Raw genomic sequence first — 57,671 nt, 5'->3', positions numbered from 1 at the left:
AATAGTAACAAATGGAAATCAAATAAATAAACAGGCGAATTTGAATTGTTTTCTCTATACACGTTATAGTTGAACTAAGCATATGCCGGTGTGTGAGCAAATTTTTGCAATAAAGCTGTATTTCATAATAAAGCTGTGTTTCGCAATAAAACTATAAATATCAAGAGGTAATCATGCGTTTACTCCATACGATGATCCGTGTTGGCAACATGCAGCGCTCGATTGATTTCTATACTCAGGTCATGGGCATGCGTTTACTTCGCACCAGTGAAAATCCAGAGTATAAGTATTCTCTCGCGTTTGTTGGTTATACCGATGAAAGCCAAGGTGCTGTTATTGAGCTGACTTATAATTGGGGCGTTGAAAACTACGAAATGGGAACCGCGTTTGGGCATATCGCCTTGGGTGTTGATGATGTTGCGGCAACCTGTGAACGCATCAAACTTGCCGGAGGGAAAGTGGTTCGCGAAGCAGGAGCGGTTAAAGGTGGAACAACCGTCATTGCATTCGTTGAAGACCCCGATGGCTATAAGATTGAACTGATAGAAAATTCAAGTGCCAGCAGTGCATTAGGCAACTAATTCTATCAATAACGGCCAAACTATCTAAAAATTATTTACACACTGACAAAAGGGCATATCTTATTTGCCCTTTATTATCGAAGCTAAAAACTGAAAATCAGATGTCTAATCAAAACGATCAAAATATGTTAAGTGGGCGTTTTCGTGGCTATTATCCTGTTGTCATTGATGTCGAAACCGCTGGTTTTAATGCGCGCACAGACGCTTTACTCGAAATTGCTGCAATTACTTTAAAAATGGATGAAGAAGGTTGGCTAACACCTGCCAATACGCTGCATTTTCATATTGAACCTTTTGCAGGGGCCAACCTTGATCCTGCCGCTCTCGCTTTCACGGGTATTGACCCAACGAATCCCTTACGAGGCGCTGTCAATGAATACACTGCCTTGCATGCAATTTTTAAGATGATCCGCAAGGGCATGAAAGAGACGAATTGTAACCGCGCGATTATGGTCGCCCATAATGCCAATTTTGATCACAGTTTTGTCATGGCTGCGGCTGAACGTGCGAGTTTGAAACGCAATCCATTCCATCCATTCGCAACTTTTGATACCGCTGCACTCAGTGGTTTGGTTCTTGGTCAGACAATCCTTGCCAAAGCTTGCATTACAGCGGAAATTCCGTTTGACAGTAATCAGGCACACAGCGCTCTGTATGATACCGATCGGACTGCCCTGCTTTTTTGTGAACTTGTCAATCGCTGGAAACGGTTAGGCGGTTGGCCCTTACTCCCTACTGACACCGCGCATGACGAGGCTTAAAAAAAGCAAAGTCCATATCGATTAATGCTGTAAATCGACACCCCATACCGATTAAAGTATGGGGTGTCGAAAAGTCTCCATCACTTGGATGAATTACTGACCTTCTTCCTGCTCACGATATTTGTCGGCAGTCTCTTTGATCAGTGTTTGTAGTTCACCGCGCTGATACATCTCAACCAGAATGTCACACCCTCCCACTAATTCACCATCAATCCAAAGCTGGGGAAAAGTCGGCCAATTTGCATATTTAGGCAGTTGAGCACGGATATCTGGATTTTGCAGAATATCCACATAAGCAAAACGCTCACCACAAGCGGATAAAACCTGAATTGCCTGGGCAGAGAAGCCACAACTGGGCAGTTTCGGTGAACCTTTCATATACAGCAGAATGGGGTTTTCTCTGATCTGACGTTCGATTTTCTCAACAACCGCATCAGCCGTTGTATCAGTAACTGTATTTGAGTTTGTATTAAAATTCGTCATTTTTGCTTCCTTAAAAACTGCAAGCGCTATTTATCAGCATAAGATAAAGATTGATGCAGAATACCACTTTCTGCACTCATTTTTCTACCGTGACTTTATACGGCAAATTTTTGCCATGACTTGTAACAATTCATTGAGATATCCCTACTCTAACTAAGAGTATCTAACCTGTGTTGCCGTTCAGTTCTGCGCCAGTTCGCCGCCTGATAGCATCTTTTTCCCTGTTATTTAGCAGAAAAGTTGTTAAGATAATTGTCAAAAAAGTAATACGATAATGAAATTAAATTTGCCCTACCCATGATGAGTATCTTAAGTCATGGTTTGTAGAGCCAAAAAACCCAATATTAAAAAGGAGCATGCAATGTCTTTTGAATTACCCGCATTACCTTATGCCAAAGATGCCCTGGAACCACATATTTCCGTAGAAACGCTAGAATACCACCATGGCAAACATCACAACGCTTATGTTGTAAACCTGAATAATCTGATTAAAGATACTGAGTTTGCTGGAAAATCGCTGGAAGCTATCATCAAAACATCTGAAGGCGGCATCTTCAATAACGCAGCACAAGTCTGGAACCATTCGTTCTACTGGCATAGCCTGTCACCAAATGGTGGTGGCGAACCCACTGGAAAAGTCGCAGACACTATCAACAATGCTTTCGGTTCTTTTGCTGAGTTCAAACAGCAGTTCACTGACGCAGCCCTGAAAAACTTTGGTTCTGGTTGGACTTGGTTAGTCAAGAAAACTGACGGCACATTGGCTATCGTTAACACATCCAATGCAGCAACGCCATTGACTGGTGAAGACAAACCCGTACTGACCGTGGATGTTTGGGAGCACGCATACTACATCGATTACCGTAATGCGCGTCCTCAATATTTAGAGCACTTCTGGGCGCTGGTCAACTGGCAATTTGTTGAAGAAAACTTGGCTTAATAAGATTAATTCTTATACCAGGTTAAAATAACAAGGGCAGGTTTTCCTTCATTCCTGGCATCCCCATTGCTGGAAAACCCGCCCTTAAAGCAAGTGATGTTACAAATTATTCTTTTCGATCTTAATCAGATCAAGCAGAGACTTGCCAGAAAAACAATCATGATTAATGCACTACCGGCAGCCAATAATCCCAATTTCAGATCTGTATCCATAGAACATCCTCAATGTGAAAATTAAGATATCTCAACACGATAAATTTTATAGTGTAAATTTTAGTCGGTTATGTGTCGTACCATCTAAAAAAACCATACCCGATATTTAATCCATACTCTTTATAGCATCGATTATTACTTTCACTTTTGAGCTAGATCAGACAAAATCCAAGGTTTATCGCTAACTTGTTGCCAACTATCACTCTATACATAAATATATTGGCAAACGATTAACAAATAGCTATACCCGATAGATTTCAAAATTGAAAGATAAAAGGTATACCAATTAGACCAAAAGGTCAGGAGTCCTTTTTATCATGGCAACGATTAAAGATGTGGCTAAACGCGCTGGTGTTTCGACCACAACCGTATCGCATGTTATCAATAAAACCCGTTTCGTCGCCGAAGATACAAAGGCCGCGGTTTGGGCTGCGATTAAGGAACTGAACTACTCGCCCAGTGCCGTTGCCCGCAGCTTGAAAGTTAACCACACCAAATCCATCGGATTACTGGCAACATCAAGTGAAGCCCCTTATTTTGCTGAGATCATAGAATCGGTTGAAAATAGCTGCTATGGCAAAGGTTATACACTGATTTTATGTAATTCTCATAATAACCTCGATAAACAGAAAGCGTACCTCGCCATGCTGGCGCAAAAACGCGTAGATGGCTTGCTGGTAATGTGTTCAGAATACCCTGAGCAACTATTGGGTATGTTGGAAGACTACCGTAATATTCCTATGGTGGTCATGGATTGGGGAGAATCCAAAGGGGATTTTACCGATGCAATCATTGATAATGCGTTTCATGGTGGTTATTTAGCGGGTCGTTATCTCATTGAGCGCGGTCATCGTGATATTGCTTCCATTCCCGGGCCATTGGCAAGAAATACCGGCGGAGGACGCCATCAAGGTTTCCTCAAGGCATTGAAAGAAGCCAACATCACCATTCGGGATGAGTGGATTGTACAAGGGGATTTTGAACCTGAGTCCGGTTATCAAGCCATGTACAAGATCCTGAATCAGAAGCATCGCCCGACAGCCGTTTTTTGCGGCGGGGACGTCATGGCGATGGGGGCTATCTGTGCAGCTGATGAGTCAGGATTGCGCGTTCCACAAGATATTTCAATTATCGGTTATGACAATATTCGCAATGCCCGCTATTTCACACCAGCATTAACAACCATCCACCAACCCAAAGAACGTTTAGGGCAAATGGCTTTTTCAATGTTACTGGACAGAATCATCAATAAGCGTGAGGATGCACAAACGATCGAAGTCCATCCACGCCTCGTTGAACGGCGCTCTGTTGCGGATGGACCTTTTATCGATTATCGCCGCTGACCGTTAATTTTCTTGCAGCCATTCAGCATTAAGCGTTTCGCTATTTCCCAGATAATCAAGTAACCAACTTAATGCGGGTGAATGGCTCTTTTGCGACCATGTCAGGCAGCATGGGCTGTCAGGCAAAGGTTGTTCAAGTTCGAGTGGAATCAGCTTGCCTTTACGGATCAACGGTAGTGCACGGTGCCTGGGCACCATACCGACACATAATCCATCCATCAGACAACTTAACCCAACATCCCAATCAGGAACAATCAACCTCCGTTGATTATTCAAAGCCCAGGTATCACGCTTAGGCAAGCTGCGTGACGTATCTTCGAGACATAAACTGGGATAAGGCCGCATTTGGTCATCGTTCAATTTTCCTGATATCACTGCCAGTTCGTGTTCAGGGCTGGCTACACATAACCATGGCATAAATCCCATATCCCTGAAACTATATCGCTCCCCAACGGGAGAGGCCCGTGTCGCGCCAATGGCAACGTCTACCCGTTCATCGACCAGAGCATCCCATACGCCATTGAAAACTTCCGGATAGATAACTAATTCAATATCTGGAAAATGACGATAAAAATCCAAAATTAACTGAAGCGTTCGTTCTGGTTTTACGACCTGATCAACAGCAATACTGAATTGCCCCCGCCAGCCATTAGCAACTTGTTGGCACTGGTGCCGAGTGTGATTCATTTTTTTGATAACAGAACGTGCTTCCTTGACAAAAATAGCCCCTGCTTCCGTTAAATCGACATCACGGTGACGACGTTCAAATAAAGGCACTGCCAGCCACTCTTCAAGCTGTTTTATCGTATAACTGACAGCAGAAGGAACACGATGAAGTTCTGACGCAGCCGCACTGAAACTTCCTGTTCTGGCAACGGCATCAACGACTTCCAGAGAATATTCAGACCACATATATCTTCCTTTCAATTTTTTTCACAGCATGGTGCAAATATTACCGTTTCACAAGTAAAAATCATGCTATATAAAATAAGCCCAATATTTCCTTATCAACCACCACACCAAGTTATTGACACAATGACAACAAATAAAAATGCCATTCCATTCATGTTTTATCTCGCAGGCCTAAGCATGCTAGGCTATTTGGCCATCGACATGTATCTGCCCGCTTTTGATGCAATGAAAGCAGAATTAGGGACATCAACAAATGCCATCAGTGCGAGCCTTAGTATTTTTCTTGCCGGATTCGCTTTTGCCCAACTTTTATGGGGGCAATTGTCTGACCGCTTAGGCAGAAAACCTGTTCTTATTATCGGACTCTCCCTGTTTTCCATTAGCTGTTTAGGGATGCTTTGGATCACTGATCCTGTTCAGTTACTGGTATTGAGGTTTATACAAGCCGTTGGGGTTTGTTCTGCGGCGGTGACCTGGCAGGCTTTAGTCGTTGATCGATATGATGCAGAACATACCAAACGTGTTTTTGCCATGATCATGCCTCTGGTCGCCCTTTCGCCTGCCCTTGCCCCTTTGTTGGGTGCATGGTTATTAACGCACAGTAGCTGGAGAATCATTTTCCTTGTCCTAATGATCGTGACAATATTGTTGCTCATCCCCACATTTTTTCTCACTAATAAACGAACGAATACTAAAACCAAGGCCGATGAAAAAGCGGTTTCTTTCTTTACGTTATTCACTTCCCCTGTTTTCAGCGGAAATGTCTTGATCTACGCCTCTTGCAGTGCAGGTTTTTTTGCTTGGTTAACAGGCTCACCGACGATTTTGAAAAATATGGGTTATGATCCTACCGATATCGGCCTCAGTTATATTCCCCAAACGCTGGCATTTATGATTGGCGGATATGGTTGCCGCCTCTTATTGGAAAAAGTGAAAAGCGAAACCGTATTCCCCTTCCTGTTAGTGGGCTATGCGGTTAGCATGATCGTCATTTATTTGATTTCACTATTGAGTGAACCTTCATTTATCGCCATCCTTATTCCTTTTTGTGTGATGGCGGCAATGAATGGCGCATCCTATCCTATTGCGGTCGCCAACGCGCTGGCTGTTTATCCTCAGAACAGCGGTAAAGCGGCTGCATTGCAAAATGCGCTGCAACTGGGTCTCTGTTTTGTCGCGAGTATGATAGTCTCCGTATTTATGGCATCTCCTCTCTTATCGACAACCACCGTCATGGTACTTACGGCTGTTCCAATGGCTGTTGGTTATCGGTTGCAAAAACAGGGTGTTAAAAAAATCAGCTAAACATACATTCAATAATTTCCCCAAAAAAATAATAATTAAGAACATTATTATCTAAAGGTTGCATCATTATGTGACCTTTGGATGATTGTTTAAATACCATTTCACTCATATACTCATACAGATTCATTATTCTAAGAATGCGGAACTTGAGGGTCTTTTGGCGCATTGAAGTTCTTTTCAATTTCAGGATGAATTAAGCAATATGTGCTTTCAATATTATTTTCTAATAAACCTTCAAGGTTTTACATAATAAAAAATAGCTATAAAGTGACACCTCAAAATTCCATCACACAAATGTTGGAGAGTATATGAGTTCATCTTTCGTTGAAGGTAAAAAAACAATAACGGATCCCTGGTATAGGATCACCCATGAATTGCTTCAGGAAATTGATATTGAAATCAATGGCAAGCGTCCTTTCGATATCCGCATTAAAAATCCTGATTTCTATAAGCGCGTATTGAAAGAAGGTTCCCTGGGTCTGGGTGAGAGTTATATGGATGGCTGGTGGGAATGTGATCGCCTTGATATTTTTTTCTATAAAGTATTACAGGCTGGTTTAGAACATCGTATTCCTAAAAATGTCAAAGATATCTTCAAGATAATTATCTCTCGTATATTTAATTTACAATCTCCCAGACGCGCCTGGATTGTTGGTGAGGAACATTATAATTTAGGCAACGACCTTTTTACCCGGATGCTTGATCCTCATATGCAATATTCTTGCGGTTATTGGAAAGATGCCAATATGCTGGAGGAAGCACAAACCCATAAGCTCCGCCTGATTTGCGAAAAATTACAACTTTCGCCAGGCATGACCTTATTGGATATCGGTTGTGGATGGGGAGGTCTGGCAGCTTATGCGGCGGAAAATTACGGAGTATCTGTCACAGGTGTAACGATTTCAGCCGAGCAACAAAAATATGCGCAGGAACGATGTCAGGATCTGGATGTAAAAATTATCCTTGAAGATTACCGAAACCTTAACCTCCAGTTTGATCGCGTTGTCTCCGTCGGTATGTTTGAGCACGTTGGCCCGAAAAATTATGACAATTATTTCAATATTGTGAAAAAGAACCTGAAACCTGATGGTCTATTCCTTCTCCATACCATCGGCTCTAATATTGATAAATCAGGTTCCGATGCCTGGATCAGTAAATACATTTTCCCCAATGGTTGCTTACCCTCGATAACCAAGATCGCTAAGGCAACCAATGGAAAGTTTGTTATGGAAGATTGGCACAATTTTGGGGCTGACTATGACAAAACCCTGATGGCATGGTATGAGCGATTTACTGCCAGTTGGCACGAAATAGAGCATAATTATAGTCCACGCTTTAAACGGATGTTCAGTTATTACCTGAATGCTTGTGCAGGCGCATTCCGGGCAAGAGATATTCAGTTATGGCAGGTAGTATTCAGTCCGCGAGGCATTGAAAAAGGATTAAGAGTACCTAGATAGTGCTCCCCATGATAGGATTCGCAAAGCTACAGAAATAATATTCCTGTAGCTTTCTTATTTTATTGGATTTTACCGAATAGCGTTACGATAAAACCTACAACACTTCTCTACAACACTTCTCTACAACATAATCTAGAAATATTCTTTATTGCCCGTCAGTCTGTAACAATAATTTTTCTTGTTCTTTCTGAGCCAGAATCCGTTCAACGGTATCTACAATCGCTTGAGTTTGTGGATCAATCTCAATATTTACGTTTTCTCCCAAACGCTTTTTGCCCAGCGTTGTTCGTTCCACTGTTTCTGGAATTAAATGAACACAGAAGCGATTATTGACGACATCGCCAATGGTCAGGCTAATCCCGTCAATACCAATAAACCCTTTGTGCAGGATATATTTCATCAATTGTTTGTCGTGAATTCGAAACCATATCTCATGGTTATTTTCAGACGTGAAGATCTTGGCCACTTCCGCTGTAGTAATAACATGACCGGACATCAAATGCCCACCAATTTCATCACCAAATTTAGCCGCCCTTTCCAGATTGACTAACTCACCTGGTCTAAGTTTGCCGAGATTGGTCAGACGCAATGTTTCTTTCATTAAGTCAAAACTAATTAAATCACCATCGATCTTAGTCACAGTCAGACAACAACCGTTGTGGGAAACAGAAGCGCCCGTTTCAATTCCGGGTAATAATTCAGCCGGAAATTTAACAACATGGGTCCGAAAATGCATTTTTTCATCAATGGCAACTATCGGTGCTTTTCCCTGAACGATACCTGTAAACATGGGAACCTCTTTAATTATTTCATCTAGCGGATTAGTTTAACCTACTCACCGCGTTTAAACACCATTCTGTTTAAATACCATTCTGTTTAAATACCATCTCGTTTAAACATCATAATTGTCTAATACATGATTTAGATAAAAATCGTACAACGATTGGATTAATAAAATGAGTCCTATACAATGATGGATGCTTATAAGCGATACATTTTCCATTTACATCGTTTGCTCGCAAAAATATTCCTTATTTTTCTCATTAATTTTCAATCAAAAAAGGTGTAGTACGTGCAGAAATATTTAAATGAAGCGCGTAGTTTGCTCGCTCTAGGTATCCCGGTTGTCATCGCACAGTTTTCACAAACTGCGATGGGGTTCGTCGATACTGTTATGGCTGGTAAAGCGGGTGCTATTGAAATGTCAGCCGTTGCTGTTGGCACATCAATCTGGCTGCCAACTATTCTGTTTGGTCAAGGTTTATTGCTCGCCTTAACTCCCATCGTGGCACATATGAATGGCTCTGGCCAAAGAAAAAACGTTGCAGGTCAAATCCAGCAAGGGTTCTGGCTTGCAATCTTCCTCTCTGTCCTGATCATTGCGGTATTGTATAACAGCCAATTTGTTATAGAAGCACAACATAACGTCGATCCTGTATTGGCCCAAAAAGCGACGGACTTTATTCATGCCATCATGTGGGGAGCACCGGGTTATCTGTTCTACCAAGTTTTGCGTGGTCAATGTGAAGGATTATCGAAAACCAAGCCAGCAATGGTTATCGGCATTGCTGGTCTACTGGTCAATATTCCCATCAACTACATTTTTATTTACGGTAAGTTTGGTGCACCCCAATTGGGTGGAGTAGGTTGTGGTGTCGCAACCGCAACGGTCTACTGGGTGATGTTCCTGTTGTTACTTGCCTATGTGAAACACTCGCCTTCCCAAAAAGATATCCAAACATTTAACAAATTCGTCGGCCCTGAATGGCACACACAAAAACGGATTACACTACTTGGCTTACCTATTGCCCTGGCGATGTTCTTTGAAGTTACTCTGTTTGCTGTCGTCTCGTTATTAGTTTCTCCACTCGGTGTCGTTGCCGTCGCCGGACACCAAATATCACTCAATTTCAGCTCGATGATGTTTATGTTCCCGCTATCATTGGGGATAGCGGCAACCATTCGCGTTGGTTACAATCTGGGCAAACAATCCACTGAAGGCGCAAAAATATCCGCCTACACGAGTATTATTGTTGGCTTAATTATTGCTTGTATAACAGCAGCCTTCACCGTGCTGCTCCGCGAGCATATTGCATTTATGTACAATGATAACCTTGAGGTTGTTACTCTTGCCTCCCACCTGATGCTGTTTGCCGCTATTTATCAACTTTCTGATGCGGTTCAGGTCATTGGGTCGGGGATATTACGCGGGTATAAAGACACGCGCTCTATTTTCGTTATCACTTTTATTTCTTATTGGATCTTAGGGCTGCCTAGTGGCTATATTCTGGCGTTGACTGATTATGTCACGACGCCGATGGGACCACAGGGTTTCTGGATTGGGTTTATTATCGGTTTAACCGCATCAGCATTCATGATGGGTTACCGTATTCTATGGACACAAAAACAACCCACCCATTATATTCTGAAACGTTCTACACATTAATTCAGTTCACTAAGTTACCAATACCAGGGGAAAAGCTGCAAATTCACGCTAAAAGATGTAATTGCGAGCAGTTGAACAGGAATTTGCATTTTCCCCTTGCCAGAAAGCCCAGTGCCCGTTAATATTCGTCCCCGTTGTCGGCTCCAGAAATTTAGTTTGCGTCCGTAGCTCAGTTGGTTAGAGCACCACCTTGACATGGTGGGGGTCGGTGGTTCGAGTCCACTCGGACGCACCAAATATCGGGTTGACAAAAAAGAATGCGATGTGCGTCCGTAGCTCAGTTGGTTAGAGCACCACCTTGACATGGTGGGGGTCGGTGGTTCGAGTCCACTCGGACGCACCATATTCAAACTATGAACTTATATCTCCCCCTGATTTACCCACTTTCTTAGCCTTGCACCATTCAAGTGACTTCTATAATCACAAATTCATTGTTGCCCAATCTACCTGCGTACTAAAAATTCAAAATAGCCTGTTTGCGCAACAACTCCCTGATTTATTTAATCATGAGCTATAAATATCTTTTCCCTGTTGTATGGAAATCTTTTCAAGCACCATTTTTTGATTCATTTCACAGAAATTAGTCTCTATAATACGCTTATGTCATGAGTTGAATGGTTTCAGCTAACTAAAGTAGATAGATTGTCATGAAAAAAACCAAAATTGTTTGTACCATCGGGCCAAAAACAGAATCCGAAGAGAAATTGACCGAACTGCTTAATGCAGGTATGAATGTAATGCGCCTGAACTTTTCTCACGGCGACTACGAAGAGCATGGTCATCGCATTAAAAACATTCGCGCTGTTGCAGCGAAAACTGGCAAAAAAGCAGCAATCTTACTGGATACTAAAGGCCCTGAAATCCGCACCATGAAATTGGAAGGTGGCAATGACGTCTCCCTTACTGCGGGTCAAACTTTCACCTTTACGACAGATAAATCCGTTATCGGCAATCAAGAGCGTGTTGCGGTGACTTATGCGGGCCTGCCAGAAGATCTGAACCCCGGCAATACCGTATTGGTTGATGATGGTTTGCTCGCGATGACCGTTAAGGAAACGACCGCGACCGAAGTAATCTGTGAGGTATTGAACAACGGTGACTTAGGCGAAAATAAGGGTGTTAACCTGCCAAATGTGTCCATTAACTTACCCGCATTGGCAGAAAAAGATAAACAAGATTTGATTTTCGGTTGTGAACAAGGTGTCGATTTCATCGCGGCATCTTTCATCCGTAAACGCTCCGATGTACTGGAAATCCGTGAACACCTGAAAGCCCATCAGGGTGAACATATCCAAATCATTTCCAAAATCGAAAATCAGGAAGGTCTGACTAACTTCGATGAAATTCTCGAAGCTTCTGACGGTATCATGGTTGCCCGTGGTGATCTGGGTGTTGAAATCCCAGTAGAAGAAGTTATCTTCGCGCAAAAAATGATGATTGAAAAATGTAATGCGGCTCGTAAAGTTGTTATCACTGCAACCCAAATGCTGGATTCAATGATCAAAAATCCACGCCCTACTCGTGCCGAAGCGGGCGACGTTGCCAACGCTATTTTAGATGGCACAGATGCGGTAATGCTGTCTGGTGAGAGTGCTAAAGGGAAATATCCTGTCGAAGCGGTTTCCATCATGGCAACCATTTGTGAACGTACAGATCGCGTTATGAGCAGCCGAATTGAAAATACCCATTCTCAGAAACTGCGTGTTACCGAAGCGGTCTCCCGTGGTGCTGTGGAAATCGCAGAAAAACTGGAATCACCACTGATTGTCGTGGCTACTTACGGTGGTAAGTCGGCAAGATCTATCCGCAAATATTTCCCTAACGCTTCAATCCTTGCATTGACAACGAATGAAATCACGGCGCGTCAATTGCTGCTAGTCAAGGGTGTTTCCACTCTGGTTGTCAAAGAAATCGCTTCTACCGATGATTTTTACCGTATTGGTAAAGAAGCCGCGTTGGCGAGTGGCATGGCGCACCTTGGGGATATCGTTGTTATGGTATCCGGTGCATTAGTCCCCAGTGGCACAACAAATACGTCCTCTGTTCACGTGCTCTGAGGCTTAAAAGCCATCAATACCGCGCTGTCTAACCTTGGATAATCTTCCCGGACAGCACTGGCAATCAAGGAAGCCCATATTTGTATTATGCAGATTGGGCTTTTTTGATTATTCTGGTTAAATCATCTATTCGGCTGCCATTTTATTGCCGATATCCAAAAATTATTGGCTTATTTTGAGATAAAGAAAGGTAAAAATTTTTTTCATAGCAAAAATTTATTCTCTTTCTAAAATAGTTTGTGTAATACTTAGATGGCTACTTGGAGATTAACTTAATCTAGAGGGTAATGTGATGAATCGTACTAAAGTTGTATTTGGTGCAGTAATTCTGGCTTCCACCCTGTTGGCGGGTTGTTCAAGCGCAACGAAAGTTGAACAGCTTGCCTCTCAGGTGCAAACTCTCGGTTCCAAAGTTGACCAATTGAGCAGTGACCTCGGTTCTATTCGTTCTGATGTACAATCAGCCAGAGATGAAGCTGCTCGTGCGAACCAGCGCCTTGATAACCAGGTTCGTTCATACAAGAAATAATCTTTGTAGTAGATAAAATGAGTTAATAACAAAATGGCGTACCACTGTACGCCATTTCTACTTCTGCTTCCCGCCCCATATTTACCCGTTTCTTCGGTTTCAGTTAATAAACCGGTTCGGGTTGATACAATGAAGGTATCTTAGCCTCCTGCCCTGCATTCACCTGCACGGGTATTCCTGAACGACGGATCATTGCGTGATCAACAAGGAATTTATCTGTTTTACGACTATTAATAAACTTCATGAAGTCTTCAGAACGTGGGATCGGCATTATTTGTGGATCATCTGTCTCTTTACGGGAAAGCGGCTGATGAACTTCCACATAGCGCTTACCATCCGGCTCAATGGCGTATTTCACGGGTTCATTAATGATCTGGACGCGCGTTCCTCGTGGGACAGTCCGAAACAGCACTTCAATATCATCGGGCCGCAAACGAATACATCCTGAACTCACCCGCATACCAATACCGAAATTCGCATTTGTACCATGGATAAGATATTCGCCACGCCCGGCAGCCAAACGTAAGGCAAAATCCCCCATTGGATTGTCCGGCCCCGCTGGCATGACGGCAGGCAAAATAATTCCCCGACTGGCATAATCCTTGCGAATATTCGTGGTCGGCGTCCATGTCGGATGCTCGATCAATTGACTGACTGATGTTGTCATGGTTGGCGTGTCACGCCCAAGCTGACCGATGCCAATAGGGTAAACAACAACATAATCCTTCCCCGCAGGGAAATAATAGAGCCTGAGTTCAGCCAGATTGATAATAATTCCCTGGCGAGGCGTGTCTGGCAGCAGCATCTGGGATGGAATAATTAACTCCATACCGGGTTTAGGCAAATAGGGATCAATACCTGGATTCGCTTCCAACATCGCCAGTAACCCTATTTGGTATTCGGCTGCGATATATTCTAACGGATGCCCGTCATCGGGCACAATATAGGTGGAATTAACGCCAATCAGGCGGCTATTGGCAGGAGGCAATGGATACTCGACAGCATGGGCGATATTAGTCAATCCACTTAACGATAACATGCTGCTCAAGAACATGCCGATAAAAGTTAAAGATCGCTTCATACGTGCTTCCTGAAAAGGATACTTAAACGTTTGTGGTTAATTAATAGCCTATTTTGCCAAACTATTCTATCTTATTTGTAGCAATCAAAGAGCAAGGTTGTTCCTGCCAGCCCAATATTGACAGGAACAAAAACAAGATAAAACAATAGGATAATACTAAGATAACACAGCCGTTGTCAGGCGAGATGTGCAGCATAATTGTTGCTGATCATTATAAATATCAATCTGCCAGACCTGATGTGAGCGGCCAAGATGGATAGGTTTGCAAATCCCTTTAACCATGCCTTCACGAACAGATTTTAGGTGGTTAGCATTAATTTCTACTCCCACAACTTTCTGTTCACCTTCCGAACAGAGATAACCGGCAATAGAGCCGAGTGTTTCGGCCAATACCACCGATGCCCCGCCATGCAGTATCCCGAAGGGTTGTTTAGTTCGGTGATCAACCGGCATGGTTCCTTCAATAAAATCATCGCCAAGCTGGGTAAATTCGATCCCTACATGTTTTACCATACACTGATCATTAAATTGATTCAGGGTATTCACATCGATATTACGTTTCCAAATCACGGCATTATCTCCAATAAGGCTTGTAATGGATGTTTAAGTGGTTTTCCTTCTATACGTTTCACCTGACTGCGACACGAATATCCGGTACTCAGGCAATGCTCTAAAGATAAATTTTTCAGTGCCGGTGCCCATGAAAGTGTGTAGATGCCAATCGATCGCTCCAGGTTTTTCTTTTCATGGCCATATGTGCCCGCCATGCCACAACATCCGACACTGACATGCTTCAATTGATGACCAAAATGGCGGAAGATATCCGCCCACTGCTGACTACTACCCGGTAACGCTGTCACTTCGGTACAGTGTCCCAGTAAGTACCAGTCATGTAGGGATATTGAATCATCACTACTTTTCGTTTGTGACATTTTTTCCGGCAGGATATCGGTTAACCATTCGTGCACCAACTGAACGTTAAAATTCCCCCGCCGTTCACCGAGAATATCGTTGTATTCATCCCGATAACACAGAACCAGAGCCGGATCGACACCTATCATGGGAATATTCAGACGTGCGATCCGGTTCAGGAAATCCGCCGTTTTTTCCGCCGTTTTGGCAAATCGCTGCAAAAAGCCTTTGACATGTTGCGCTTTTCCATTAGGTGAAAATGGCAGTAAAACGGGCTTATATCCCAACTTTTCTGCCAGCAACACAAAATCAGTGACCACTTTCGCATCGTAGTAACTGGTAAAAGGATCTTGAACAATTAACACATGTTGGGCACGCTGAGTCGGTGATAAGTCTTCCAACTGTTCCAGCGTGGTTCTTGCCGCATAGTGACCGGCAAGTTGCTGTTGCAATGTCGGGTAGGAGAGCAACGGCAGATCAGCCATGCCAAGGGTATACAGGCTGATTTTCTGTACCCACGGTTGTTTCAGGAAAAAATTAACTGCCCGCGGCGCCTTCGCCATCAATGGCGTACTGTGTTCAACATTGGCAATAATGTGATCACGCAATGGCCGCAGGTAACGGCTGTGATACAACGCTAAGAAACGTGAACGAAACGAAGGGACATCGATTTTGATCGGACATTGTGTTGAACAAGCCTTACAGGCTAAACAACCTGACATCGCCTCTTTGACTTCATGTGAAAAATCATACTCACCCCGCCATGCCTGCCAACTATGACGGGTCTTTTCAATTAAACCCCGCAAACTGGGACGTGTCTGATCCAGACCATGCTCCAACAACTTGGGTTCAACCCCCTGCTCCGCCAAAAGCCGCAACCACTCTCTGACCAAAGTCGCCCTGCCTTTGGGAGAATGGATACGATGCTGGCTAATTTTCATCGATGGGCACATTGGGCTGCTAACATCGAAATTGAAGCATAACCCGTTACCGTTACACTCCATCGCTCCGCGAAATGCCGTTCTTACATTGACAGGGATCATACGATCATAAGTCCCACGTTTAGCGGCATCAACTTTCATCATTGGCGCATCGGCCCCGATTGGCGGACAAATTTTCCCTGGATTTAGCCGATTATGAGGATCAAATGCTGCCTTGATCCGGCGCAGTTCGTTATACAAAGTCTCACCAAAAAAGGCGGGACTATATTCTGCTCGAAAGCCCTTTCCATGCTCTCCCCATAACAAACCACCGTACTTAGCGGTCAAATGAACAACTTCATCAGAAATCTGTTTCATCAACATTTCCTGCTCCGGATCACACATATCCAGCGCAGGGCGCACATGCAAAACACCGGCGTCCACATGTCCGAACATCCCGTAACTCAGCTGGTGACTGTCCAAAAGCTGGCGGAATTCGGCGATATAATCAGCAAGATGCTGAGGAGGAACACAGGTATCTTCGACAAAGGGAATGGGTTTAGCTGTGCCTTTACTGTTGCCCAATAATCCGACAGACTTTTTCCGCATGGCATAAATGCGCTCAATATCCCGCAAATCATGGCACGTCTGATAGCCAATAATGCCCGCCTGATTTTTTTCCATCAATTCATCAAGGCGCAGGCAAAGCGCTTGCAACTGCTGATCAATTTCCTGTTCATCATTACCACTGAATTCGACAATATTCAGACCTTGCATATCTTTATCAGGCACATCAGTAATCAATTCTTTCACGGAATGCCAAATAATATCTTCACGTGCCAGATTGAGTACCTTAGAGTCTACCGTCTCAACTGAGAGCGCCCTGGCTTCTACCATAAAGGCGGCGTTGCGCAGGGCAGAATCAAAAGAGTTATATTTGACATTCACCAATCGTCTGACTTTGGGCAGCGGCGTGATATCCAGTGTCGCCTCTGTAATGAAGGCCAGAGTACCTTCAGAACCCGTTAAAATGCGGGTGAGATCAAAAGACTGCATATCGTCACTAAATACATGGCGCAAATCGTATCCCGTCAGAAACCGATTGAGTTTGGGGAACTTCTCAATGATTAATTTCCGTTGTTCACGGCAGCGTTCTAAAACCGTTTTATAAACCCGGCCAATAACGCTCTCTTCTTGGGCAATCGATTCCGCTAATGCTGTGCTCATAGGGCGGGTATCTGACATTTCCCCACCCAGCAAAACCGCGCGTACACCCAGTACGTGATCCGAGGTTTTGCCATAAACCAATGATCCCTGCCCTGAAGCATCGGTATTGATCATGCCGCCCAACGTGGCACGATTACTGGTGGAAAGTTCTGGAGAGAAAAAATAACCGAAAGGTTTTAGATATTGATTAAGTTGATCTTTGATAACGCCGGCTTCTACTTTTACCCATCCCTGTTCTGGATTGATTTCCAGAATGTGGTTCATATGGCGGGACATGTCCACCACAATACCATTGTTAAGTGATTGTCCGTTTGTGCCAGTCCCTCCACCGCGTGGGGTAAAGGTCAGCGTCCTAAAACGCGCCTCTCCTGCTATTCTTGCCAGCAATACAACATCGGCACTGGAGCGAGGAAATACAACCGCTTGTGGTAACAGTTGATAAATACTGTTATCTGTCGCCATTGTCAGCCTATCGGCATAACTGCTGGCAGTGTCTCCCGTAAAGCCGGCTTCTTTCAGTGCTGTCAAATAGTCCTGTGCCAGCTCACTGACATGGGGGGCTTGTGATATACGTGGGATCATTGGCTCATTGCCCCTTATTCTAATAAGTATCCACATTGCTTTATCTATATACTATCTTGGATAGAGTCACTCAGACAATTTTCTACTTTCTGAACTGACAGGTTTTAAACCATATCACAATATTTATCGATTTTGAGCAACCAATGAAATAACGTTATATTTAATTACCTTTGTTACTGCTAACCGTATTAATTACCTGAGAAATGATTTCATGGAAAAATCACAATCACATCAAGATCTCCCCAAGCTGTTATTTGCCCTATTTTTCATTTTATTGCTCATTACCACCAGCTTTTGGGTCTTGAGTCCCTTTGTTTTAGGATTTATTTGGTCAGGAATGGTCGTTATCGCAACCTGGCCATTATTGGAAAAATTACAACAACGATTATGGGGAAAACGCTGGATTGCGGTTTCTATCATGACGTTATTGCTGGTTTTATTATTTGTTATCCCCATAGCACTCCTTGTCAGCAGCCTGGTGGAAAACAGCGCACCATTGATTGCATGGGCAAAATCCCCTTCCTCTTTCCCACTTCCACAACTGGAATGGCTCAATCGGATACCTGTCATTGGCGATGACTTATACCTAAAATGGCAAAACTTGATTGCTGATGGCAGTAACATGCTTCTCAACAAAATTCCCCCTTATATCGGTAAGGCAGCAACGTGGTTTCTTACCCAGGCCGCCAATGCAGGACGTTTTCTTTTTCATTTAGCGCTCATGGTCATGTTCAGTGTATTACTGTATTGGAAAGGCGATCAGGTGATGCTGAGCATCCGCCATTTTGCTATCCGGCTGGCAGATAAACGCGGTGATGCCGTCGTGTTGCTGGCAGCGCGATCTATTCGAGCCGTAGCCCTTGGCGTCGTGGTAACGGCATTGGTTCAAGCCATCGCCGGTGGAGTTGGTCTGGCAATTGCCGGCATTCCTTATCCAATGATATTAACTGTGCTGATGTTTGTGTGCTGTGTTGCTCAGCTTGGCCCTCTGCTTGTTCTTGTTCCATCAATTGCATGGCTTTATTGGACGGGAGAAACAACCTGGGGAACGATTTTAATTATCTGGAGTTTGATATTAACCACAATGGATGGTGTTCTGCGCCCTTTTTTGATCCGACTGGGTGCCGATTTACCTATGATATTAATTCTGACTGGGGTCATCGGCGGAATACTTTCATTAGGTGTTATCGGATTATTTATTGGGCCGGTTGTACTGGCTGTTTCTTACAGTTTACTATTGGCATGGATGAATGAAGTGCCTAAACCCGAAAGCAAGATAGTCGATATGGAAAATCATTTCAGAGAAAAACAAGTTAAATAATCAAGTAACTGCGCGGGAAGATAATATTTTCGCGCAATTATCGAACTGATCAATATATCACCCACCCCCTCGCTCAAGGGTAAATTTATTTTTCAAAATAACTCATACCCAGCAAGCAAATTGTTGCAAAAAAGTTATTTTTCTAAAATTTCTTATCTAATTCCGATTTATTAAGAGAATTCTTAAAGAATAAACTGATTTATTAAATTAGTATTCATTTCATCGAAACAAACGCTTCCCAAAGTATTTCAGTCTCAGCCTACAACGTCATAGGCTGGATTCAATAAAATATATATTGCTGTGTGTAGTCTTTGCCTGTCAACCCATGATAGGCTTTTTTTTTGGTATTTTTTTATTTTCTCCATAATTCCTCCATAATTAATCATCCATGCCCCGATATATTATGTGATATAAAATATAAAAGTCTGAAAGTATTATGACAGGATTTTATATTTAGGCCTAAATTATACGCTATCAACTTCAAGTTGCCGCCGGCAAGATGAAAGCAGCCTATTATCTCCCCGACATCACGGGGAGATAATAAATGTATCTTACAGACGCCGGGTATAAATGTGACCGGTTATTTCCGGCTGGTTATTTCCGGTTTAGTTATTTCCGGCTAAGGAAATCCACGTTTTCACAACGGTATCAGGGTTCAGCGATAAGCTGTCAATTCCCTCTTTCATTAACCACAGCGCAAAATCTTCATGATCCGACGGGCCCTGTCCACAAATACCGACATATTTCCCCTGACGTTTAGCCGCTCGAATTGCCATAGAAAGCAATTGTTTCACCGCATCATTACGTTCATCGAATAATTCAGATACCACACCAGAATCCCGATCCAATCCCAGAGCCAATTGCGTCATATCATTTGAGCCAATGGAGAAACCGTCAAAATGTTCAAGAAATTGCTCTGCCAATAACGCATTCGATGGAATTTCACACATCATAATAACTTTCAATCCATTTTCACCGCGTTTCAAACCTTGAGCAGCCAATTCCTCGATAACCGCTTCCGCCTGAGCGACTGTGCGGACGAATGGAATCATCACTTCAACGTTGGTTAACCCCATCACATTGCGTACCCGTTTGACCGCTTCACACTCCAGAGCAAAACATTGACGGAAGTTGTCAGAAACGTAGCGCCCTGCCCCACGGAAACCCAACATCGGGTTTTCTTCATGTGGCTCATAGCGGTCTCCACCGATTAGGTTCGCATATTCATTGGATTTGAAATCGGATAAGCGAACGATCACGCGTTTCGGCCAGAATGCGGCTGCCAGCGTTGCAATTCCCTCAGTCAATTTCCCAACATAAAACTCAACCGGTTTATCATAACTCGCCATCAATGACTTAATTTGCTCTTGCAGATCAGGGGGTTGTTGGGAAAATTCGAGCAAGGCTCGAGGATGTACCCCGATCATGCGGTTAATAATGAATTCCAGCCTCGCCAGGCCAACGCCGTCATTAGGTAAGCAGGCGAAATCAAATGCGCGATCAGGATTGCCCACATTCATCATGATCTTCACATCCAATTCCGGTAACTTATCAACGTGGGAACTCTGAACGCTAAAGTTCAACTTATTCTGATAAACGTAGCCCGTATCCCCTTCTGAACAAGAAACCGTTACCTGCTGGCCTTCTTTCAAACGCTCAGTCGCATCGCCACAACCCACCACGGCAGGGATACCCAGTTCACGGGCAATAATGGCTGCGTGACAGGTGCGTCCGCCACGATTTGTTACAATGGCCGCCGCTTTTTTCATGATCGGTTCCCAATCGGGATCAGTCATGTCAGTGACCAGCACATCCCCCGCCTGAATACGATCCATTTCACTAAGATGATGAATAACCTTGACCGTTCCAACACCGATACGGTGCCCAATTGCCCGACCTTCAACTAACACGCTGCCCTGCTCATTGAGTTGGTAGCGCTCCATGACCTGCTGATTCGAGCGAACCGTTTCAGGGCGCGCCTGAACAATATATAACTTGCCATTGTGCCCATCTTTCGCCCACTCAATATCCATCGGACGACCATAATGTTTCTCAATCAACAAAGCTTGTCTGGCCAGCTCTTCCACTTCACTGTCAGCTAAAGAGAAACGATTGCGTAATTCATCTGGTACATTTTCCGTACGCACTTGTTTTCCATGCACTTTGCTATCGGCATAAACCATGCGTATTTTTTTAGAACCGAGATTGCGACGTACTATTGCAGGGCGATGATTTTTCAACGTAGGTTTATGGACATAAAACTCATCAGGGTTAACCGCTCCTTGTACGACCATCTCTCCCAGACCATAAGCGGAGGTAATGAACACAACCTGATCAAACCCGGATTCCGTATCAATGGTAAACATCACCCCAGCCGAAGCCAAATCAGAACGCACCATGCGCTGTATCCCCGCAGAAAGTGCAACGCCGCGGTGGTCATAACCCTGATGGACACGATAAGAAATGGCCCGATCATTAAAAAGTGACGCAAAGACATGCTTAATAGCCACCATAACCGCCTCAATGCCTTGCACATTCAAGAAAGTTTCTTGCTGCCCAGCAAAAGAAGCATCCGGCATATCTTCCGCTGTTGCGGAAGAGCGCACGGCGAAAGAGGCATCCGGCTCACCTTCAGATAACTGAGAATAGGCATCACGGATATCTTGTTCAAGTTGAGGCGTAAATGGCGTATCAATCACCCACTGGCGAATCTGTGCGCCAGCTTTCGCTAATTGATTGACATCATCAACATGGGTTTCATCCAGCAATTGATAGATACGCTGGTTCACACCACTTTGTTCCAGAAAATCATTAAATGCCTGTGCTGTTGTAGCAAAACCATTAGGAACAGACACGCCAAGTTCAGCCAAATTGGTAATCATCTCGCCGAGCGAGGCATTTTTACCACCGACCCGATTAACGTCATTCATGCCTAATTGATTATACCAGAGCACATTGCTTGGGGTGAGGCCACTATTGGACATTAGAAACTATCCTTTTACATTCGGAGGTACAAATCGGAAAATTAACGCTGTGCTTCACAGCAAGAAATAGCCTAGCACATTGTCTTACCAGATATAGAAAGGTGAATCGATCAACCCAACAATATTATTTTTTTGACAGGTATAATCTGGAAACCATCCGACGCGCATAACGATATAAAGAAGAGAGATAATGATAGAAGCTGATAACCCCCAAACACCGGAAAATGAGATACTGGAACGCAGTGTATTTTTTATTTCCGATGGAACGGCAATCACAGCAGAAGTATTAGGCCATGCCGTGTTGTCTCAATTTCCCATTGCCATTACTTCCTATACCTTACCTTTTGTGACTAACAAAGCCAGAGCCGAGGAAATCAGGGCGCAAATCGATACGATATATCAACAAACCCAAATCAGACCATTGGTTTTTTACTCCATCATTTCGAATGAAGTCAAAAGCATTATTACCCGTAGCAACGGATTTTGTCAGGATATTGTTCAAACACTGGTCGCACCATTACAGCAAGAAATTGGTCTGAAACCAAAACCAGAATTACATCGAACTCACGGCTTATCTAAAAGGAATTTAGGACAATATGATGCCCGTATTGCGGCTATTGATTACACCCTCGCCCATGATGATGGTATTTCATTACGCAATCTTGATCAGGCTCAAGTCATTATTCTCGGCGTATCCCGTTGTGGGAAAACCCCGACCAGCCTCTATCTGGCCATGCAATTTGGCATTCAGGCCGCCAACTATCCTTTTACTGATGATGATATGGATAATTTGCAACTACCCGCTGCCCTAAAGCCTTTTCAGCATAAATTATTTGGTCTAACGATTAACCCAGACAGGCTTGCTGCTATCCGTGAAGAACGGAGAGAAAACAGCCGTTATGCTTCATTACGACAATGTCGGGTCGAAATTGCTGAAGTTGAGGCTTTATTCCGAAAAAATAAGATCAATTACCTGAATACCACTAATTATTCTGTCGAAGAGATTTCAGCCAAAATTATTGACAGGATGGGATTACAACGTCGTATGTTTTAATTTCAAAATTCAAACCGGTTTAACAATATTTATTCACAGCACTTTCTCGCATAAATATCATGATCGTCTGTTGAATTTACTGGGGGTTGAGTTATTGTGATCCCCCAGTCGTTTCAGACTCTGTCTCAATGTGAAGTAGAATTCGAGAAAGTATATGTACAAAACAGATGAGCTAAGAACCCACCGCATTGATAGCCTAATTACACCGAAAGCGCTTGCCGAACAATATCCTATATCAGATAAGATCTTGCAAAATGTGACATTGTCACGACAGCGTATTGAATCCATCCTGACAGGCGATGATCAGCGTTTACTGGTCATTATTGGCCCCTGCTCCATTCATGATATTGACGCCGCCCTCGATTATGCCTCTCGCTTGCGCACTCTGCGCGAAAAATACCGGCATAATCTGGAGATTGTAATGCGAACCTATTTCGAGAAACCGAGAACCGTTGTTGGCTGGAAAGGCTTGATTTCAGATCCCATGCTGGATGGCTCTTGTCAGGTCAATAAAGGGATCTCCCTTGCCCGGAAGCTATTAATTGATATCAATGAATTGGGTGTCCCGACAGCGACAGAATTTCTGGATATGGTCACAGGTCAATATGTCGCTGATTTAATTAGTTGGGGAGCAATTGGGGCCAGAACAACAGAAAGCCAAATTCACCGAGAAATGGCCTCTGCCTTATCATGCCCAGTTGGTTTTAAAAATGGGACGGATGGCAATACGAGTATCGCCATGGATGCAATACGTGCAGCACGCGCCAGGCATATGTTTTTGTCCCCGGATAAAAATGGTCAGATGACCATCTATCAAACCAACGGAAACCCCCACGGACACATTATTATGCGTGGCGGGAAAAAACCGAATTACAGCGCCGAAGATATTGCCGCAACCTGCCATAAATTGCGCGAATTGCACTTACCTGAACGCTTGATTGTGGATTGCAGCCACGCTAATTGCCAGAAAATTCATCGCCGTCAGCTAGATATCGCAAGAAATATTAGTGCACAGATCCAAGCAGGTTCAACCGCGATTGCTGGAGTGATGGCTGAAAGCTTTTTAGTTGAAGGAACCCAAAAAGTTATCAAGGGAGAATCTTTAACATACGGTCAATCTATTACCGACCCCTGCCTTGGCTGGCAGGATACGGAAAAATTTATCAGTATTCTTGATGAAGCCATGAAAAATCGTTCCTGAACCCTTTACCTTTTCTGGCTCCCGCCAACCACCGGAGCCAGTCACCGGCAAAAATAGCCATTTAAGCTCAGACGAACAACTACATAAATTCAGGGATAAAAAAGGACTTGAAGTTAGCCCCCGTTGAAACGATAATTATTCTCAATATTAGAATAGTTATTGTTCAAATCTGGTTATGGAAAAATTAACACATCATCAACCTTGCTACTCAGCAAATTTATTCTAATACAATAAAAACCTAACAAGCTCACTGCGAATACTGATGAGATTTTAGTGAGTTGTGTTTATAGAAACACACTATTTTCACCATGGAAATTGACCTGCATGACTCGAATTAAATCACCAAGCCTAAAATTGTCTACCTTGAGTGTTGTTATCTTCGCGAGTTTATCTTCTGCGAATGCAACGACCGTTCATTCTGAAACCGTAGATGCCAAAAAAGACAAGTCATCCAAAGATACGTTGACTGTATATGCTACCGGCAACCAGCGTGACAGTTTTGAAGCCCCGATGATGGTGACCATCATCGACAACCATTCGGCCAGTAACCAAGTTGCAGGCAATGCGAATGATTTACTGCGCAATATTCCAGGTATTGATATCGCGGGTGTTGGTCGTGCCAATGGGCAAGATATCAGTTTGCGGGGCTATTCCCAAAAAGGCGTTTTAACTCTCGTTGATGGGATTCGGCAAGGAACCGATACCGGGCACCTCAACGGTGTATTCCTCGATCCCGCCCTGATTAAACAAGTTGAAGTTGTCCGCGGTCCATCAGCGTTACTTTATGGTAGTGGTGCTCTGGGGGGAGTTATTGCTTATCAGACTGTTGATGCCGCTGATTTATTGGAAGCAGGTAAAAATAGTGGTTTTCGTGTCTTTAGCCGTGCAGGGAGTGGTGACCACAGTTTGGGATTTGGGGGAACGGCTTTTGGTAAAACAGAACAATTTGATGGCTTACTGGCATTTGGTACACGTGATGTGGGCAATATCCGCTACGGAAATGGCATAAAAGACCAAAATGATGAAACCATGGGTAATCTATTGGCAAAAGGTTCCTGGAAAATCAATGATAGCCAAACACTCAGTGGTAATCTGCGATATTACCGTAATGAAGCCCATGAACCTAAAAATCCACAGACCCTAAACCAAGACAATAGTCAACGAACCGATCGCACCACAGCACAACGTGATGCTCAATTGTCTTATCAATTGAATCCGGCACAATTCAGTTGGTTAAATGCCAAAGCGGATATCTATTATTCCGATATCAATATTAATAGCAAAAGTAAAGACAAGGATTTTGAAGGCCGCAAACAAGAAACCTATGGTGTAAAACTTGAAAACCGCTCTCATTTTGCAACCACGGCTTTTGCCGCGCATCAATTTACCTATGGCGGTGAAGCCTATAAACAAAAACAGAAGCCAAGTAGCCAGAGTGTAGAGGGGTTCCCTGACGCCAATATCCGTTTTGCATCGGGCTGGGTTCAGGACGAAATGACTCTGCGTGATTTGCCGGTTTCATTTATTGCGGGTACACGTTACGACAATTACAACGCCTCAAACAGCAAATATGCCGATATCAGTGCGGATAAATGGTCGTCAAAAGGCGCCATTAGCATTACCCCGACGGATTGGTCAATGCTGTTTGCCTCCTATTCACAGGCATTCCGTTCTCCGACTATGGGCGAAATGTATAACGATTCGAAACATTTTGATATGCCTCCAATGGACGGGCGTCCCGGATTTACAAACTATTGGAAACCCAATCCAAACCTGCGTCCTGAAAGTAATGAAACGCAGGAGTATGGTTTCGGGCTGCGTTTCGATGATCTGCTTGCCAGTAATGATGGCCTGAAATTTAAGGCCAGCTATTTTGATACCAAAGCGAAAGATTACATCTCTACCACGGTGACGCCTGATATGAGATTTACGACATCGTCCAATATTCCAAAAGCTAAAATTTGGGGTTGGGATGTTTCTATGACATACGATACTGACTGGTTCTCTTGGGATCTCGCTTACAACCGTACAACGGGTAAAAACGCAGAAACAGGGAAATCGATAGAAGCCCTCAGCCCGGATACCCTGACCAGCACTCTGGACATTCCATTGTCTACAACCGGTTTTTCCATTGGATGGATCGGGAAATTTACCCAACAGACTCACATCAGGGGAGTCAATGGGGACAGAAATGAACGTGGCCGGAAAATCACTCAATACGCAGGTTATGGCGTCAATGACTTCTATGTCAGCTATCACGGCGAGGGTGAATTAAAAGGATTAACAACTTCTGTTGTACTGGGTAACGCTTTCGATAAAGCCTATTCCTCATCACTGGGAGCACCACAGAATGGCCGTAATGCCAAACTGTTCGTCAGCTATCAGTGGTAAATAACCAGCCATTATTTTGATTTTAAGTAGGTTGTTTTTAATAGATCGTTTTTAAACGCCGTTTTTTAAGGAGCCAGCAACTGTGAATCAGTCACTTTATGAACGTTACTTACAAGCCAAAGCAGAAAACAAAGCTAAATATGCCCGCGATCTGGCGGCTTACCTCAATGTCAGTGAAGGCGAGTTATTACACAGCCGTGTCGGCATCGACGCAAAGCGTTTGAATATTGACGCTTCTACCCTGCTTCAGGAACTGGCAGCAGTTGGCGAAACCAAGGCGATTACCCGTAATGACTTCGCTGTTCATGAACATATTGGACGCTACGAAAATACTAAATTTAGCCCACATGTTGGTTTGATCCTCAACCCGCGTGAGCTTGACCTGCGTATCTTCTTCGATCACTGGAGCAGCATTTTCTCTTTGGTTGAACCTGCCAAGAATGGCCTGCGTCACAGCATTCAATTCTTTGACCGTCAGGGTGATGCGCTGCATAAAGTTTATGCGACCAGCAACACTGACATGGCGGCCTGGGATGCCCTGATCGAAAAATACCAGACCAGTGAAAACCCCGTGCTGGCGATCCAACCGGAAGAAGTGCCTGAACATGCCGAAGTCACGGAACAACTGAAAGCACAGTTAGATGAAGAATGGCGTGCCATGACTGACGTTCATCAATTCTTCATTATGATGAAACGTCACAACCTGAACCGCCAACAGATTTTCAATGCCGTTAATGATGATTTGGCTTATCGTGTCGATAATTCAGCACTGACTCAACTTATTGAAACAGCTCATAAAGATCAAAACGAAATCATGATCTTTGTCGGAAACCGGGGTTGTGTTCAGATTTTCACGGGTAAACTGGAACGTCTGATGCCTTATCAGGAAGAAAATTCTACTCAGAAATGGCTCAATATCTTCAACCGCAATTTCACGCTCCACCTGATTGAAAGTGCTATTGCAGAAAGCTGGATTACCCGTAAGCCAACAGACAGTGGCTTCGTCACCAGCCTTGAATTATTTGATGCCAACGGCAATCAAATCGCACAATTGTACGGCCAACGCACGGAAGGGACGCCAGAGCAAGCCCAATGGCGTGAACAAATTGCGGCTTTACCTAAACTGCAACCAGAACAGGAAACTTGTGTAGCATGAAAAAATGGCTTCTAACATTTATGCTTGCCATCTCTTTCAATGTGTTCTCTGCTGAACGCATTGTGACTATTGGTGGCGATGTGTCTGAAATTGTTTTTGCACTTGGCGAAGGACAGCACGTTGTCGCAAGGGACAGTACCAGCCAAAATCCCAAAGAACTGCTTTCTTTACCCGACATCGGCTATATGAGGATGTTGAATTCGGAAGGGATTTTATCCATGCGCCCATCACTGGTGATCGCAAGTGAATCAGCCCAACCTTCTCTGACACTCAAGCAAGTCGAAGATGCCGGTGTAAAAGTCATTAAAGTGACCAGCGAAACCTCGTTAGAAGCCGTTCCTGAAAAAATTATGACCGTCGCGAAGGCGGTCAATCAGGAAAAACGGGGTGAAGCACTGATTGCCCAATATCGGCAACAACTGGCCGATATCACCACGTCAGCGATTTCCACGAAAATCGTCTTTGTCATGAGCCACGGTGGCATCATGCCGATGGCTGCGGGTCAGCAAACCGCCGCAGATCAGATTATCCGTGCGATTGGTGCCCAAAATGCGATGCAAGGCTTCCGGGGATACCGTCCTTTGTCTCAAGAAGGGGTTATTGCCAGCAAGCCAGATTTACTGCTGGTCAGCACCGAAGGGCTAAAAACGTTGGGTGGTATGGATAAAGTTTGGCAGCTGCCTGGATTAAATTTCACACCTGCCGGAAAGAAAAAACAGGTGGTGGTAGTTGATGAAATGGGTCTGCTTGGCTTTGGTCTGCAAACACCGGCTGTGATGAAACAAGTCCGTGATGCTGCGGAGGATGCGGTGGAGAAAGTGCAATGAGTCGTTCTCAATCCCCCAGTCTCGGTTTGCTCATACTGGGTTTATTGTTGTTGTTTCTGGCAATTAGCTCAGCAAATATGGGGGCATTGCCACTTTCCTTTAAAACACTGTGGGAGTCCTCTTTGGATGACCCACAGTGGCAAATTTGGTTAAATATCCGGTTACCACGTATTTTGCTGGCGATCCTCGTTGGAGGAGCGCTGGCAATATCGGGGGCGGTGATGCAGGGGCTATTCCGCAATCCTCTGGCTGATCCCGGCCTGTTAGGGATCAGCAGTGGTGCCGCACTGACCGTCGCAATGGTGATTATCCTGCCTTTCACCTTACCGGCCGGCATTGCGTTATATGGACATATTATTGCCGCTTTTATCGGCAGTTTATTAGTCTCATCGCTGATATTCATGCTCAACAAATATAACCAAGGCAATCTGTCAAAGCTATTACTTGCCGGCATCGCCATCAATGCACTGTGTGCGTCATTTATTGGCGTATTAAGTTATATCAGTAACGACCAACAACTACGCCAATTTTCCATCTGGATGATGGGTTCACTCAGTCAAATCGAGTGGCCAACACTGATTATTGCCGCATCACTTATTATTCCCGTTTGTCTGCTGACTTTCAGCCAGGCACGAAAACTCAATTTGCTACAACTGGGCGATGAAGAAGCGCACTATTTGGGCATTAATGTCCAACGCACCAAATATCAATTATTGCTGTTGAGTGCCTTATTAGTCGGGTGTGCAGTTGCTTTGACCGGTGTTATTGGTTTTATTGGCTTAGTTATCCCACATCTTGTCAGATTGCGGTTTGGTGGCGATCATACCTGGCTTCTGCCGATATCGGCGCTGGGCGGCGCCTGTCTTTTGTTACTCGCCGACACATTAGCCAGAACATTAGTGTCTCCTGCTGAAATGCCGGTAGGTCTTATCACCGGTTTGATCGGTGCCCCTTATTTTTTATGGCTCATTCTTAAGCCATCAAAAGGCCGTTTATGATGGAACCGAACATGGCAACTCATTTACTTGAAGCACAGCATTTAAATTATTTCATCGGGCAGCGTCAGATAATCAAAGATGTTTCCCTTTCCCTTCGTCAAGGGGAAGTGGTCGCCATTATTGGCCCCAATGGGGCGGGGAAATCAACATTATTGCGTCTCTTGACTGGCTATATTCCGCCCCACTCAGGAGACTGTTTGTTAAAAGGCATTCCCATTTCCCGCTGGCCGACTCAGAAACTGGCTCGCATTCGGGCAGTCATGCGGCAATATAGCTCCCTCTCCTTTCCTTTTAGTGTTGAGGAAGTCATCGCCATGGGGCGTGTTCCCCATGAAAATGCCCACAAGAAAACCGCCATTGATGAAGCGATTGCGTTGACGGAGTGTGAGGAACTAAGAAACAGGCATTATCAACAATTGTCTGGCGGGGAACAGCAGCGGGTTCAACTGGCAAGGGTTTTAGCTCAACTTTGGCACCCTGAACCTACTGAATCTTGTCTGTTTTTGGATGAACCTACGTCAGCACTGGATCTTTATCACCAGCAACATACCTTGCGCCTGGTTCATCGCCTGACACGACAACACCCCATTGCCATCTGCTGTGTACTGCATGATTTGAATCTGGCGGCACTTTATGCCGATAAAATTATCCTGTTGCACAAAGGTCGGTTAGTGGCATCTGGCACGCCACAAGATGTTCTGCGTGACGATATTCTTAGACAATGGTATCAAGCCGATTTGGGTGTTATGCAGCACCCCGAAACCCACCAGCCACAAATCTATCTTCGGCAATAAAAGGCCACTGTTTATCCCCTTTCATTTGGAAGAATAAAATCACCTAACGCCTCGCAAGGGGCTGTTATTGCTTTTCTGTTACATCCCACCTTTAAGAATTTCGTAACCAATAGCTCTTTATGGCGACAAAAGCTTTGTTGCTTCAGTTATCTCAACGGGAATAACGTATTGCAACACGTTACGAAAAAATCACACAAGACTATCTATCCATGGTGAAATCAGTCTGAGTTTGGCTGCTTTTTCAGACGATTAAATAAGTAAGGGGCATGCCCAGTAGCACAATAGTAATAACGCTATAGCGATATGAATTAACGCCAAAGACAAGAAACATATCACTTAAGTTTATTATTTTTCTTAAAATAGAAACTAGTTGAAAATTATAAATCACTATACACTTGTTTGTTTTTAAGATGCTATTTAAAAAGAGCAACGGTAACAGGTTCAAGTACAATTTAGATGTCTGCCTGGATAATTCTGAATATTAATTGTGTTATCAGATTATAAAAAGAGATTACGATGAATACACTGAACATGATAAAAAACAACATGAAATTGTCACACCCAGTTGAAGTATTAGAGACATTACTCATACGTCTATATTTACATGATCGTGCATCAAATAAAGATCTTTCATTAAAAAGCAACTTACCTATCCCTATCATCTCGGCATTTAAAAAAGAATTAATAAAGTATAATCTTGCTGAAAATAAAGGGGTTTTCAAATTAAACCCAACAGGTATAAAACATGTTCAAAATGAACTGGAATATAAATCAATAATTGATATCAATAAATACCATTCACTCTCTTGCAACGAAAAACGAGAGAAGTTTGCCAATGAACTCTCCGTTTTACTGGAACCTATATATAACAACAGACCACAAGTTAATGTCTTACTAGACCAAGCCCATGCAACATTAGAGACCTCAATAAGCAGGGTTATGTTATTACTGAATAACCCACGGGTATTTAAACAAAACATTCTATTCTTAGGCGATGATGATTTAACGTCTTTAGCCTTAATGATGTCCTTTAAAAAACTTGGGCATGATTCTTCAAAAAATATTTTTGTCAAAGATATCGATCAGGATCTATTAACATTCATCCAATATGTGGCGAAACAAAATGATTTCGTGATTAATACTGAGTATTTAGACCTAAAATGCGCTAATGTTTACACCAAAGATTTTGACATTATTTGGACAGATCCTCCTTATACGTTGAGTGGATTAAAATTATTTTTATCACGAGCAATTAGCTTGGCTAAAAATGATAATAGTGAGATTTTACTTTCATTTGGTCAGAAAAAACCCATGGAAAACCAAGAGGTACAGCGGTTACTCAACAACCAAAATCTCCTTATCAAGCATATTTATCCCCAGTTCAATAAATATCATGGCGGAAGCATTATAAGTAATGTCAGTGACTTATATGTGCTTTCTGTGACACCACACACCTATCCAATCATTTCAGGGAAAAGTGACTATTCAGATAAAATATACACTGGGGAATTAAATCCTCGTGTAAAATTTTATCAATGCAAATCATGTAATAACATGATAACCATTGGACACGGAAAAAACATATTGACGATAGAACAGCTTATCGAGACAACCTGTGATAAGTGTCACGGCAATAAATTTCAATATCGCGGTCAAGAAAAAGTAAATTCATCGACTAACGTAAGTCAACTTGGCACTCACATTATTGTAGATATGAAAGGTTGTGATGCAGAAATATTGAAATCAGTATCAGGCATTGAGAAAATTATGCTTAATGTTGCTCAAAAATTTGGATTAAACGTGGTTACTCATCATTTTCATCAATTCAAACCCTGGGGGGTCAGTGGTGCACTTATACTGGCTGAGTCACATTTTACTATTCATACATGGCCAGAGTATCATTATGCAGCACTTGATTTATTTGTCTGTAATGAATTTAAACATCAAGATGCGTTTATAATGGAATTACAAATGCAGCTTAACTCCCAGGAATATGAGTATAAAATACTACAGAGAGGGTTTTAATTTTAAGCTTTATTACCCAAAAACATAAAGATTTTTGAACGCCCTCATTAAAAAATAGTTTTATGTATTGCCTAATTCAAATAGAAAGAAGATGTTTGGCAAAAACTGTCCTGGTGATTATATTCTCTATATTTTGAAGCATAACTTAGCATTGTTTTTAAGCCCCGGAAACCTAAGTTCCGGGAAAATTGTTAACCACTTTTTCATGATAGAACTGAAGTCAAATCCTGCGAGCTTGCCAAAAAACACGGCGCCAATAGACATTATCAAGAGAAGAACGTATCACGCCTTTACTTGTGGATGCGTGAATAAACTGATTGTTAGTATCATAAATACCCACATGCAGCCCACTTTTTCCACTGCCCGTTTTGAAAAAAACCAAATCCCCAGGCATCAGATCATCTTTACTGATCCGTGTGCCTATTGTGGTCTGTTCATGGGTTGTCCGGGGAAGCCGGATATTAAAGCGATCATAAAAAGTCCGGTAAACAAAGCCAGAACAATCGATACCGTGTCTGTCCATGCCTCCATAACGGTATGGTGTACCATCCCATTGTTCAAGTTGATCGTTTAACTGGGCGATTACCATTATCGGATCAGAGAGAGCGACTTTCAACGGGGGTGAGTCAGGCTTAGAAACTGGGTTAGTACAACCAATGAGCAAGAAACTCAATAATAAACATAAATGCCCTATTCTTATTGCCATGCGCTTTTCCTCCGCGATTATCTTTCCCTTAACCAGCATATATAGAAACCACAATTTTACCTAACTCATCATCAATGAGATCGCTTTGTTTCCGGTCGGCTGATTAGCCAAACGCCCAATAAGATGAAAAAGATGCCGAATGTTTTTAACAGGGAGAGCGTTTCATTGAACCAAGGCAATAAAGCCGCCATTAAGTAAACAAAAACATAACTCAAGCTGATAATAGGGTACGCTTTATTCAATGGCAGATACTTCAACGCGAAGAACCAACATAGCATGGATAATCCATAACCCGCTAATCCTGCCATAACCATCAGTAAGGAGTTATGATTTGCCCAAAGCCAGTCAATATCCAGCCAATGCATGGATAATGAAAGTTCTGGCAGGCGGGCAACTCCCCATTTCAATAACAACTGCGCTACCGTGATCAATAAGGCACTTGCCACACCCCAAAGGTAACCTTTCATTGACTCAAGCTCATCAATAAGATGCCGAACATAATTGCACAAACCCCCATCCAGTGCTTTAGCCCCACCTTTTCCTGATACAATAATTGTCCAATCAAAGTCACTATGACAAAATTTATACTAAGCATAGGGTAAACAATGCTCAGTGGCAAAAATTGTAATAATCGCAACCAAAATGCCATCCCTATTCCCAACAGAAGAATAGCACCAGACAACCATATCACCACAGATCTCTTTTTATGCGCCGTTTCTTTTTTCTGCCAACAAATAACGGCCTGCTTCTGGCATAATTGCCCCGCGCAGGTGAGTAAGCTCACTAAAATCAATAAGATGATATTGCTGCTCATGGCTGTTTCTTATAAGTCACAAGCACAAATCTATAGTTACGACGCACAAAATCTGGCTCCGGTAACTCAGATAGCTCACCTTCTGAGGGTAATAGAAAAACAATCGCGACCTGGCCTGTTTTACGCGCTTTTGCCAGCCAGGCAGGGAATGCTTTTTCTGTGATATATCGGTATTGGCTATCAGGGTAAGCAAGCCCATATTTTAATTCTCCTTGGCTATCAAACAAATAAATATCACTGCGTTTTAATTCCCACGCAATCGCCGCCCCCACGCCAACAGACTGAGTCAAAATATATTTGCTGTCAGCCAACTCCTTTTTGTTTTGTTGAATAAAATGCTGGGGAAGTTTGGCGTTTATGGTATTGTCAGGCAGTGCACTACCGATAGAGAGACTGAGTACAACGGAACAAGCGGCAGCCCATAGCCAATATTTCCCCTCATGAATAAAACAGAGGTAACCCACCCCGCTCCAGGCACCAAAGGCAATAATACCCACAATCCATTTCAACCATTCATCGGGCTGATAAAGCGGGGGAGATTTTAAGGTCTCCAGAATAAAAAGTGCCAGAATGGCAAGCAATCCGATAAAGACATTCACCAACCCATTCATTTTCAACACTTTCATGTTGCCATTTTTAACGCAATCGACACCATATTTTGCCATCATCACGGCTAAAGGGCCGATAAAAGGTAAAACGTAAGTCGGCAGTTTGCCTTTTGCGATACTGAAAAACACCAATGGGACAAAAAACCAACAAAACAGAAAAAACCTCTCCGGATGATTTTTTCTCTCTTGCCAACTTTTGATTAAGGCATTTGGCAGTAATCCTAACCATGGGATCACGCCTAAGATCAATATGGGCAGGTAATACCAAATAGGTGCAATATGTTGCGCATTGTCAGAAGCAAAACGCTGTATATGTTCTACCCAAAAGAAGTAATGCCAGAAATCCGGCTCACGCAAAGCAATCGCAATCACCCACGGCAGGCTGATCAAAACAGCAAAAATCACGGCAAGGGGGCCAAAACGAACCATTTCCCAAAAGCGTTTCTGGTGTATCGTGATGGGTATCATCGCAATCACAGGCAACGCCAAGGCCAGAAAGCCCTTCGTCATAAACGCCATGCCACAGGTCAACCCCAGCACAGACCATGCCAAAACGCGTTCTCGGATCGTCACTGCCTTAAGCGCCCAAAAGCAGCTCACGATCCCGGCCGTCACCCATAAAGAAAACATCGGGTCAAGAACACTATAAGTCCCAATAGAGAAGACGATGAACATGGAAATGTAAATCAGGCTGGAAACAAACGCCGTCTGGCGGCATTGCCACATCATCATGGCCAAACGATATAGAAGCCATGCGCTGATTAGGATACTGAACACGGAACCAAAGCGAACAGCAAAATTATTGTCACCAAAAATCCACTGGCTGATATTGTTGATCCAATAGCCTGCCGCGGGTTTTTCAAAATAGCGGAGACCCAAGAAGTGAGGCACAACCCAATCCCCACGTTGCAGCATTTCCCGACTGATTTCAGCATATCGGGTTTCATCCGGCTGCCATAACAGGCGACTGTCCAGAGGCAGTAAGTAAGTAAGAATAAAAAAAAGAGCCATCAGCGCGGCTCCCACTTTATTCATCCGAGTATTTAACATAACTGTGTTATACCTCTTGTTGGCAACCTAACCAGCCCTCACGACCAGGAAAATCCGAACGAACCACTTTCCCAACAGGAAGCGTACTTCTCTCTTCCGGTAACAGATGACTTAATTTACAAAACTGAATATCTTGCTGGTGCAGCATGTCCAGCAATGCCTCAAATTGTGAAGACTTCGACATGCCTTCGACTTCGGTGTGGATCGTATAAACAGGAACCCCGTGATCATTTTTAATCGCGTCAAGGATAAAGTGATTAAAATCTGCATCGCTGACTTGTGTGCCAACAACTTCATCATACGTCGGTAATGTGACAGGAATTTGTACCGTTCCCATTTTTCCATCCGGCAAGAGCGGCCTGAATGGGCGGGTTCCCCGGCAATCGCTGTTGTAATCAAAACCAAAATGTTGTTTAACCGCCAGCACGCGCTCATCTGCCCGCCAACCCGCAACGGCTGAACAGATCACGGCTTTCCCGGTGGCTTTTTCCAAGGCATCAATGCCTAATTTGACTTGTTCTGCTAACTCATCCGCCGACCAACGCCCCACGTTTGCCTGCCAACCCTGATGATCCCAGGCATGTAAACCAATTTCATGACCGGCATCCATAGTTTGTTTCATCAGGTATCCGAGATTTTGGGCGATTTTTTTTCCCGGCCAGGCAGTACCCGCCAGCAAGATATCCAGACCATAAAGAGACGCTGCATTTGATCTCAGCATTTTCCAGAAAAATTTCGGACGTAACAGGCGCCATAAATGACGCCCCATGTTGTCTGGTCCAACACTGAAAAAAAAGCTGGCTTGAATATGGTGTTTTTGTAAAATCGCCAGCAACCGTGGTATGCCTTCCTGAGTGCCTCGGTAGGTGTCCACATCAATTCTCAAACCCACTTTCTTCATACGTTTTCCCATTGGTTTTTAGTTTTTTACTTTAGATTCTTCACCTTGGATTCTTCAATGGCGCCACGAAGAAAGAAATCCAGGGTTTCATCAATGGTTTGTTTCATATCAATGGTGGGTTGCCAACCTAACAGACGCCCGGCGTTTTTAATGCTAGGCTTACGATGTTCAACATCCTGATAGCCTTGCCCATAGTAGCTGCTACTTTCAATTTTCTTGAATCCGGCAAATGGGGGGAAATGCCCGCGTAATTCATGTTTCTCAAAGCTGTCCAGCAACATTTCAGCCAACTGGCGAATGCTCGCTTCATTGGTTGGATTACCGATATTGATGATTTGGCTGTCACATAGCCCATCTCGGTTTTCGATGATCCGAAACAACGCTTCAATGCCATCATGAATATCCGTGAAGCAACGTTTTTGTTCACCACCATCAACCAGTTTAATCGGGGAGCCTTCCACCAGGTTCAAAATCAATTGGGTAATCGCTCTTGAACTACCAATACGCGCTGAATTGAGGTTATCCAGCCTTGGTCCCATCCAGTTAAATGGACGAAATAGCGTAAATTTCAAGCCTTCTTTTGTGCCATATGCCCAGATAACTCGATCAAGCAATTGTTTAGAGACCGAATAGATCCAACGCTGTTTATTAATAGGCCCGACGATAAGGCGCGAAGTATCTTCATCAAATTCCTTATCATCGCACATACCGTAAACTTCAGATGTCGAGGGGAAAATGATCCGTTTATTGTATTTAACACAATAACGAACAATTTTAAGGTTCTCTTCAAAATCCAGTTCAAAGACTCGCAAAGGATTGCGGGTATATTCAATCGGGGTGGCGATCGCCACTAATGGCAGGATGACATCACATTTTTTGATGTGATATTCAATCCATTCCGTATGGATGCTGACATCGCCTTCAATAAAGTGAAAGCGGGGATTGCCAATAAATCGCTCAATCGCCGAAGAGCCAATATCCATCCCGTAAATGTCATAATTGCCATCACTTAACAATCGTTCAGTCAGGTGATTACCAATGAATCCGTTGACGCCCAAAATGAGTACACGTTTACGCCGGCTGACTTGAGTCGTTGCTTTAGGGCCAACATAACCCCCAACCACAATGCCCATCTCAAGCGCTAATCGATGGCCTTGCACATAAAGCCCTGACTCGCCTTGCCCGCTGATAATTTCCAACGCACCCTCACCACAGGCAATCACAAAGGGATCCGTCGAAATGACGGTGCCCGGGCATTTTTCATGGGCTTGATTAAGCGGCCGTGAACGCCAAATCGTCATTTTACGTTCTCCCAGAAAAGTAAATGCGCCCGGGTATGGCTCGGTCACTGCCCTAATCAAGTTATTGATCGCTTTGGCGGATTTATTCCACACTATTTCGCCATCTTCCGCTGCGCGACGGCCAAAATAAGTCGCCTGATTTTCATCCTGTGGCATTGACGGGTAATGGCCTGATTTTATTTGGGGCAGAATATCATCCAATAATTCAACTGCCGCTTCGCGTATTTTTCCATGCACGACCAGAGAAGTATCATTTTCATCAATCTGTACGGCCTGTTGCGCGATAATATCGCCTGCGTCAGGCTTCTGTAGCATTTTATGTAATGTGACTCCGGTTGCAGTCTCTCCATTGAGCACAGCCCAGTTAACAGGAGCACGACCACGATATTTTGGTAACAAAGAGCCATGAAGATTAAATGCGCCTTTTTCCGCCAGAGACAAAATTTCCTGGCTCAACATATGGCGGTAGTAAAAAGAGAAAATGACATCCGGCTTCATCTCACGAATGCGTTCAACCCAAAGCGGGTGATTGACATTTTCTGGCGCAAACACCGATAAGCCCAAATCAGCGCCTATACGTGCTACCGAAGAGAAAAAGTGATTTTCATTTGGAAAATCGGTGTGAGTGAATACAGCCTGAACATCAAAGCCAGCTTTTACTAATGCTTTAAGTCCGACACAACCAATATCGTGATAGGCAAAAATAACTGCTTTCATTAGCTTTCTTCCTGATTGTCGTTGGTCTTCTCAACTCCGACCACTTTTTGAATAAAATAACGCGGGCGAGCACGAACATCGTTATATATCCGGCCTATGTATTCACCCAACAATCCCATTGCGACAAACTGTGCCCCAATGAACATGAAAAGAATAGCAAACAGGGTAAACACCCCTTCGGCAGCCCACATGGAGCCAAATATAAGGCGCAGGGTAATCAACAATACCGCCAACAGGAAACCGGTTATGGCAATGATACTTCCCGCGACACTCAATAGTCGCAATGGTGCTGTTGTTAAGCACGTCAGAAGGTCATACATCAGGTTGATCAGTTTCATAAAACTGTACTTGGAATCCCCAAACTCGCGCTCTGCATGGGCGACGTCAATTTCTGTCGTTTTACGGGCAAAGGTGTTGGCAAGGATGGGAATAAACGTACTGCGTTCATGGCATTGAAGCATCGCACGTATAATGTGACGCCGATAGGCGCGCAACATGCAGCCATAATCCCCCATCGAACGTCCCGTCGCCTTGGTGATCATCGCATTGATTATTTTAGACGCGGTTTTCCGGAACCAGGAGTCCTGACGATAGGCACGGCGTGTCCCCACGACGTCATACCCCTCTTCGGCGGTTTTAACTAAACGGGGAATTTCTTCTGGTGGGTTTTGCAAATCAGCATCAAGGGTAATGACCAGATCACCGTCAGCTTGATGGAAGCCCGCCATAATGGCAGAATGTTGCCCATAATTACGGTTAAGCAAAATCGCAATCACATGATTTTCTGGCGACTTAGCCACCTGAGTCAAAATCTCGGCAGAGCTATCACGACTGCCATCATCAACCAAGATGAGTTCATATTTCTGTTCTAGTTTCTGGCATGCTGCGAGCGTTCTTTCCAATAATGAGGGTAAACTTTCTTCTTCGTTGTAAACAGGAATAACGACGGAAACTTTTTTGATCTTCTCAAATGTCACTTATTTATGCTCCGAAAGAATTTCAGTTATCGCATTCACAACACGATCGACATCGTCATTGCTCATATCCGGAAAAAGGGGTAATGAACAAAGTGTTGACGAATTCCACTCTGAGACAGGCAGGGAAAGTTGTGGATAACGCTCACGATAATATTTCTGTGTATGCGCGGCTCTGAAATGCAACCCCGTGCCAATATTGCTGTCCTTTAGGCGTGCCATGAAAGTATCGCGGTCAATACCACAGATATTTTTATCAACACGTACCATAAAAAGATGGTGGGAATGCACATGATGATATTCAGGCGTTTTCAGCATTTGCAAAGGTGAATCAATAAGCGCGGCAGAATATCGAGCCACCAGCTCCCGACGGCGCTCATTCATTGATGCCAGTTTGCTCAGTTGTATCACAGCCATCGCTGCATGAATATCTGACAAGTTATATTTAAAGCCCGGTTCAATCACTTCTGCCTGGGGTTTCCTGCCCTGAATTTGTCGGTCAAAAGCATCAACCGCTAATCCATGAAATTTTAAACAGCGAATTCGTTGAGCAAGTTCATCATCATCTGTCACAAACATGCCGCCTTCGGCACAGGTCATGTTTTTAATGGCATGGAAAGAAAAAATTGCCGTTCCCCGCTCTCCGACCCATTCATTTTTATACCGCGTACCGACAGCATGAGCAGCATCTTCAATCAGGGGAATATTGGCTGTCTGAGCCACAGCACGAAGCGCGTCAAGATCACAAGGTGCTCCCGCATAATGAACAGGGATAATCGCTTTGGTTTTTGAGGTAATCGAGTTTTTGATTGTTTCTGCGCTGACCATCAGGGTATCACGGTCAATATCAACCATGACAGGTTCAGCACCTAACAAACAAATCATATTGAGGGTGGAAACCCAAGTTTGGGAAGGCGTAATGACTTCATCACCAGGGCCAATGTTTAGCGCTAACAAAGCCAGATGCATTCCCGCAGTCGCGGAGCATAAGGCTATAGCATGTTTGCATCCAAACATACGAGAAAAATCTTGCTCTAACTGATGGTTTTGTGGGCCTGTCGTGATCCAACCTGAGTGTAGAACTTTTTCTATCGCTTCAATCTCTTCACGGCCAATCGCAGGCCGAGAAAATGGCAAAAAATTCTCCATAACCGCCTTATGCCTTTTGTCCCAAATTGTATTATAATTGATCGATTTTAGATGATAATTTTTTAACAAAACATCAACGAAAAACAAATTTCGGTCAACCAAACACCAAAAGCAGATAGCAAGTAATGATTATGGCGGATTTCACTGACAGAAATTACCCGCGGCTGACCCTCCATAATTTATAGCTGGCATTTCGGATATGTCCAATATTTGCCTCAAAAACCGCTGATAAATTTCGTTCTGTCATGACATTCTGTGGTGCCCCCGATGCCAGCAATTTTCCATGCGCAAGCAGCCAGACTTCTGTCGCCTGTTCATACGTATGGTCAAGATTAGCTTTCCATTGGATACAGTAAGACATAAAAGATAAGAAAAAGACCGCTAAATGCGGCCTTTTTATGTATTTATTCTTTGGGTAACGCTTTTTCCACCCTATTTTTCAGTTTTTGCCCAGGGCGAAAAGTGACAACACGGCGAGCCGTAATCGGAATATCTTCGCCTGTTTTCGGATTACGGCCTGGACGTTGATTTTTGTCTCGCAAATCAAAGTTGCCAAATCCAGATAACTTCACTTGCTCCCCATTCTCCAAAGAACGACGCACTTCTTCAAAGAACATTTCTACCAGATCTTTAGCGTCACGCTTGCTAATACCCAGTTTTTCAAACAGATTTTCTGACATTTCAGCTTTAGTAAGCGCCATAAGTTCAGTCCCTCAAGGATGCTTTGAATCGCTGTTCTAATGCAGCAACGCATTTGTTGACGGTCGCAGCAATTTCTTCTTCTTCCAGTGTACGCACGGTATCCTGCAAGATTAAGCTAATAGCAAGGCTCTTGTAGCCTTCCGCGACACCTTTACCACAATACACGTCAAATAAGTTTATGCCAACTATATGATTTACGCCAACTTTCTTACATTCGGCCAGAACATCTTCTGCGGCTACATTTTCAGGCACAACAATGGCGATATCACGGCGGTTAGATGGGAAGCGAGAAACTTCCTTCATCTCAGGGATTACGCGGTCTACCAGACAGGTCCATAATAACTCGAATACCACGGTACGGCCGTTTAAGTCAAGTTTACGCTCCAATTCTGGATGAACAACACCTATATAGCCAATGTAATTATTTTCCAGATAAATCCCAGCACTTTGTCCGGGATGTAAAGCAGGATGTTCTTCTGCCTTAAAGGAAATGTTAGATAGTTTACCTGTCAGTTCTAAAACAGATTCTAAATCACCCTTCAAATCAAAGAAATCAACTGGATTTTTTTCAATCGACCAGTGCTCTTCGGAACGGTTTCCTGCAATAACACCAGCAAGCATCAATTCCTGACGAATGCCATGTTCTGCATTTTCATCCGGCACAAAACGCAAGCCTGTCTCAAATAAGCGAACACGGTTTTGCTGGCGGTTTTGGTTATAGGCGACCGTCGTCAATAACCCTGTCAACAGGGATAAGCGCATTGCAGACATATCCGCCGAAATGGGATTAGGCAGGATCAACGCGTCTTCCTGTGGGTGCAGGCATTGCTGAACTTTAGGATCAACGAAGCTATAAGTAATGGCTTCTTGATAACCTCTGTCCACCAGCATGGTTTTCACCCGTTTCAGTGGCAAATCAGCTTCACGATGTGAAGTCATTATCAAATCTGCACGCACTGGCACATCAGGAATGTTGTTATAGCCGTAAATACGGGCGATTTCTTCAACAAGATCTTCTTCGATCTGCATATCAAAACGCCAGCTAGGCGCAACCGCCTGCCAATGACCATTCTGGACAGTAACCTGACAACCTAATCGGGTCAGGATATCTGTGACTTGTGCATCAGCAACATGGTGACCAATCAAGCGATCCAATTTATTGCGAGTCAGCGTTATTGCTGCTGGTTTTGGTAAGTGGGATTCGCTGGTCGCATCAACGATTTCCCCGGCTTCTCCGCCACAAATGTCGATCAATAACTGAGTGGCATATTCCATCGCTTTACGTTGAAGCTGTGGATCAACACCACGTTCAAAACGGTGGGAAGCATCAGTATGTAAACCATAACGACGAGCACGACCGGTAATGGCCAGCGGTGCAAAAAACGCGCTCTCCAGCATAATATGCTGTGTTTCTGCGTTAACACCAGAATATTCCCCGCCGAAAATCCCTGCCATAGCAAGTGATTGCTTTTCATCAGAAATCACAAGTGTTTCAGCAGAAAGTTCGGCTTCATTACCATCCAGCAGCGTGATTTTTTCGCCTTGCTCAGCAAAGCGAACAATAATTGAACCATTCAGACGTTCCAAATCGAACGCATGCAATGGTTGGCCTAATTCGAGCAAAACATAATTGGTGATATCAACAACCGGATCGATGGAACGAATACCACCACGACGCAGTTTTTCACGCATCCACAATGGCGTGGTTGCCTTGACGTTCACGTTCTTGATCACACGTCCCAAATAGCGCGGGCAGGCTTCAGGAGCATCAACGCGAATCGGGAATGTTGCATCTGTCGTTGGTTTAACTGCTTCTATCTTCGGTTCTGTCATGGACAATTTATTGATAACCGCAACGTCACGGGCAACACCCATGATGCTCAGGCAATCGGCCCGGTTTGGTGTAATGCTGATTTCAATCGCGTTATCGTCCAATTTCATATAATCGCGCAGGTCAACACCAATCGGGGCATCTGCCGGCAGTTCGATGATGCCATCCTGATCACTGGCAATACCGAGCTCAGAAAACGAACACAACATGCCTTCTGACGGCTCGCCGCGCAATTTCGCTGCTTTAATCTTGAAATCGCCCGGTAACACCGCGCCGACGGTAGCAACAGCGACACGGAGCCCCTGACGGCAATTAGGTGCACCACAAACAATGTCCAACAAGCGTTCGCCGCCGACATTCACTTTTGTCACACGTAATTTATCTGCATTTGGGTGTTGTCCACACTCAACAACTTCACCCACAAACACACCGTGGAATTGGCCGGCCACGTTTTCAACACCATCAACTTCCAAACCCGCCATGGTGATTTGTTCAGACAATGCTTCACTACTAATGGCTGGGTTTGCCCACTCGCGTAACCAGAGTTCACTGAATTTCATGAGATATACCCGCCTTATTTGAATTGTTTAAGGAAACGCAAATCATTTTCGAAGAATGCACGCAAATCTGTAACACCATAACGCAGCATGGTCAGACGTTCCATTCCCATACCAAAGGCAAAACCAGAATAGACTTCTGGATCAATACCAACATTACGCAATACGTTAGGATGCACCATGCCACAACCCAATACTTCTAACCATTTCCCATTCTTACCCATCACATCAACTTCTGCAGAAGGTTCTGTGAACGGGAAATAAGAAGGACGGAAGCGTACCTGCATATCTTCTTCGAAGAAGTTATTCAAAAAATCATGCAATGTGCCTTTCAGGTTGGTAAAGCTGATATTTTTATCAACGATAAGACCCTCTACCTGATGGAACATTGGCGTATGTGTCTGATCGTAATCATTGCGGTATACACGCCCTGGTGCAATGATGCGGATGGGTGGCTGACGCTCTTTCATGGTGCGGATCTGTACCCCAGAAGTCTGGGTACGCAGCAAACGTGTCGCATCAAACCAGAAAGTATCGTGATCAGCACGCGCAGGATGATGAGCAGGAATGTTCAGGGCATCAAAGTTATGATAGTCGTCTTCAATTTCTGGACCAGATTCAACCGAAAAGCCCAGTTCGCCAAAGAAAGTTTCAATACGTTCAATCGTGCGGGTAACAGGGTGCAAACCGCCATTTTCTATACGACGGCCAGGTAATGAAACATCGATTTTTTCTGCTGCCAAACGTACATTCAGAATATCGGCTTCCAACTTTGCCTTACGCACATTCAATGCTTCTTGCACTTCTTGTTTTGCCTGATTAATAACAGCCCCTGCCGCTGGACGTTCCTCGGCTGGTAAGTCACGCAGCGATGACATTTGGAGGGTTAAATGGCCTTTTCTTCCCAGGTATTCAACTCGCACCAAATCCAACGCGGCAACATCCTGGGCTTCTTCCACGGCTGCTTTTGCCTTTGCAACCAGCTCAGTAAGATGTGACATCGTTTTCCTCTTCCTTTGGCCAGATGGCCCTTTAGTTGTTATCGATTATGTCCCCATACGTTATCGATTAATGAGGCCATAAAAATAAAAAAGCCTCCACACTGGAGGCTCAAGCGCTATTTTTCGTTTCTTTTCTTACGCGCAAAGCCCCCTGATGTCAGGCGCTAAAGTAAAAAAAGAAACGAAAAAAGGCTAATTTCATCACGTTGTTTTTTCTCCTGTATCTCTTTTGCCATCGCCAATCGTAACCGAATTACGATGTGATGTGATCATATATTATAGTAAGGCTCATTTTGGAAAAATGTAAAAGAGGGAGCAAGCTCCCTCTTTTAACCTGACTTATGCCAGAGCGCCCTTCGCTTTTTCAACCAGAGCAGCGAATGCTACTTTGTCGAATACAGCGATGTCAGCCAGAATCTTACGGTCGATTTCAATCGAAGCCTTTTTCAGGCCGTTGATGAAACGGCTGTAAGACATGCCGTTCTGACGTGCAGCAGCGTTAATACGAGCAATCCACAGTTGACGGAATTGACGTTTACGCTGACGGCGGTCACGGTAAGCGTACTGACCAGCTTTGATAACAGCCTGGAAAGCAACACGGTAAACGCGCGAACGGGCACCGTAGTAACCTTTCGCTTGTTTCAAAATTTTCTTGTGACGTGCACGGGCAATAACACCACGTTTTACGCGAGCCATATACTTCTCCTATCGTCTCTTCTGAGTTCTAATCTAAAAAAATTGCTTATGCGTATGGCAAACAAGCAACAACCAGGCCCAGATCACCTTTGGAGACCATGCCTTTCGGACGTAAATGACGTTTACGCTTAGTTGATTTTTTAGTCAGAATGTGACGAAGGTTAGCGTGCTTACGCTTGAAACCACCGCTGGCAGTTTTTTTGAAGCGTTTAGCTGCGCCGCGTACTGTTTTAATCTTTGGCATTTTAATTTCCACTTCGCATTGTTGATTACAACGAACCAGTCAGGCGAACAAGCTCCAGCCAGATTAACTGGAGCCTGTTACTTGTTTTGCCTGACTATTTCTTCTTAGGAGCGAGCACCATGATCATCTGGCGGCCTTCAACCTTCGATGGGAAGGATTCAACCACAGCCAGTTCACTCAGATCGTCACGGATGCGGTTAAGCATCTCAATACCAATCTGCTGGTGCGCCATTTCACGCCCACGAAAACGCAGGGTGATTTTGGCTTTATCGCCATCTTCCAGAAAACGAATCAGGTTGCGTAGTTTGACCTGATAGTCGCCTTCATCTGTACCAGGACGGAATTTAATTTCCTTAACCTGAATAACCTTTTGTTTCTTTTTCTGTTCTTTGACTGACTTACTCTTCTCATAGAGGAACTTGCCGTAATCCATAATACGACAAACCGGCGGTTCGGCATTTGGGCTGATTTCCACTAAATCAACTCCAGCTTCCTCAGCTTTTTCAAGAGCTTCCCTCAGACTGACAATACCAATCTGTTCGCCATCTAATCCAGTTAAACGAACTTCAGAGGCGCGAATCTCTTCATTAATGCGATTTGGGCGCGCCGGTTGAATTCTTTTTCCGCCTTTAATACCTTATTCCTCCAATTGATGAAGATTACGACTGCGTATTTCTGTCAGCAGTTTCTCTGTAAACTCACTGACATCAATGCTGCCTAAATCCTTGCCCCGGCGAGTACGAACGGACACTTTTCCTGATTCGACTTCTTTGTCGCCACAAACAAGCATGTAAGGCACTCGACGCAGAGTGTGTTCACGGATTTTAAAACCAATCTTCTCGTTTCTCAAGTCTGCTTTTGCACGAATGCCAGCGTCTTGAAGTTTTTTAACCAATTCCTGTACATAATCTGACTGACTGTCAGTAATATTCATGACGACGACCTGCTGAGGTGCCAACCATGTTGGGAAAAACCCGGCATATTCTTCTGTCAGGATACCGATAAAGCGTTCCAGCGATCCCAGAACCGCACGGTGAATCATTACAGGAACCTTACGTTCGTTATTTTCACCTACGTACGACGCGCTCAGACGTGCGGGTAGTGAAAAATCGAGTTGCACAGTACCACATTGCCACGCACGATCCAAACAATCATAGAGAGTAAATTCAATTTTAGGGCCATAAAATGCCCCTTCACCCGGCTGATATTCAAATTCAATGCGGTTTTGGATCAAGGCTTCGGCAAGATCCGCTTCTGCCTCATCCCATTGTTTTTCCGTACCAATCCGTTTTTCCGGACGCGTTGATAACTTGACAACAATCTTCTCAAAGCCAAAGGTTGCGTACACATCATAAATCATTTTGATGCAGCTACTGACTTCTTGCAGAATTTGATCTTCAGTACAGAAGATATGCGCATCATCTTGGGTAAAGCCACGTACACGCATCAGACCATGTAAAGCGCCTGACGGTTCGTTACGGTGACAACTGCCAAATTCGGCCATGCGCAAAGGCAAGTCACGGTAGGATTTCAATCCTTGGTTGAAAATCTGGACATGCCCTGGGCAGTTCATCGGTTTCACGCAATATTCACGGTTTTCCGATGAAGTGGTGAACATGTTTTCTTTATAGTTTTCCCAATGCCCTGTTTTTTCCCACAGGATACGGTCCATCATGAATGGGCCTTTGACTTCCTGATATTGGTACTCTTTGAGCTTCAGGCGGACAAACGTTTCCAATTCACGGAAAATTGTCCAACCATCATTATGCCAAAATGCCATACCCGGTGCTTCTTCCTGCATATGATACAGGTCAAGCTGTTTACCAATCTTACGGTGATCGCGTTTTGCCGCTTCTTCCAGACGCTGCAAATAGGCACCAAGCTGCTTCTTATCCGCCCATGCCGTACCATAAATACGCTGCAACATTTTGTTGTCGCTATTGCCGCGCCAATATGCCCCTGCCACTTTTTGCAGTTTAAAGTGATGGCAGAAACGCATATTAGGGACATGTGGCCCACGGCACATATCAACGTATTCTTCATGGTGATACAGGCCGGGACGATCATCGTGGCTGATATTTTCATCCAAAATCTGGATCTTATACTCTTCACCACGAGCCGCAAATGCGTCACGCGCTTCTTGCCAGCTCACTTTTTTCTTAATGACATCGTAGTCTTTTTTAGCAAGCTCCAGCATACGCTTCTCAAGCAGCTCGATATCTTCCTGCGTCAAAGAGCGCTCCAAATCAACATCATAATAGAAGCCATTATCAATGATAGGACCGATAGCCATTTTCGTATCCGGCCATAACTGTTTGATGGCATGGCCCAACAGATGTGCACATGAGTGGCGGATAATTTCCAGGCCTTCTTCATTCTTGCTGGTGATAATCGCAAGATTGGCATCCGTTTCGATTAATTCGCAGGCATCCACCAATTCACCGTTAACACGGCCAGCGATACACGCTTTTGCCAAACCCGCACCGATATCACGAGCGACATCCATGACAGAAACAGCATGCTCAAATTGACGTTGACTCCCGTCAGGAAGAGTAATTACAGGCATTTAAAATCCTTATATACAGTGGTGACCCACACGAAAGATCACTTGTATTAAATCAAATTCATTATTAAATCAGTACGTTAGGAACAAGTCCTCGCTTCACTCCGCAAGATGTGTACATGTTTAAAGAAATAATTTCAAAAACATCGGGTACATTTGCCCTAACTCGTCCGACATACTATCACACAGAATCGGCGTTAAAATAGCTCTGTGAAAATATATTTACCTCCCATACAAATATTTCACTTAGCAGGAATTTAAAATTGCAATAATGAGAAAAAGAGCTGTATCTATATATTAAGCACCTCCTAATATAGAAACAGCCCAATTTAATTGTGGGAATTAATCACTTGTCATTATTTCATTTTTCCAATAATGACTATATGTCTTTTCATTGTTAACTGGGTCAATGATATAATATTCAAAGTAAATAACCCCTATTCCGCCATCAGTATATCCTTTCACATCATTAAGTTCTGGTGAATCAATTTCAATAATGATTGTCGACAAGTTTTCTCCTGGTTTATCTGGAACATGTGGAGCAACAACTTTAAATATTTTATTAAGGTTCTGATTTACTGATCTAACATACATTCTTAAATATATCTCTTTACCCCAAATGGGATAAGAGTGATCATTCTCATCATTAGTACACATAATTTTTACATACAATTGGTATCCACTGACAGAAGAGTTAGATACATCATTTTGGGTGATATCTTCATTATTGGGTTTTTCATCATCATCAGAGTGTTCAAGTTTAGGATCTTTTTTGATATCAGCATAACTGGAGAAAATCCTGGGCATATTATATATTCTTTTGACACTATCATCAGGTGCGCCCATTCCCTCTCCGACATATTTAACCTCCTGAGCCCCTGAATATATACTATTGCCAAAATCCGGTGCTATCACATAATAGAGCATTGAGTCTGTTTCAGATGGAAAAACTTCTCTTTTCATCACAAATGTATAGTTATAAGCACTTGAATTGTGCGAGACATCGGAAATCTTTTGCACTGGAAATATTAATCCTTCTGGGTCAAAAGAACCATCGTCTTTTTTCTTGTTAAAAAATAAAATTCTATCGGTCAAAGACGCATTAGGATAAGAATCAACCTGTGCTTCAAAAAATTTATCTCCGCCACCATCCAATAAACCTCCGGAGAGTTCAGGAACATATGGCTGTTCAGGTAAATCCTCGTCGCTGAGCGGAAGAATAGAAACCATATATATGGTACCAGAACGATATTCCGCGATCCCTTCGATTTTACTGATTAAATCCATAACAACAGGGGTGTCCATAACCGGATAAACACGGAATTTTACATTTCCATCATTATCACTATTAATAATTATTTCACTTTTACCCTGATAATTTTTGGGCTTGATAATTTGACATTTTTGACCTATTCCACTCGGTTCAGAGGTAATAATGATATTCCTTACAATATCCTCTTCAGCCTCAGAAAAAATATGGACAGGTGTGTTTTTAAGTAATTGACCAGTGGTATCAAATAATGTAGTGCTATAACTGATATAATGATCTTTGTTGTCGTCTATATTGTTATTATCGGGTGTTGCACAAATGCTTTTATTTTTCTTCAATTGGATTGAGATTTTAACCAAATCCTTTGCATAATATTTTATTACTTTTTCAATTCCTGTGAGAGTAAAATGTATTTCATCTCCTGACGTTATTGAATCACTTCCTTTTACCTTACATGAAACCACCATATTATATGATTTACTATCCTGCTGGATATTAATTGGTTTAATTATTTCTATACTTTCAAAACCCTGAGGGTCTTTTATACCTATATTAAAGGATTGAGAAATTTTTCCTTTAGGTATGAGTTCTATATCGAGATAAAACTGCTGACCTATAATAACATCAGCATGTTTTTCAATAGATAAATTTAAATTATAATCTTCCAAAATCATATCGTTACCTAACATACCTTACCCCTTTTATAATTCTTTATTAATATATTATTAAAAGAAAAATGAATATTTGATAATGATTATTATTCATCTAAGAAATTGAATTACCATATGCCGGTCCAGGTTATACCGTCAGAACAAGCATCTCCGGCAAGTTCTCCTCCTGGTCTTACAGTATAAACATTGGCCTGCCAGATCTTGCCATAAGAAATATCCCCATAATAATTAACTTGAAAATCAAGATAAATATCTCCATTTTCTATATGACCAACATAATTAAAAGGAATGCCAAACAATAATGTTGCTGTATTACCATTATCTGGTTGAGTTGGCATTAATTTCGTTTTAGATTGATAAATCGTATTTGGATAACTGTTTACATATAAATTTAATGTGACTTCGGCACCAAGTGGAACTTTTGTTTTATCTTTATAATCATTCGTTCCTATAATTTTAACGAATAATGCTTCATGATGGGGATTATTACATCTGCTATCCACATCCTTCTCATGAATGGAATCATTGATAATATTTTTATCGTCATTATAACCGTAACTATTATAAACGATACAACTATCATAACTTCTCTCTAAGTTATCAATGGGTCGATTATTTCCTCCTCCAGGATATGTTATGCTTTGTGGATATGAAGAGCGAGCCAATCCCAGCTCATTCACAACCGTATAGAAAAAAGGCGTAACTTCATTTTCCTTAAATATGTTATAAGGCAGTGTTATATGACTATTATCTAATTCATTAACATCTCCAACAAAAAATGACTTTTGCACATATTTATTATGTGCAAAAAACAGTATTGTGTCATTTAATTTTGCATCAGGATAATTTTGAATTAAAAGAGTAAAGAAACTCGAACTGGGATTCACCCATAAATTACCATTATCGCCGATGATATCAAGCAGAGGAAGGTTTAGATCCTTTTTATTATTATCGATAATATACACTTTATTTTTTGAAGATATACGGTTTGTTACATTCATTACCATAGAATCAACATGAAATACGACTGATTTTGATTTCTTAGGATAGATATAAAAAATTAATTCTCCATCTGAATCGGAGGTAACAGGGAAATATTTCAGATTAGAAGAATTATTTTTAATTGTAACAGGTGTTGTTTTATCGGCATGATAGATATTAACCAAATCAAAATTGGCATGCTCTTTTTCAAGAATAACGACAGAAACATTCGGCAATGGTTTTCCGTCCTTATCCCGGATTAATGCGACTGCCTTGATATAATCACCATTAGGTGGAGTACTATCATAGTCTAACACTTGGAAAACATCTTTTTCAATGTATATTGATATGGATTTTTCATCTATTGACAGATTATTTTTCATGTTATTTCCTTATTTATAATTTTACATTGCAATAATTAAAAATCAAAATCCTCTTAATTATTCGATAAAGGATCACACCCATCGTTATCATCGTGAGATTGATTGGGTAATACCGTATTAATTTTGGTACTCCACTCTTTGCTATACGTTTTAGAACCATCACTATTTTCGATATAATAATCGAACGAAAGTGTTCCTAACCCTTGAGAGAATGAAGGCCCCGCTCGGTTAATATCACAGTACGGGATATTAACCGTACAATGGCCTGTTTGTTTTCCCGGATCAGCAGCAGGTGGTAACTGGAATGGATAACTATTATGGGTATTTCTAGAGTTTGGTGTTTTCACATACACGTTCAAATACCCTTTGCTACCGAGCTGTGGTAAATTTTTATTATTCTGCTCACTTGTTCCCATTATTACCACATATAGCCCCGTTGCTCCTTTGGCACATTGACCCGTTTTTCTCTGTTGGCTTATCATGCTCAGGATGATGCCATGCCACTCAAAAGTTTCATTTTCTTCACTGTATACATCAATGGGAAGGGTTGCATGGCTGGTGTATACTTTGACTTTGTCGTAAGACCTGTCGTTAGACGAGTCATTTTGTTCACCAATATATGTGAACATTTCTGTCATGGAATAGCTATATTCTTGACTTTCAGGAGCAACCAAATAATAAAGTTTCATAGACTTATTAAGTGGCAACTGGTCATATGTAAAATAAAAAGGAGTAGAATCCAAATTGGTTATATTATCAAGTCTATATATAGGTTTGAGCTGAATTGGTTTATCGCTTTGATCAAATCCCTGCATGAAAAATATTAAAGAATCAGTATCCTTACCTTCAGGATAAGAAGCTACGTGCACTTCCATTCCCTTAGCATTTGGTATTTTTCTTACCTTACCATCTTGTATTCCTAATATTTTTGGTGAATTTGGTCCAAATAATGAACTACGTATAGCATTAAATATATATATAGATGCAGCATAATTAACAGAAGTTACATTCAATATTTGAGTGTCAAAGTCAACTCTGACAGAAGTATCGCGTACTGGATAAACGCGAAATTCTATATTTCCATTAATATCGCTGTGAACAGCAAAAAAATCAAAATTACTCTGACTATGTGTAATGATTTTTTGGGGCAGCTCTCCATCTTTGGGGGCTGTACCTATATTCACAAGCACCTTATTTTGATCATGAGAGAAAATTTTATCTGACTGTTCAGATGATACTATAATTTGGGTATTTTTTAATGGGTTATTATTATAATCTAATAGTTTCCCTGAGTATGTAACATATGAACTTCCAGTGCCGACAGGGTTATCCTCTGTCGGTGGTTCAATATATTCATTATTAGTAGTTAATGAAATTAATCCTGTTGGTTCCACTTTTTTAGTCGTATATGTTATTTCTAATGGTTTAATCTCCTTAATATAACCAGAATTTGACATTGCACGAACTGTATAGTTAACTGATATATCCGGTGATAAATTATCATTTATATGTAATAGAATTATAGCACTACCAAAATTTCCATTTTCTGATACTTTCCATCCATTCTTATTATCTACAGAAAAATATTTTTTATCAGCCTCTATTGAAATACTATTAATACTGGAAATCAAATTTGAATCAGCAGAAAGTGATACGGTCAAATAACAAGTTTGCCCAATAACAACATCAGCTCCATCAGGTATAGATACACAAAGTTCACCAAGTGCACATGAGTTACCTATTGCGTCCATATTATTTACTATACTCATTATTATCTGCCTCTATTTTAAATATAGATAACATCCACTTCACCTATAAATAATCTTCAATAATAGTGACACACATAATCTATTAAATATCCCTTACTCCTTGCAGTGCGAGGAGTAAGGAAGTGAACTATCATTTTGAAATGTTATTTATAAGTGGACAGTGTAGTCATTTCCATAAAATGGATATTTTAAATAAATTTACATTATATATTGAAATAGTTGACTTTTTAATTACTCTTATCGTTGCAAGGGCAACCATCATCACCTATATCAAAACCAGTATTTGCTGTACCTATCGTAGCTTTCCATTCTTTACTGTTCTTTGTAGCTCCTTCGTGTGTTATTGAATAGGCAAACGACAGTTTTGCCGGAATACCATCCTCCCACCCTCGTGCGCGAGTTAAATCACAATATGGAATCTTCACAACTTGATAGTAGTTGGTACTGTCAGTCAGTTGAATGGGTGAATATGATTTATTTTCTTGTCTTGTAGCAGAATCTATATTAACCATTACAGTACAAGTAGAATTAAGCGGAGGTAGTCCCTTCATTTCCTCAGTGAAGTTTTTTGCTATTTTTATAACGACATACAAACCAACAGGATCAGTATTTGTTATCGTAGCACCTCCTTTTATATATTGATTTATCGTATCTAGTGTGACGAGACGGTTGTCATACATACGATCATTATCCTGTGTGTTTTTAAGGTCAAATGGTGATGGTGAATAACTGGAATAGACTTCAACTGGTGTATAAAACCCATCATCATTGTTGTCACCATCATCGGATAGCTCACCAACATACATAAAGTTTGATGCCATGGAATAGAGAGAATCCTGACTGGCAGGGGCGATTAAATAATAAAGTTTCATAGGTTTATTAACGAGTAACTGGTCATAGGTAAAATAAAAAGGATTTGCATCCAGACTTTCTACGTTATCAAGCCTATATATGGGTTTGAGTTGAATGGGTTTATCGGTTGCTTCATAGCCTTGCATAAAGAATATCAAAGTATCTGAACTCTGATACCCGGCATACCGTTCAATTCCAACCTTCATTCCCTTAGAACCCGGTATTTTGGGAACCGCTCCCGTTTGTTCTGCATTGTATATATTTGGTGATGATGGCCCAAGTGGGTCATCACTCAGATTTGTATCACTAAAGATATACGCTGACGCAGCATAACTCAAAGTCGTTACACCTAATATTCCCGTCTTAAAATCAATCCTGGCAGATATGTTTCGTTTAGGATATACACTGAATTTTATGTTGCCACTATCATCACTATTAATAACAAAATAATCTACCCCATGATCTCTCGTCGTTGTTATCGATGTGGGGTTGCCGGTGTCTGGCACATTTCCTATATTAACAAGAACCTTATTCGAGTTGTTAGAGTATATTTGATCCGGCAATGCAGATGAGACTATAACTTGGGTATTTTTAAGAGCCTGTCCTTTACTATCAACAATTGAACCAGAATAGATAATACTTTTCTTCCCGGTTCCCACTGGATTAGTATCTGTTGGAGGTTGGATATATTCATTATCAGTATTTAACATAATGATAGAATCATGATCAACTCGCTTTACATTATATTGGATATTCTCCGGTGTGTAATTCGATATTGGTTTATTCCCGGTATTGTCAGCCCAAAGTTTTACAACATAACTAATTTGCTTATGTTGTTGTTCATCCAAATTATTATCAACCGTCAAACGAATGACTATATTCCCCTCATTACCGAAGTGAGTCCATTGTGACTCTGTTTTCCATGTGACTAAATTTGCTATACTGTGATCAGGTTCTATTGTTACGTGCTTAATATCACCTATTTTAGTTGACAGTCCTGAAATATTTATTGTTATATAACTCGTTTGCCCGATAATAATATCAGATTGATCAGGTATTGTTGCTGTAACGGAATAATCATTCTGAGAGGAACTTTTGGCAATTAAGTATTCTTCTCTTTTCATTTTAACTCCTCATAAATTAAATTTATTATGTTATATAATTAATTACTCTGGTAAGTTACTAAACCACATTGAAATTATTACATTTAATTAATTTTACTTCAGTGGATCATTTTATATTTAAAAACAGTGTAACAAGCGCAAACAGATTAATCAATTCATTCTGGTTTAGATAATGAAAAATAGTTATCGCCTGATAACAAAAAAATTTACCCAAGTAATATTTAGATTAAGAGATATGTTTTCACGAAATAAAGCCAATGCTCGACTAAAAAACACAGTGACATTTTAGTCAGGCAAAAAAAACAACCGAATGCGATTACACATTACGGCTGCTTAAAATTACAGAGCATTAAAGATGCTTTTATTCGATAATATCCCCACATCAATAAAAAAATTTTTTCCAATATATTAAACCCAGGGTTTTTAAGTTAATTGGTCAAATAACTCCCAACACAAATCACATAACCTTGAAGATCATTACCAGTATTCACTTGTTTGTTTTCTTGAGTATTATAAATAAAATTCCCAGCGCTAGTGCTATTCGGACCGTATTCCCCAAGGATGTTTGGAGTCACCGGAGGTTGTGGTGAAACTGCATCAAGAAGACCCCAAGAGTAGCTGTCTGGAAATTCATTCTGTAAAGAGTAACTATCATTTTTGCTGATACCCACATCAACTTCATCAATATTGCGCAGGTAGGGTATACCGGAATTTTTGCATGAAACATCTTCCGGTTGACTATCTTGTTTCATTACGCCTGTGTGAACAGTGTTAGGCATAATGAGTTTTTTAATCCAAAAAGAATAATTATAAGTATACTTGGCCTTATTGGGTCTTTTAACCGTTACAGATGTATCATGCTGATTCCTAAGAGCAAGACCCACATATATTTCTCCCGTAGGCAGATCTATAATTAATTCATTATCAAAACCTTTTGGAGAAATAATTTCCCCTCCGTTAGCCAAAATATTTACATCTATCGATAAATCGTGCAGTTTTGCATACATATTTCCAAATGAGTTACTAGGCCTAAGTTGATCTTTAAATATTTTACTCTTTTTAATTGTTGTATTATCAGCTTCTTTAACATAGACAACAACTCCTGCTGGTTGCGATACCACTTTAAAAACAACCGGCCCTGCTACCGCAGAAGAAGTTTTCCCCCCATCCGGCGCCGATAAGATTACCTTCAAGCCATCAGTAACCTGACCATTATTAATATCACCAATACCAACCTGACTGGTTAATGTAGCCGTAAGTTGACCGTTTTTGACTATATTATCACTTTTAATTTCCCACTCAGGATTACCATTATAGGTATTAGGCTTAGGATCAAAATCCCACTTAACGTTTTCTACTTTATGCCCGTCAGGTAGCGGAGTACCGTCTGCCCTAACAACTTCTGCTGTATAAGTATAAGACGCATTGCCATCACCTTTTTGGAGTGTATTAGGATTAAAATTAGTCGGCTTAAGGCTAACTATCTTTACACTTTCTGGCTTAAAATCCACAGAATCAGCACATTGTTCCGTTTCAGAGATCGCAACCGAATTTTGGTCAACAACAGCAAGGCACACAATGGCACCTTTCACTACAGGGCTTTTCTGCTTGCTCATCAGGTCAACTTGCAATGTCCCATCAGGTTTCACCGTCATTTCCCCAGTCTCTGACAACCAGGTATCTTGCACATTCCCCTGTGCCACAGGCTTCAACTGCCATTTAAATTTAATCTCTTTCTCTGTATAGGGCTTACCATCAGTACCATGTACAGCCGCCGTATAATGGTAAGCGTCTTGAGAATTCTTATCTGCATCCGGAGGAACTGTTCCGGTTGTTGGGGTAAATGTTGGTTTCTGAATGGTTGGCCATTTAAATTCCACATCTACAGATTTCTTTGTTGCAATACCTTCCACTGCGGCCTCTACCGTAACGGTTTTAGCCTGATCACTGGTCAATGTTGTAGTCGCGTAACCCTGAGCATTGGTTGTACTGCTTGTTGGGTTCAGTTTTACGCCATTATGATCGGCGGATTTTATCGTCCAGTTAACTGTCTTATTAATCTCCGGATTTTTACCCGTAGCATCATTCACTCTGACCGTCAGGGTAGAAATTTTATTCACCAATAGAGGACTGGTTGGTTTAACGTCTATCGCCGATATCTGTTCCGGTTTGAAATCTACCGCCTTTGCTTGAACGGGCTTGTGGCTGCCAATCGCCAGTGAAACCGCAATATCCTTGATTTCCATGGTACTGGCTAAGGTCGCGGTTAATTTCCCATCTCCATCCGTTGTATCCCCGCTGGAAT

47 protein-coding genes, 2 tRNA genes and 1 other annotated feature are annotated in these 57,671 nt (G+C 42.5%); of the genes, 20 read left to right on the top strand and 29 right to left on the bottom strand.

What is annotated here, in order from left to right:
* The first annotated feature begins 173 nt into the window (after window positions 1-173).
* Window positions 174-581, top strand: a complete 408-nt coding sequence (gene gloA, locus PSI15_RS04950; protein ID WP_273582545.1) for a lactoylglutathione lyase — start codon at window positions 174-176, stop codon at window positions 579-581.
* 101 nt (window positions 582-682) lie between these two features.
* Complete coding sequence (rnt, locus tag PSI15_RS04945; RefSeq protein WP_273582544.1) at window positions 683-1,342, top strand: ribonuclease T; 660 nt, start codon at window positions 683-685, stop codon at window positions 1,340-1,342.
* Window positions 1,343-1,435: 93 nt separating this feature from the next.
* Here the strand turns inward: rnt and PSI15_RS04940 are convergent, their stop codons facing one another.
* Window positions 1,436-1,825, bottom strand: coding sequence for a Grx4 family monothiol glutaredoxin (locus PSI15_RS04940; RefSeq protein WP_273582543.1), 390 nt, complete (start codon window positions 1,823-1,825; stop codon window positions 1,436-1,438).
* A 361-nt stretch (window positions 1,826-2,186) separates the two neighbouring features.
* Here PSI15_RS04940 and sodB point away from each other — a divergent pair, with 361 nt between their 5' ends.
* Together sodB and purR are read left to right on the top strand one after the other, a co-directional pair.
* Window positions 2,187-2,765, top strand: a complete 579-nt coding sequence (gene sodB / locus PSI15_RS04935; RefSeq protein WP_273582542.1) for a superoxide dismutase [Fe] — start codon at window positions 2,187-2,189, stop codon at window positions 2,763-2,765.
* Between the two features lie 529 nt (window positions 2,766-3,294).
* Complete coding sequence (gene purR, locus PSI15_RS04930) at window positions 3,295-4,320, top strand: HTH-type transcriptional repressor PurR (RefSeq protein WP_273582541.1); 1,026 nt, start codon at window positions 3,295-3,297, stop codon at window positions 4,318-4,320.
* Window positions 4,321-4,323: 3 nt separating this feature from the next.
* Here purR and punR read toward each other — a convergent pair whose 3' ends face one another.
* Window positions 4,324-5,232 (bottom strand): DNA-binding transcriptional activator PunR, encoded by a 909-nt coding sequence (gene punR / locus PSI15_RS04925; RefSeq protein WP_273582540.1) that lies wholly within the window; start codon window positions 5,230-5,232, stop codon window positions 4,324-4,326.
* A gap of 123 nt (window positions 5,233-5,355) precedes the next feature.
* On the opposite strand from punR, the gene punC reads away from it, so the two are divergent.
* A complete protein-coding gene (gene punC, locus PSI15_RS04920; RefSeq protein WP_273582539.1) occupies window positions 5,356-6,537 on the top strand; it encodes a purine nucleoside transporter PunC in 1,182 nt (393 codons plus the stop codon).
* Window positions 6,538-6,845: 308 nt separating this feature from the next.
* Window positions 6,846-7,997, top strand: a complete 1,152-nt coding sequence (cfa, locus tag PSI15_RS04915) for a cyclopropane fatty acyl phospholipid synthase (protein ID WP_273582538.1) — start codon at window positions 6,846-6,848, stop codon at window positions 7,995-7,997.
* A 145-nt stretch (window positions 7,998-8,142) separates the two neighbouring features.
* Here cfa and PSI15_RS04910 read toward each other — a convergent pair whose 3' ends face one another.
* On the bottom strand, window positions 8,143-8,787 hold the full coding sequence (locus PSI15_RS04910; RefSeq protein WP_273582537.1) for a riboflavin synthase subunit alpha: 645 nt from the start codon (window positions 8,785-8,787) through the stop codon (window positions 8,143-8,145).
* 282 nt (window positions 8,788-9,069) lie between these two features.
* Here PSI15_RS04910 and PSI15_RS04905 point away from each other — a divergent pair, with 282 nt between their 5' ends.
* From PSI15_RS04905 to PSI15_RS04885, 5 genes are all read left to right on the top strand, one after another.
* Entirely contained in the window at window positions 9,070-10,443 is a 1,374-nt protein-coding gene (locus PSI15_RS04905) for an MATE family efflux transporter (protein ID WP_273582536.1), read from the top strand.
* 158 nt (window positions 10,444-10,601) lie between these two features.
* Window positions 10,602-10,678 (top strand) — tRNA-Val (locus PSI15_RS04900).
* A gap of 31 nt (window positions 10,679-10,709) precedes the next feature.
* Window positions 10,710-10,786, top strand: a tRNA-Val gene (locus tag PSI15_RS04895).
* Between the two features lie 304 nt (window positions 10,787-11,090).
* The gene (gene pykF / locus PSI15_RS04890; protein ID WP_273582535.1) at window positions 11,091-12,500 is read left to right on the top strand and encodes a pyruvate kinase PykF; all 1,410 of its coding nucleotides are present in this window, start codon (window positions 11,091-11,093) and stop codon (window positions 12,498-12,500) included.
* A 292-nt stretch (window positions 12,501-12,792) separates the two neighbouring features.
* Window positions 12,793-13,029: a major outer membrane lipoprotein gene (locus PSI15_RS04885; protein WP_273549999.1), complete on the top strand. Its 237-nt coding sequence runs from the start codon at window positions 12,793-12,795 to the stop codon at window positions 13,027-13,029.
* A 103-nt stretch (window positions 13,030-13,132) separates the two neighbouring features.
* On the opposite strand, the gene PSI15_RS04880 is transcribed toward PSI15_RS04885, so the two are convergent.
* The 3 genes from PSI15_RS04880 to ydiJ all read right to left on the bottom strand — a co-directional run bounded on the left by PSI15_RS04880 (window position 13,133) and on the right by ydiJ (window position 17,751).
* Window positions 13,133-14,110: a L,D-transpeptidase family protein gene (locus tag PSI15_RS04880; RefSeq protein WP_273582534.1), complete on the bottom strand. Its 978-nt coding sequence runs from the start codon at window positions 14,108-14,110 to the stop codon at window positions 13,133-13,135.
* A gap of 156 nt (window positions 14,111-14,266) precedes the next feature.
* Window positions 14,267-14,680, bottom strand: a complete 414-nt coding sequence (locus tag PSI15_RS04875; RefSeq protein ID WP_273582533.1) for a hotdog fold thioesterase — start codon at window positions 14,678-14,680, stop codon at window positions 14,267-14,269.
* A complete protein-coding gene (gene ydiJ / locus PSI15_RS04870) occupies window positions 14,677-17,751 on the bottom strand; it encodes a D-2-hydroxyglutarate dehydrogenase YdiJ (RefSeq protein WP_273582532.1) in 3,075 nt (1,024 codons plus the stop codon). Before ydiJ ends, PSI15_RS04875 begins: the two co-directional genes overlap by 4 nt.
* Before the next feature lie 211 nt (window positions 17,752-17,962).
* Here ydiJ and ydiK point away from each other — a divergent pair, with 211 nt between their 5' ends.
* Window positions 17,963-19,072: an AI-2E family transporter YdiK gene (gene ydiK / locus PSI15_RS04865; protein ID WP_273582531.1), complete on the top strand. Its 1,110-nt coding sequence runs from the start codon at window positions 17,963-17,965 to the stop codon at window positions 19,070-19,072.
* A gap of 605 nt (window positions 19,073-19,677) precedes the next feature.
* On the opposite strand, the gene ppsA is transcribed toward ydiK, so the two are convergent.
* Window positions 19,678-22,056 carry a phosphoenolpyruvate synthase gene (gene ppsA, locus PSI15_RS04860; protein ID WP_273582530.1) on the bottom strand — a complete coding sequence of 793 codons (2,379 nt, stop codon included), beginning with the start codon at window positions 22,054-22,056 and terminating at the stop codon, window positions 19,678-19,680.
* A 232-nt stretch (window positions 22,057-22,288) separates the two neighbouring features.
* Between ppsA and ppsR the strand changes: the two genes are divergently transcribed.
* The 8 genes from ppsR (at window position 22,289) to speD (ending at window position 32,502) form a co-directional block, all read left to right on the top strand.
* A complete protein-coding gene (gene ppsR / locus PSI15_RS04855) occupies window positions 22,289-23,110 on the top strand; it encodes a posphoenolpyruvate synthetase regulatory kinase/phosphorylase PpsR (protein ID WP_273582567.1) in 822 nt (273 codons plus the stop codon).
* A gap of 154 nt (window positions 23,111-23,264) precedes the next feature.
* Entirely contained in the window at window positions 23,265-24,311 is a 1,047-nt protein-coding gene (locus PSI15_RS04850; RefSeq protein WP_273582529.1) for a 3-deoxy-7-phosphoheptulonate synthase, read from the top strand.
* Window positions 24,312-24,635: 324 nt separating this feature from the next.
* The gene (locus PSI15_RS04845; protein ID WP_273582528.1) at window positions 24,636-26,702 is read left to right on the top strand and encodes a TonB-dependent hemoglobin/transferrin/lactoferrin family receptor; all 2,067 of its coding nucleotides are present in this window, start codon (window positions 24,636-24,638) and stop codon (window positions 26,700-26,702) included.
* An 82-nt stretch (window positions 26,703-26,784) separates the two neighbouring features.
* Window positions 26,785-27,858, top strand: coding sequence for a hemin-degrading factor (locus tag PSI15_RS04840; protein WP_273582527.1), 1,074 nt, complete (start codon window positions 26,785-26,787; stop codon window positions 27,856-27,858).
* Window positions 27,855-28,685 carry a heme/hemin ABC transporter substrate-binding protein gene (locus tag PSI15_RS04835; protein ID WP_273582526.1) on the top strand — a complete coding sequence of 277 codons (831 nt, stop codon included), beginning with the start codon at window positions 27,855-27,857 and terminating at the stop codon, window positions 28,683-28,685. The genes PSI15_RS04840 and PSI15_RS04835 overlap by 4 nt, the downstream gene beginning before the upstream one ends.
* Complete coding sequence (locus tag PSI15_RS04830) at window positions 28,682-29,683, top strand: FecCD family ABC transporter permease (protein WP_273582525.1); 1,002 nt, start codon at window positions 28,682-28,684, stop codon at window positions 29,681-29,683. Before PSI15_RS04835 ends, PSI15_RS04830 begins: the two co-directional genes overlap by 4 nt.
* An 11-nt stretch (window positions 29,684-29,694) precedes the next feature.
* Window positions 29,695-30,477 carry a heme ABC transporter ATP-binding protein gene (locus PSI15_RS04825; RefSeq protein ID WP_443256069.1) on the top strand — a complete coding sequence of 261 codons (783 nt, stop codon included), beginning with the start codon at window positions 29,695-29,697 and terminating at the stop codon, window positions 30,475-30,477.
* A 516-nt stretch (window positions 30,478-30,993) separates the two neighbouring features.
* Window positions 30,994-32,502: an adenosylmethionine decarboxylase gene (gene speD / locus PSI15_RS04820; RefSeq protein ID WP_273582524.1), complete on the top strand. Its 1,509-nt coding sequence runs from the start codon at window positions 30,994-30,996 to the stop codon at window positions 32,500-32,502.
* A gap of 220 nt (window positions 32,503-32,722) precedes the next feature.
* Here the strand turns inward: speD and PSI15_RS04815 are convergent, their stop codons facing one another.
* The 22 genes from PSI15_RS04815 to PSI15_RS04715 all read right to left on the bottom strand — a co-directional run.
* Window positions 32,723-33,208: a C40 family peptidase gene (locus tag PSI15_RS04815; RefSeq protein ID WP_273582523.1), complete on the bottom strand. Its 486-nt coding sequence runs from the start codon at window positions 33,206-33,208 to the stop codon at window positions 32,723-32,725.
* Between the two features lie 71 nt (window positions 33,209-33,279).
* Window positions 33,280-33,675 (bottom strand): 4-amino-4-deoxy-L-arabinose-phosphoundecaprenol flippase subunit ArnF, encoded by a 396-nt coding sequence (arnF, locus tag PSI15_RS04810; protein ID WP_273582522.1) that lies wholly within the window; start codon window positions 33,673-33,675, stop codon window positions 33,280-33,282.
* Window positions 33,672-34,022 (bottom strand): 4-amino-4-deoxy-L-arabinose-phosphoundecaprenol flippase subunit ArnE, encoded by a 351-nt coding sequence (arnE, locus tag PSI15_RS04805; RefSeq protein WP_273582521.1) that lies wholly within the window; start codon window positions 34,020-34,022, stop codon window positions 33,672-33,674. The genes arnF and arnE overlap by 4 nt, the downstream gene beginning before the upstream one ends.
* Entirely contained in the window at window positions 34,019-35,680 is a 1,662-nt protein-coding gene (arnT, locus tag PSI15_RS04800) for a lipid IV(A) 4-amino-4-deoxy-L-arabinosyltransferase (protein WP_273582520.1), read from the bottom strand. Before arnT ends, arnE begins: the two co-directional genes overlap by 4 nt.
* Window positions 35,681-35,687: 7 nt before the next feature.
* Window positions 35,688-36,581, bottom strand: a complete 894-nt coding sequence (gene arnD, locus PSI15_RS04795; protein ID WP_273582519.1) for a 4-deoxy-4-formamido-L-arabinose-phosphoundecaprenol deformylase — start codon at window positions 36,579-36,581, stop codon at window positions 35,688-35,690.
* 26 nt (window positions 36,582-36,607) lie between these two features.
* Window positions 36,608-38,599 carry a bifunctional UDP-4-amino-4-deoxy-L-arabinose formyltransferase/UDP-glucuronic acid oxidase ArnA gene (gene arnA, locus PSI15_RS04790; protein ID WP_273582518.1) on the bottom strand — a complete coding sequence of 664 codons (1,992 nt, stop codon included), beginning with the start codon at window positions 38,597-38,599 and terminating at the stop codon, window positions 36,608-36,610.
* On the bottom strand, window positions 38,599-39,576 hold the full coding sequence (gene arnC, locus PSI15_RS04785; protein WP_273582517.1) for an undecaprenyl-phosphate 4-deoxy-4-formamido-L-arabinose transferase: 978 nt from the start codon (window positions 39,574-39,576) through the stop codon (window positions 38,599-38,601). Before arnC ends, arnA begins: the two co-directional genes overlap by 1 nt.
* Window positions 39,577-40,722, bottom strand: coding sequence for a UDP-4-amino-4-deoxy-L-arabinose aminotransferase (gene arnB, locus PSI15_RS04780; protein ID WP_273582516.1), 1,146 nt, complete (start codon window positions 40,720-40,722; stop codon window positions 39,577-39,579). It abuts the gene before it with no gap.
* 154 nt (window positions 40,723-40,876) lie between these two features.
* Entirely contained in the window at window positions 40,877-41,083 is a 207-nt protein-coding gene (locus tag PSI15_RS04775; RefSeq protein WP_273582515.1) for a hypothetical protein, read from the bottom strand.
* A gap of 43 nt (window positions 41,084-41,126) precedes the next feature.
* Window positions 41,127-41,423 (bottom strand): integration host factor subunit alpha, encoded by a 297-nt coding sequence (gene ihfA, locus PSI15_RS04770; protein ID WP_038233943.1) that lies wholly within the window; start codon window positions 41,421-41,423, stop codon window positions 41,127-41,129.
* Window positions 41,424-41,427: 4 nt separating this feature from the next.
* The gene (gene pheT / locus PSI15_RS04765) at window positions 41,428-43,815 is read right to left on the bottom strand and encodes a phenylalanine--tRNA ligase subunit beta (RefSeq protein WP_273582514.1); all 2,388 of its coding nucleotides are present in this window, start codon (window positions 43,813-43,815) and stop codon (window positions 41,428-41,430) included.
* A 14-nt stretch (window positions 43,816-43,829) separates the two neighbouring features.
* Entirely contained in the window at window positions 43,830-44,813 is a 984-nt protein-coding gene (pheS, locus tag PSI15_RS04760; protein WP_273582513.1) for a phenylalanine--tRNA ligase subunit alpha, read from the bottom strand.
* A gap of 83 nt (window positions 44,814-44,896) precedes the next feature.
* Window positions 44,897-45,021, bottom strand: a sequence feature (Phe leader region).
* The gene (gene pheM, locus PSI15_RS18550) at window positions 44,971-45,015 is read right to left on the bottom strand and encodes a pheST operon leader peptide PheM (protein ID WP_198688755.1); all 45 of its coding nucleotides are present in this window, start codon (window positions 45,013-45,015) and stop codon (window positions 44,971-44,973) included. It overlaps the preceding feature by 45 nt.
* Window positions 45,022-45,152: 131 nt before the next feature.
* On the bottom strand, window positions 45,153-45,509 hold the full coding sequence (gene rplT / locus PSI15_RS04755; protein ID WP_010847342.1) for a 50S ribosomal protein L20: 357 nt from the start codon (window positions 45,507-45,509) through the stop codon (window positions 45,153-45,155).
* A 46-nt stretch (window positions 45,510-45,555) separates the two neighbouring features.
* Window positions 45,556-45,753 (bottom strand): 50S ribosomal protein L35, encoded by a 198-nt coding sequence (rpmI, locus tag PSI15_RS04750; RefSeq protein WP_006118955.1) that lies wholly within the window; start codon window positions 45,751-45,753, stop codon window positions 45,556-45,558.
* 94 nt (window positions 45,754-45,847) lie between these two features.
* The gene (gene infC, locus PSI15_RS04745; protein WP_071827254.1) at window positions 45,848-46,387 is read right to left on the bottom strand and encodes a translation initiation factor IF-3; all 540 of its coding nucleotides are present in this window, start codon (window positions 46,385-46,387) and stop codon (window positions 45,848-45,850) included.
* A 3-nt stretch (window positions 46,388-46,390) separates the two neighbouring features.
* Window positions 46,391-48,319, bottom strand: coding sequence for a threonine--tRNA ligase (gene thrS / locus PSI15_RS04740; RefSeq protein ID WP_273582512.1), 1,929 nt, complete (start codon window positions 48,317-48,319; stop codon window positions 46,391-46,393).
* A 339-nt stretch (window positions 48,320-48,658) separates the two neighbouring features.
* On the bottom strand, window positions 48,659-50,275 hold the full coding sequence (locus PSI15_RS04735) for a hypothetical protein (RefSeq protein ID WP_273582511.1): 1,617 nt from the start codon (window positions 50,273-50,275) through the stop codon (window positions 48,659-48,661).
* Between the two features lie 89 nt (window positions 50,276-50,364).
* Window positions 50,365-51,621 carry a hypothetical protein gene (locus PSI15_RS04730; protein ID WP_273582510.1) on the bottom strand — a complete coding sequence of 419 codons (1,257 nt, stop codon included), beginning with the start codon at window positions 51,619-51,621 and terminating at the stop codon, window positions 50,365-50,367.
* 53 nt (window positions 51,622-51,674) lie between these two features.
* Window positions 51,675-53,390, bottom strand: coding sequence for a hypothetical protein (locus tag PSI15_RS04725; protein WP_273582509.1), 1,716 nt, complete (start codon window positions 53,388-53,390; stop codon window positions 51,675-51,677).
* Window positions 53,391-53,617: 227 nt separating this feature from the next.
* Window positions 53,618-55,366 (bottom strand): hypothetical protein, encoded by a 1,749-nt coding sequence (locus PSI15_RS04720; protein ID WP_273582508.1) that lies wholly within the window; start codon window positions 55,364-55,366, stop codon window positions 53,618-53,620.
* Window positions 55,367-55,794: 428 nt separating this feature from the next.
* On the bottom strand, window positions 55,795-57,671 hold a 1,877-nt coding region (locus PSI15_RS04715), incomplete at its 5' end, for an Ig-like domain-containing protein (RefSeq protein ID WP_273582507.1).

This window comes from Xenorhabdus sp. PR6a, assembly GCF_028599065.1.
Taxonomy (GTDB): Bacteria; Pseudomonadota; Gammaproteobacteria; order Enterobacterales; family Enterobacteriaceae; genus Xenorhabdus; species Xenorhabdus doucetiae.
Note: the sequence above shows the minus strand (reverse complement) of the source record. Positions and strands in the feature narration are given on the sequence as shown.

Bases quoted from the DNA above. Each gene is read 5' to 3' on its own strand.
- gloA (WP_273582545.1), top strand. From the start codon at position 174: ATGCGTTTACTCCATACGATGATCCGTGTTGGCAACATGCAGCGCTCG.
- rnt (WP_273582544.1), top strand. From the start codon at position 683: ATGTCTAATCAAAACGATCAAAATATGTTAAGTGGGCGTTTTCGTGGC.
- PSI15_RS04940 (WP_273582543.1), bottom strand. From the start codon at position 1,825: ATGACGAATTTTAATACAAACTCAAATACAGTTACTGATACAACGGCT.
- sodB (WP_273582542.1), top strand. From the start codon at position 2,187: ATGTCTTTTGAATTACCCGCATTACCTTATGCCAAAGATGCCCTGGAA.
- purR (WP_273582541.1), top strand. From the start codon at position 3,295: ATGGCAACGATTAAAGATGTGGCTAAACGCGCTGGTGTTTCGACCACA.
- punR (WP_273582540.1), bottom strand. From the start codon at position 5,232: ATGTGGTCTGAATATTCTCTGGAAGTCGTTGATGCCGTTGCCAGAACA.
- punC (WP_273582539.1), top strand. From the start codon at position 5,356: ATGACAACAAATAAAAATGCCATTCCATTCATGTTTTATCTCGCAGGC.
- cfa (WP_273582538.1), top strand. From the start codon at position 6,846: ATGAGTTCATCTTTCGTTGAAGGTAAAAAAACAATAACGGATCCCTGG.
- PSI15_RS04910 (WP_273582537.1), bottom strand. From the start codon at position 8,787: ATGTTTACAGGTATCGTTCAGGGAAAAGCACCGATAGTTGCCATTGAT.
- pykF (WP_273582535.1), top strand. From the start codon at position 11,091: ATGAAAAAAACCAAAATTGTTTGTACCATCGGGCCAAAAACAGAATCC.
- PSI15_RS04885 (WP_273549999.1), top strand. From the start codon at position 12,793: ATGAATCGTACTAAAGTTGTATTTGGTGCAGTAATTCTGGCTTCCACC.
- PSI15_RS04880 (WP_273582534.1), bottom strand. From the start codon at position 14,110: ATGAAGCGATCTTTAACTTTTATCGGCATGTTCTTGAGCAGCATGTTA.
- ydiJ (WP_273582532.1), bottom strand. From the start codon at position 17,751: ATGATCCCACGTATATCACAAGCCCCCCATGTCAGTGAGCTGGCACAG.
- ydiK (WP_273582531.1), top strand. From the start codon at position 17,963: ATGGAAAAATCACAATCACATCAAGATCTCCCCAAGCTGTTATTTGCC.
- ppsA (WP_273582530.1), bottom strand. From the start codon at position 22,056: ATGTCCAATAGTGGCCTCACCCCAAGCAATGTGCTCTGGTATAATCAA.
- PSI15_RS04850 (WP_273582529.1), top strand. From the start codon at position 23,265: ATGTACAAAACAGATGAGCTAAGAACCCACCGCATTGATAGCCTAATT.
- PSI15_RS04845 (WP_273582528.1), top strand. From the start codon at position 24,636: ATGACTCGAATTAAATCACCAAGCCTAAAATTGTCTACCTTGAGTGTT.
- PSI15_RS04835 (WP_273582526.1), top strand. From the start codon at position 27,855: ATGAAAAAATGGCTTCTAACATTTATGCTTGCCATCTCTTTCAATGTG.
- PSI15_RS04830 (WP_273582525.1), top strand. From the start codon at position 28,682: ATGAGTCGTTCTCAATCCCCCAGTCTCGGTTTGCTCATACTGGGTTTA.
- PSI15_RS04825 (WP_443256069.1), top strand. From the start codon at position 29,695: ATGGCAACTCATTTACTTGAAGCACAGCATTTAAATTATTTCATCGGG.
- speD (WP_273582524.1), top strand. From the start codon at position 30,994: ATGAATACACTGAACATGATAAAAAACAACATGAAATTGTCACACCCA.
- PSI15_RS04815 (WP_273582523.1), bottom strand. From the start codon at position 33,208: ATGGCAATAAGAATAGGGCATTTATGTTTATTATTGAGTTTCTTGCTC.
- arnF (WP_273582522.1), bottom strand. From the start codon at position 33,675: ATGAAAGGTTACCTTTGGGGTGTGGCAAGTGCCTTATTGATCACGGTA.
- arnE (WP_273582521.1), bottom strand. From the start codon at position 34,022: ATGAGCAGCAATATCATCTTATTGATTTTAGTGAGCTTACTCACCTGC.
- arnT (WP_273582520.1), bottom strand. From the start codon at position 35,680: ATGTTAAATACTCGGATGAATAAAGTGGGAGCCGCGCTGATGGCTCTT.
- arnD (WP_273582519.1), bottom strand. From the start codon at position 36,581: ATGAAGAAAGTGGGTTTGAGAATTGATGTGGACACCTACCGAGGCACT.
- arnA (WP_273582518.1), bottom strand. From the start codon at position 38,599: ATGAAAGCAGTTATTTTTGCCTATCACGATATTGGTTGTGTCGGACTT.
- arnB (WP_273582516.1), bottom strand. From the start codon at position 40,722: ATGGAGAATTTTTTGCCATTTTCTCGGCCTGCGATTGGCCGTGAAGAG.
- PSI15_RS04775 (WP_273582515.1), bottom strand. From the start codon at position 41,083: ATGTCTTACTGTATCCAATGGAAAGCTAATCTTGACCATACGTATGAA.
- ihfA (WP_038233943.1), bottom strand. From the start codon at position 41,423: ATGGCGCTTACTAAAGCTGAAATGTCAGAAAATCTGTTTGAAAAACTG.
- pheT (WP_273582514.1), bottom strand. From the start codon at position 43,815: ATGAAATTCAGTGAACTCTGGTTACGCGAGTGGGCAAACCCAGCCATT.
- pheS (WP_273582513.1), bottom strand. From the start codon at position 44,813: ATGTCACATCTTACTGAGCTGGTTGCAAAGGCAAAAGCAGCCGTGGAA.
- rplT (WP_010847342.1), bottom strand. From the start codon at position 45,509: ATGGCTCGCGTAAAACGTGGTGTTATTGCCCGTGCACGTCACAAGAAA.
- rpmI (WP_006118955.1), bottom strand. From the start codon at position 45,753: ATGCCAAAGATTAAAACAGTACGCGGCGCAGCTAAACGCTTCAAAAAA.
- thrS (WP_273582512.1), bottom strand. From the start codon at position 48,319: ATGCCTGTAATTACTCTTCCTGACGGGAGTCAACGTCAATTTGAGCAT.
- PSI15_RS04735 (WP_273582511.1), bottom strand. From the start codon at position 50,275: ATGTTAGGTAACGATATGATTTTGGAAGATTATAATTTAAATTTATCT.
- PSI15_RS04730 (WP_273582510.1), bottom strand. From the start codon at position 51,621: ATGAAAAATAATCTGTCAATAGATGAAAAATCCATATCAATATACATT.
- PSI15_RS04725 (WP_273582509.1), bottom strand. From the start codon at position 53,390: ATGAGTATAGTAAATAATATGGACGCAATAGGTAACTCATGTGCACTT.
- PSI15_RS04720 (WP_273582508.1), bottom strand. From the start codon at position 55,366: ATGAAAAGAGAAGAATACTTAATTGCCAAAAGTTCCTCTCAGAATGAT.